Genomic DNA, 57671 nt, shown 5'->3' with positions numbered 1-57671 from the left:
ATAAGACATTGACAATAAATGGTTTGGTATTTTTTTTTCATAACGTAATATTCTTAATAATGATTAATTTTGTTATATAAAGAATTATTCCAATACATAAATTGAACATTTTATATCACTAAGAATTAATTATCTGCTGATATTAATAAAAACATTGTTTTTATTAATAATAGGCACATCATCTTTGTTTAATTAAACATTCTATTATAGAAATAATTCTATAATTATTTCAAATACTCTAAGGGGGGAATGAAATCGTATATTTTTCTAAGGGGGGGAAATAATATACATTATGGGGAGGTTTATTTTGTACATAATCTTACATACCAAATTAATGATATTTTGAAAACAATACTCAATAAAATTATATATCAAATATAAGGTATATGTTGATAAAAATCAACTAATAATAGATTAATTTTTAATTTTTGTCAGATTTTAAAAGTCGATTTTTTAGACTTCCAATTTTATTCATAAGCTATCACAATCATAGGTTACTGTTTCATGAAGAGGTAGAAGCATTATAACTTTAAATAAAAAGTATATCAAATTATCATGTAGTGTTATGAAGCTTGATTAACATTATATAGTCGTGCATCGTTTAAATATTTTTTTCAGATACTTAACTAAATTCTATTTCGATTAGTTGTGGTTTGGGGCGTTTTATTATCTTTACCACTCGTATAATCATACTTTAATTTATAATTAAATGTCATACAATTTATTAAAAGGTAAAAGAGGAATTATTTTTGGGGCACTTGACGAAAATTCAATCGCATGGAAAACCGCTGAGCGTGTTTATGAAGAAGGAGGAAGTTTTGTTCTAACCAATGCTCCTGTCGCAATGCGAATGGGTGCTATAAATACTCTTGCAGAAAAAACTAATACTCAAGTTATACCTGCAGATGCTACTTCATTAGAGGATTTAGAAAATCTTGTGGATAAGGCAACAGAAATTTTGGGAGGTAAACTTGATTTTGTTTTACATTCTATAGGGATGTCGATAAATGTGCGTAAAGGACGTCATTATACAGATCAGAACTATGACTGGACACAAAAGGGATTAGACGTATCTGCACTTTCTTTTCATAAAACAATGCAAACCCTATATAAGAAAAAGGCAATGAATGATTGGGGAAGCATAGTTGGTTTGACATATATGGCAGCACAGCGAGTGTTTCCTGACTATAATGACATGGCAGATAACAAAGCGTATTTAGAGTCTATCGCTCGTAGTTTTGGATATTTCTTTGGTAGAGATAGTAAAGTACGAGTAAATACAATTTCTCAGTCTCCAACCCCAACAACAGCAGGAAAAGGAGTGAAAGGATTTGATGGATTTATTGAATATGCAGATAAAATGTCACCTCTAGGTAATGCTACAGCAGCAGAGTGTGCCGATTATACAATTACACTATTCTCTGATCTGACCAAAAAAGTAACACTTCAGAATTTATATCACGACGGAGGCTTTTCTAATATGGGAGTAAGTCAGTTGGTGATGGATAAATTTGTAGGAGAAGAATAAAGATTTTTTTTAAAAAAACTACTATAAATTAGTGCAAAATCCCATTCTTAATTGGTAATGGGATTTTTTATTTATACCACTTACCTTTGTAATATGGAAATACATTTCTCTTTTATTGTGCCAGTATATAACAGGCCAAATGAGATTAAAGAGCTGCTGGATAGCATGGTGGCTATGGATTATACCAAGCCATATGAGATTGTAATTGTAGAAGATGGATCGTCTGACACCTCTAAGGAGGTTATAGAAGCTTTTACAGATAGATTATCTATAAGTTATTACCAGAAATCGAATACAGGTCCGGGAGATTCACGTAACTATGGTATGCGTAAGGCAAGAGGTAATTACTTCGTTATTCTTGATAGTGATGTGTTATTGCCCAAAGAGTATTTGTCTAAAGCTGAAAGTTTTTTATCTGATACTTTTGTACATTGCTACGGAGGCCCTGATGATGCTCATCAAAGCTTTTCTAATCTTCAGAAAGCGATAAGCTATAGTATGACATCATATTTAACTACTGGCGGTATCAGAGGGCGTAAAAATACATTAGGCAAATTTCAACCCCGTAGTTTTAATATGGGATTGTCAAAAGAAGCTTTTGAGGCTTCGGGTGGTTTCGGAAATATACATCCCGGAGAAGATCCGGATCTTACTATAAGATTATGGAAATTAGGATATGACACTACATTAATTCCTGACGCTAAGGTGTTTCATAAAAGAAGAATTTCCTGGGAAAAATTTTATATCCAGGTTAATAAATTTGGATTAGTACGTCCTATTTTAAATCGATGGCACCCAGATACTGCCAAACTTACGTATTGGTTTCCTACTTTATTCTTAATATATATTGTGTTCTCTGTTGTAACCGCACTTTTGGGATGGTGGTATTTTATTGCTATTTTAGGAATATATTTAGGGATTATTTTTCTAGGTGCTACTCTAGAATATAAGAATGTATCTATAGGTATACAGTCTATTTTGGCAGTTTTGATACAATTTTATGGATACGGAAAGGGATTCCTAAAATCTTATTATTATATTCATCTATTGAAAAAAGTACCCGAAAAGCAATTTAAGAAATTGTTTTTTTCAAAGTAATTTGTATGTCAGATAGAAAAAAGAATAGATTTTCTTTAAAAAGGAGTAATGTAAAAACCTTTTTGTTTTTTCTAATATTCACTTCAATCTTGTGGCTATTTATACAATTCTCTAAAAATTATACCCAAGAAGTAGAGGTAGCAATACAATATACCAATATACCACAAGACAAAATCTTTAACGATCAGAGTGATCAAACATTAAGAATGGTCCTTAACGGAAATGGTTTTAGATTGATGAATCATAATTGGAGCAGGCCAACATTACAATTTAATGTAGAAGATGCAGTTATTAATAGCGAAGATCAATATTATTTTCGTGTTGATAAAGAATCTTCGGTATTAAAAAATAAATTAGACTTTAAAGGAAGAGTTTTATCCGTGCAAAAAGATACATTACGATTAAAACTGGATCAAAATCTAGAAAAAAAAATCCCTGTTAAAATAGCAGAGAAGATTCAGTATGCTATTGGATATGGTAGTGATAAGGGATTAGTAGTCTCTCCCGATTCTATAACAATTAGTGGTCCTTCACAAGTTATAGATACTATACAATATATAACAACAGAAAATCTAAATTTAGAAGGGCTAAATGTTAACTACACTTCAAAATTAGATATAAGTACTGAAGAATTACCATCTACCATTAAAGTTGCTCCAGCACAAGTAGAAGCTAACGTTTTGGTGAGTAAATTCACAGAGGGAGATCAAAAAATACCTATAACATTAAATAATATACCTGAAGGTGCAGAAATTAAAATTTTTCCTAAAGAAATTTCTGTCGTATACAGAGTTGGATTAGATAAGTATAATGAAATAAGTCCAAGAGATTTTATGGTAGTAGCCGATTATGCTAAAGCATCCGAAGAAAGTTTGTTTTTAACTTTAGAACTAGTAAACAAACCAGATTATATCCATGATGTGCGTTTGCAGATGAAACAAGTTCAGTTTGTAGTTTTGAAATAAGTTGAAGTATGAAGGTAGTAGGTCTAACAGGTGGGATAGGTAGCGGAAAATCTACAGTAGCTAAAATGTTTGAACAACTAGGAGTTGCAGTTTATATTGCTGATGTCGAAGCTAAAAAACTTATGAATGAAGATGAATCAGTAAAAAAACAAATTATCGCGTTATTAGGAAATGATTCCTATGTAAACAGAGAATTAAACAGACCTTATATTGCAAATGTGGTTTTTAATGACTCCTCAAAACTACTTCAGTTAAATGCAATTGTTCACCCTGCTGTGGCAAGCCATTTTGATTGTTGGAAAAGTAATCAAAAAGGAAACTACGTAGTAAAAGAAGCAGCTATACTTTTTGAGAATGAAGGCTACAAACAGTGTGATTATACAATTCTTGTATCAGCACCAATAGAAACAAGAATTCAACGAGTCCTAAAAAGAGACAAAACGACCAAAGAAGATATACTTTCTAGGATGAATAACCAGTGGGAAGACACTCGAAAAATCCCATTAGCCGATTTTGTAATATATAATAAAAACATAAAAGATACTGAAAATCAAGTACATAAGGTTCATGAAGAAATATCTCTATAAAACGTTTGTAATCCGAATCTTTCATTTTGTTAACATTTGGTTAAACCCTAAAGTAGCTAAATGTTAAAGTCTTACTTTTGATTTATGAATAAAAGGTTATTCGTGTTGCTGATAATCCTGATGAGTTTATCGTTAATTGGGATTATTTTTGTTCAGGGATATTGGATTAACAACACTGTAGAGAATAATGAGGAACAGTTTTCCTTTAATGCGAAACAAATACTGATATCTGTATCTAATAGAATTCAATACAGAGAGTTTGAAGAAATGTTTTTTCCATTACAAGAGATTCTGGATAGCATAGAAGAACCTGATAACAAAACTATACGTCAGCTTTTGAATATTAGTATTGATAATACGACAAAGTCGTTTACCCATACAGATGGTATTTTAGAAGAAGATTATAAGTTGTTTTCGTCTTTTATAAATTTAAATATTGATACGGTTCGATTAAAGAATATTCTAAATCGTAATGCCGATTCTGCTATACAAGATGAAAAAAGTGATTTTGTAAAGCAAAATTCTAAATCCAAACTAGAGAGAATACGGGGGTTAACAGATCTCCAGAGAATGGATTATGAAATAGTAATAGGAGAAATTGCCAGTTTTATACCAATACATAGAAGAGTTCAAAAAAGAGAAATAGATTATCTGTTGAGGAAAGAACTGGAAGAGAGAGATATAAAAGTAGACTTTGAATATGCTATATACAGTAATGCTTTAGCTACCAAAGTACGTTCAGATGATTTTAGTTTGGATTATCCAACAACATATGCAATACCACTTTTTGTAAATGATGAAGGAGTAAGTGAGTATCAGTTATATGTTAATTTTACTGGAAAAAAACAATATGTACTTTCTTCCATCAAAGGAATGGCCATATTGTCTATAATATTTACGTTAATTATTGTAGTTGCATATTCCAGTGCTTTATCACAATTGATGCAGCAACGACAGATATCACAAATTAAAACAGATTTTATTAATAATATGACGCATGAGCTTAAGACTCCAATTGCCACTATTAATTTGGCATTAGATTCTATAAAGAACCCAAAAATAGGAGGGGATCCAGAGAAAGTGCAGCGTTATATGAGTATGATACGTGAAGAGAATAAAAGAATGCATGCCCAGGTAGAAAATGTATTAAGAATATCTCAGTTAGAGAAAAATGAACTTAATATTAAAAAAGAAAGGCAAGAATTGCATGATATTATTGAAGATGCGATTACCCATGTATCTCTGATTGTAGAAAATAGAGAAGGGTATGTGAAAATGCATTTAGGCGCACTTAAAACAACAGTATTAGCCAATGATAGTCATTTGACTAATGTAATTGTGAATATTTTGGATAATGCCATAAAATATTCAGAAGATGAACCTAAAATAGACGTATATACAGAAAATGTAAAAAATAGTATTGTTCTTAAAGTTCGTGATCAAGGAATTGGAATGAGTAAAGTAGCACAGAAAAAGATTTTTGAAAAGTTCTTTAGAGAACATACCGGAGATCTTCATAATGTAAAAGGACACGGATTGGGACTAACATACGTAAAGAGAATTATAGATGATCATCATGGTCAGATATGGGTGGAGAGTGAAAGGGGAAAAGGCTCCACGTTTATAATTAAATTACCGTTAATATCTTAAAATATGGAAACAGAAAACAAAAAGATTTTGCTTGTAGAAGATGATCCAAACTTCGGAACAGTATTAAAGGATTATCTAGTAATGAATGATTATGATGTTGTGCATGCTAAAAATGGTATGGAAGGCTTCGAAAAATTCAAAAAGGATGATTATGATATGTGTATTCTTGATGTCATGATGCCTTATAAAGATGGATTTACATTAGCAAAAGAGATTAGAGAAAAAAATGAAGAAATACCTATCATCTTTTTAACTGCAAAAGCAATGAAAGAAGATGTGTTAAAAGGGTACAAAGTAGGAGCAGATGATTATCTTAATAAGCCTTTTGATAGTGAGGTATTGTTGATGAAAATACAAGCTATTATGCAGCGTAAAAGTACAGAGTCTGTTGCAGATAGTAAACAGTTCGAGTTTAACGTTGGAGGCTTTCACCTTAATTCGAAACTTCGCTTTTTAACATATAAGGAAGAAGATCCAATTAAACTTTCTCCAAAAGAGAATGAATTACTTCGTTTGCTAGCATTACATCTTAATGATTTAATGCCTAGAGAATTAGCGTTAACAAAAATATGGAGAGATGATAATTATTTTACCTCTCGTAGTATGGATGTATACATAGCTAAACTTAGAAAATATTTAAAGAAAGACGAAAACGTCGAAATTCTTAATATTCATGGAGAAGGGTTTAGACTAGTTGTAAGAAACGAAGAATCGTAGGAATAGTAACGGTAACTAACTTTTAAGAGTTCACTATGTGTAATTTATTTATCATAGTGAACTTTTTTTTATATATGTTATAACAGAGTTGATATCTTCTTTATAGTCATACCAACTAATTTCTAAATCCTTCTTAAACCATGTAAGTTGCCTTTTTGCAAAACGCCTGGTGTTTTTTTTGATTTCAGAAAGTGCAAAATCTAAATCCCATTCTTTATCCAGGTATTTAAATATTTCTTTATATCCTACAGTGTTTAATGCATTTAATGACTTATAAGGGTATAAGCTTTTTACTTCATCTATTAGGCCTGCTTCAGCCATTAGTTCTACACGTTGATTTATTCTGTCATAAATAGTTTGCCTTTCTGCAGTAATTCCAATTTTAATCGTATTAAAAGGTCGTTTCTTTCGTGGTTTAGTAAGAAATGATGAATAAGGTGCCCCACTACCAATACATACTTCTAGAGCTCTCATAACTCTATGGGTATTGTTTAAATCTACCTTTTCATAATACAATGGATCTAAAATTTTTAATTGTTGCTGTAAATTTTCAATTCCTTTGTTGTTATATTCTTCTTGAAGTTCTTGTCTAATCTTGATGTCTATTTCAGGAAAAAGATCCAATCCCCTGGTTACTGCATCGATATATAGTCCAGAACCTCCAACAAGAATAGCGTAGTCGTTATTTTTAAATAATTCACGAAGTTTATCTAAGGCATCTTTTTCATAATCACCTACACTGTATTCATTTTTGATACTTATGTGTTGAATAAAATGATGCTTAGCTTGTTCTAATTCGTCAAGCGAAGGGGCTGCAGTACCAATGCTCATTTCTTTGTAAAACTGTCTGCTGTCTGCAGAAACAATTTCACAATTAAAATGTTTTGCAAGCTCAATGCTTAAACTGGTCTTACCTATAGCAGTTGGTCCGACAACCACAATTAGATTTTTATTCATTGTCTTTGTGTAAATCTTCTCCGCATTTATGGCAGAATTTAGCGTTATCGCGATGCTCATTCTCACTACAATGACTGCAGGATTGAGTGTTTAGATGAACCTTACTGGTTTGGTGATGTGTATATTCGGCACTTACAATACCTGTAGGAACAGCGATAATACCATAACCCATAATCATAATAATGGCTGCAATAAATTGCCCTAATGGAGTAACTGGAGCAATATCACCATAACCAACCGTTGTTAGAGTGACAATACACCAATATACGCTTATTGGGATACTTTTAAAACCACTTTCCTCTCCCTCTATAATGTACATTACCGTACCCATAATTATACATAACACTAATACAGCAAACAGAAATACCAGTATTTTGGCTCTGCTATCTTTTATAGCTTGTGCTAATCTGTTTGATTCACCAATATATCTAGAGATTTTTAAAATTCTAAAAACCCGAAGTAACCTTAATGCTCTAACAGCTAGTAGTGCGCTGGTGCCTGTGATAAAAAATGATAGGTATAATGGTAAAGTAGATAAAAGATCAATGATCCCATAAAAACTAAAAATATACGAAGCTGATTTTTTTATAGAAACAATGCGGGCGATATATTCAAAAGTAAAAAATATCGTGATGACCCATTCTGCATAATATAATAATGTATATGTTTCAACAGATAAGCCTTTTACGCTTTCAAGCATCACAAAGATGATACTCAATACGATTAGGATAAGTAGAATTACATCAAATAACTTTCCTATTGGAGTATCGGCTTCATAAATGATATCATGTAATTGACTTTTCCAGTTCTTATGAGATGAGTTATTGTTCAAACTTCTTGATTTTGAATAAAAATACTAAAAAAACTAATGTACTCTCCCGACAGCTATAAGAGAGTCGTTTTCTATACTTATTATATGATTGAAAAACTCTTTTAACGTCGCGTAATATTCTGTTGGGTAATAAGAGGAATTAAATGTAATTCTATGATTAATAATGAGCTTGTTACCATTCTTCTGAAAATTAATCGCTACTTGCGCTAATTCATTAGGGAGTGTATATGCCAAATTTTTAGGGATATCAATGAAATCATAATTTTTTGGAATTTCAATTGAGACGAGATAGCTATAAGAATCTTTATAACCAAAATCTACAGGATATGTTCTTTGATTAAGCTTAAATGGATTTTTTTCAAAAAATGCTTTAGTAAAAGGTTTAATATAAAAAATATCATCTATCTCTGAAACATTTCTTGTAAAATTAAATTCTACCTCAATAGCTTTTTCAAAGCTATTTTGATTATTGATGTGTGCATCAGAAATTGTGATTTCTTGATTTTGATTTTTAATATTGTTTAGAAACTTCTCATTACTAGAATAATTTAGTTCTTTTCTTTTAAAGTAAGCATGATACCCAGAATAAACATGCTTTGCTTTACCGCTTAATTCTAGCTCTTCATTTAGTATTAAATCTTCCTTAAAAAAGTGAATAGAATGTTTCTTTGGTTCTATATTAATCCAGGAGCTACCATTTTTAAAATCTAGTAATCTACCATATTGGTTTAAACAACGAAAAGGAACTTCACCAAATGTTAGTGCTTTTTCGGTAGCATCCAATAGATATGTTTTTCCGTCTAAGGATAATTGTACAATAAGATAATTAAAATCAGAAATTACTGGATGAATTTTTGTTGCATAGCCATTATCTCTAGTGGATAACAATACAGGGTGCACCATAAATTGTTGCTGCTTTAATACATTATGAAGAAGTATATTAATATCAGAAACATTACCTACCTTGTCTTTAATTACTTTATTAATATTACCGTCATTAAAAATTCTTTTTTTCTTGTTCCACTTATAATTATTCGAAATATAGCGGTAGATTATTTTTGCTGTAGCTATATCTTTAGGCAGCGACTGTATAGAATCGGGAAGAAGATTTTTGGTAGCGGATAATTTTTTGAGTTGCACTCCAATTGTAGCTTCTTTTTTTAATTTATTATCAACATTTTTCCAAGTTTCGGTATATTTTTTATTGACTCCATCAAATCCTTTAAACTCTTTCAATTCATACTCAATACGAGAAAAATAATTACTCTTTGCGGTCATATATTTTTCTTCTTTGAAAGCAGGAATGTCTTTCATGATATATATGTTATGAGAACAATCTGCAGATCCTAAACCTGGCGCTTGAAGACATCTTTTTTTGATAGTAGACTCTTTGGTACTTAATTTTAGAGTTCCCACGAGTTTTATGTTGTAAATATAGTTGCCTGGTAGATCAGCTATAAACTCACTATGCATTTTTGGTATATCGTCTTGAAATTCCCATCCATTAAACTTGTACATAAAAGGGGATTCTATTTGATATTTATAAGTAAGTACAGATCCTGGTTTTATGTTAGAAAATGTAAACTTTACAGAAGTGAAGTTTTGATCATGTTCTTCATAATAAATTTGATTTTTTTCTACTTTAGTCTTAATAACTTTACCTTGTTCCAGGTTATAAGTATAAGCAACAAGACTATTGAAAGATTCTTTGTGCTTTTTATTTCTGTATAAAAGAACTTTTACTGTAGCGTGATCATACCCTTGTTCGTTTAATATTTTAATCTTTGCTTCATGATCTGTTAACAAATTATAACCTCCTCCATTTTCAACTCTGCTAAAACCTTTTTCATAGATAAAAAAAGCATTAGCTGTACTATCTTTTTTATATGTTTTACTTTGTATATCAATCATGCTTACAACCATATTTTTAGTATTGTAAGCTTCTTGAGCACTTATTAGAAAAGAGAAGGTAGTTAAGAATATAAAGAATAGGAATCTATACATTTTTTTGTAGTTTAATAATCTTCAGTCTTTTATGTGTACGTACATAACTTTGGATAATGTGTTGGGCATCTCTATTATGAGTCATTGGAGTAATAATAGAGCGTAAAATCTCTATATTGTTGATCTGATGGTTTAGATTGAAATATCCTATACCTTTAAATTTTCCTTCTTCAACCAATATTACACTTTGTTCGTCAATATCTCTTCCTCGATCGACAATAATCATATCCTGACTTTGAAAAGAAGTATTAAAAATAAGTTTTTGTGCCCTAATATTATATTCTTCTGCAGATTCATTATAAATACAAGCGCCATTACACTGCTTTATAGTGTAGTTAAAACAGTTATTTTTTCCATTATCCAAACCCATTAATTTTTGGCATAAACTATACTCTTCTGTCCACCGATGCATATAGGTCTTGGCTTGTTGTCTGTTAGAAAAAGTAGTGATGCTTATTTTGCGATGATCTGCTTTTTGAACTTTGAAATTTATATACCCGTTATCATCTGTGAATTGGTATAAAGCCTGATCAAATTTCGTTTTACGCAGCGCTCTATTGTATTTGGGTTTGTTGCGTTTTATCTCTTCACTTTCTTTTAGCAATGCTAAAAGCTCACTTCCTGTATTCTCATGCGTAACACTAACAACTTCTTCCTGTATTTTTTTAGATTTCCTATTATCGTTTGTGAAATGTTGATTGAGGCGTTTTTTTATATTTTTACTTTTACCTATATATATAATAGTCCCATCTTCGCGATGCATGTAATATACTCCTGTTGCCGAAGGGGCAGCTTCAATCAATCTAAGAAGTTTGTCATCAACTTGTCGCTTAGTTTCTGTTCGAACGGTTTCTGTGATTATTTTTTTCTCTATATCTTTTGTGAGTAGGAGTTTAAATAGTTTTACTGTAGCAAGAGCATCGCCATTGGCTCGGTGTCTATCAGAAAGAGGGATTCCAAGTCCGCGAACAAGCTTACCTAAACTATATGATTGTTGATCCGGGATTAATTTTTTAGAAAGCTCTACAGTACATAAAGACTGTCGTTTGAATTCGAATCCTAATCTCGAGAATTCGGTTCTTAAAATTCGGTAATCAAAACTAGAGTTATGTGCAACGATAATACAGTCGGTAGTAATTTCAACAATTCTTTTAGCTACTTCATAAAACTTCGGAGCATTGCGAAGCATTTGATTATTTATCCCAGTAAGATTAGCTACAAATGGTTGTATAGGACGTTCAGGATTAACAAGGCTTATGAATTGATCCACAACATCATGTCCGTCAAATTTATAAATAGCAATTTCAGTAATTCCTTCTTCATTATATTTTCCTCCAGTTGTTTCAATATCTAAAATTGCATACATATAATTCGGTAATCTTTATTTTTTCGAGATTAGTTTAATAAGGGGCATTATTGTTTTTTTATTTTATTTATCAATTCGGTAAATCAAGTGTTAATGATAAAAGATCATTTACTATTGGTAATTTCTAGCTCCAAAAATAGAACTTCCTATCCTAACCATAGTACTCCCACAGTTAATAGCCATTTTGTAATCTCCACTCATACCAATCGATAGGGTTTTTAATTGTGGATATTTTGTTTTCATTTCTTCAGAAAAAGATGCAATCGTTTTAAATTCATCATGTATTTGTTGCTCATCATTTGTAAAAGTTGCCATGCCCATAAGTCCTTGAATATTAACATTGGTCAAGTTCTTAACTTCCTCGGTATTTAATAAGGTGATAGCATCCTGTTCTGATAAACCAAATTTACTTTCTTCTTTAGCAATTTTGATCTGCAATAGGCAGTTAATAGTTCTATTATGTTTTTTTCCTTGTTTGTCGATCTCTTTAAGTAACTTATAGCTATCTACTGCATGAATGAGATCTACAAAGGCAGCCATGTATTTAACTTTATTAGTTTGTACATGTCCAATCATATGCCAACTGATATCTTTTGGCATAGTTTCCCACTTTTCGGTCATTTCCTGGATCTTATTTTCACCAAAAATTCTTTGACCAGCTTCATAGGCATTCATTAGATCAGAAATGGGTTTGGTTTTGGATACTGCTACCAGAGTAACTCCTTCAGGAATTGATGTTTTTATCTCACGAAGGTTTTGTTCGATATCATTCATAGTTTGCAAAGATATCTAAAATCATTTTTTATTGTTATCGATTATTGGTTATTTATTTACAAATCAAAAGCTAACCTCTATCTTTTTTATGCTAAATAATTAGTCACTGGTTTCTTGGATAAAAGGTAAATATTTAGATGTGTATTTCTAATTTTTACAGGTGTCAAAAGTATCCGTAGTTTAAATCGTACAAGTCCCATATATATGTTAATTAATATTATGATTTTTGACAATGACCGTATCTTAATGTGCTTTTAATAACGAAATTAATAGCAATAATTAATTATTTTTTATTAACCAATTTAAATTTAAATTTTTATGAAAAAATTGATTTTTTTAACGGTATTAACACTGTTCAGTTTTATGATCTCATGTCAGAAAGATGAGATAAAAGAAGGTGTAGAAAATACCCAAGAAGTACCTAGTTATGATGATACCAACTCACAATTGGTAGAATGGAATAGTTTTCCTGAAGAACTTAAAAATGCTATTCCTATCGAAAATGCTACAGAAAATAGTAGTAAGGCTTACTCGTATCCTGTCGGTCCTTTCGGAGGAGGAGGAGGAGGAGCTTTTAGCGTAAACCCTCCTAGTGGTACAAGAATTCATGCAATTGCCATGAGAACAGGTTCTAGGGTAGATAAGTTAGTTGTGTATTACATTTCTCCATCAGGTACTATTTACACGGGTATGAGCAGAGGAGGAAATGGAGGTTCTTTTTATTTGCACTTTTTTGATAATACTGAATATATTAGAAGAATTGCAGGAAGAAGTGGAAGTCGTTTGGATAGGTTAACCATCTATACAAATAAGAAAACATTTACCCATGGTGGTAATGGAGGTAGTTACTTTAATGCTGCAATTCCACCTAGTGGATTTCAAATATTAGGTTTCTTTGGTCGTTCGGGATCAGAAATTGATAGAATTGGGTTTTATGTACATACCCTATAAAGTATAGATGTTCAATTCTCTTAAAACCAAAGTGTATTGAAAAAAAGACAAAGGATGCTTGAATTTCAAGCATCCTTTATTGTTTATAAATAAAAATGATAGTTAATGTTAAAACTCATAAATAGTGATCCCACTTCTTAATTTTGGCTCTATATATGTGCTTTTTGGAGGCATTTTTAACCCTTGGTCTGCAATTTTTTTGACTTGCTCTACAGATGCAGGAAAAAGCCCAAATCCTACTTTATATTCTCCATTATCAACCTCGCTTTTTACCAGTACAATTCCATTTTTGCCATGGGAGTATTCGATACGTGTATCTGTGCGCAAATCTTCAATACCTAAAATAGGCTTTAATACCGTTTTATATAAAATCTGTGCGTCTAATTCTTCTAGAGCATCTGTAAATTCATAAGTTGTTTTTCTAAGATATAACGAATAGAACTCATCATCAATATACATGCTAAAATGATGAGGTTTTGAAGGTCTGTATACCTCATGCCCTCTATTTTCAATACGAAACCACTCGTCAAGTTTGATCAGAAATTCTTCTTTAGATAAGCCGTTGAGATCTTTTACTAATCGATTAAATTCATAAATTTTTAAATCAGATTCAGGAATCAAATAGCTCATAAAGAAATTATAAGCTTCATCACCACTATGCTCAGGGTTATTTTCTTTTAAATCCTGCGATAGTAGATAGGATGATGCAGAACGATGATGCCCATCTGCTATGTATATGGTTTCAATAGAAGAAAAGGCTTCTTGCATCTCATGAATAGATTTTTGATCCTCTATTTTCCAAAGATAATGAGTGTCACGATTTGTAGTCGTAAATTCATATTCTGCTCTTGCTCCAACAGTTTCTGAAATAATTTTTGAAATAGAATCATTATCAGGATAGGTGAGCAATACAGGTTCTGCATTAAAACCTACTGTTTTTAGATACTCCTTAAAAGTACTTTCACGATGTTGAAGTGTATCTTCGTGTTTTTTGATAATATCATTATGGTAATCCTCTGCACTTGCGGCAGCTATTATACCGCAAAAGGATTCTTGTTCACGATTTACAATTTTGTAAATGTAATAACAAGAGCTATCCTCTTGCATGAAAATTTCATCTTCTTTAAACTCCAGGTATCGATTTCGAACTAATTTATAGCGCTCTTCTCCTGATATTTCTTTATGGTATTTATATCCTGGATTTACAATATGTAGAAAGGAGTAGGGGTTATAATCCATTCGAGAATCTCGCTCAAAAGAAGTGTAACTTTGATATGATCTGGAAGCAACCAGATTTACTTTATCCCTTGTTGGTCGTACAGCCTTAAACGGATGAATTTTTGCCATTAATTTTTATTTATAAATTCTGTAGGATCCAGGTATCCAGATTTGTCATTTGCATATCCACCACCAATATCCATAAAAATATCATCTCTGATTTCTAAATGCAAGTGAGCCAAATATATACCATTTGCATTACCTATAGTTGCTATTAAAGCACCTTTTTTTACAAAATCTCCTTCTTTTACACGTATTGAATCGCAATGTGCATATACAGATTCATAATATTTTCCTTTGTATTTATGTATTACTCTTATAACATTGCCCCAACCTCCTTTAATATCCTTAGCAAAAGAAACATACCCATTTGCAATAGCATATATAGGATCTCCCAAGTCTGTATTGCCCCCTCCAACACCATTCCAATCATCACCTAAGTGATTGTTTTCTCTAAATTTTTGGGCATTATAATAACCTTCAGCATTTGGTTTGCCTATTGGATAATCAAAATCAGAAGCGATAAATTTTGGATTTTCCTTAAACAGAGAAATATAGATCTGATAAGGGTCTTGATTTTTGTCTATAGCAAAGCTAAATGTCTCATTTCTGTTTTTACAGGAAATCAAAGTCAAAACTATAATCAATATCAGGGTTTTGTTCATCGTAAAATCAGGAAGTAAACACTAAACTACTAACTATATGAACTGTTTGGATACGTTTTCTGCTTTTCTGTTTTCAGAATAATCATAGAATCCTTCTCCACTTTTTACTCCGAGTTTACCAGCCATAACCATATTAACTAATAATGGGCAAGGAGCGTATTTTGGATTTTTGAAGCCTTCATACATTACATTAAGAATAGAAAGGCAAACATCAAGACCAATAAAATCTGCCAATTGTAATGGTCCCATAGGATGTGCCATTCCTAGTTTCATAACGGTATCAATCTCTGATACTCCCGCCACACCATTGTATAAAGTTTCTATTGATTCGTTAATCATCGGCATCAGGATACGATTTGCTACAAATCCAGGATAATCATTAACTTCTACAGGAACTTTACCTAGTGTTTTAGACATTTCCATAATAGTAGAAGTCACTTCATCAGAGGTGTTGTATCCTCTAATAATTTCCACTAATTTCATAATAGGTACCGGATTCATGAAATGCATACCAATAACCATTTCTGGACGATTAGTTACAGCAGCAATTTGTGTAATCGATATTGATGAAGTATTAGAAGCTAAAATTGTATCTTCTGGACATGCTTCACTAAGTTCTCTGAAAATTTTTAATTTTAAATCTACATTTTCGGTAGCTGCCTCAACTACAAGACCAGCATATTCTACTCCTTCTTTGATATCTGTATAAGTGGAGATATTGGCAAGTGTAGCTCCCTTATCGGTTTCAGATATTTTTTCCTTAGCAATCATTCTGTCTAAATTCTTTGTGATTGTAGCTAAGCCTTTATCCAAAGATTGTTGAGAAATATCAATAAGCTGTACTTTAAAGCCTTTTTGAGCAAAAGTATGTGCAATACCATTCCCCATAGTTCCTGCACCGATTACTGCAATGTTTTTCATATGTATTTTTTTATTTAGTGTAAATCTGTAAATTTTGTTTTTAATGTGCGAAACAATCAATGATTTTTAATGCAACTTCTAATGCTTTTTTACCTTGCTCTAATGATACAATAGGTGTAGTGTCATTTTTTATAGCTTCTGCAAAAGTATCTAACTCATCTAATATTGCATTATTAGAGGGGACATTAGGGTTATCAAAATAGATTTGTTTTTTTATGCCCTCAGCATTTTGCAATATCATAGCAAAATCATCTGGATTTTGAGGAGCATCTTTCATTTTTACAACCTCACATTTTTTCTCAAAGAAATCGACCGAGATGTATGCATCACGTTGAAAAAACCTGGATTTCCGCATATTCTTAAGAGAAATTCTACTGGCAGTAAGATTGGCTACACAACCATTTTCAAATTCTATTCGGGCATTTGCGATATCGGGAGTTTCACTAATTACAGATACTCCGCTGGCACTGATGTGTTTAACTTCTGAGTGTACTACACTTAGGATTGCATCTATATCATGAATCATAAGATCAAGAACTACAGGAACATCTGTGCCCCTGGGATTAAATTCTGCTAATCTATGTGATTCTATAAACATTGGGCTGTCAATCTTGCTAGCTACAGCAGTATATGCAGGATTAAAACGTTCTACATGTCCTACTTGTCCTTTTACATTGTGTGCATTAGCCAAATCAATAAGTTGTTGGGCTTCTGCTACAGTATTGGTAATAGGTTTTTCTATAAAGACGTGTTTGCCTGCTTTTATTGCTTGTTTAGCTACATCAAAATGAGCGAAAGTTGGGGTGACAATATCTACTACATCTACAGCATCAATTAATTCTTCAACAGAATTAAAAAGTTGATACCCAAATTCTTCTACAATAGATTTAGCTTGAGTTTCGCTAGCATCGTAGAAACCTATAAGGTCATAATTTTCTGATTGTTGTAGAAGACGTAAATGGATTTTACCAAGGTGTCCCGCACCGAGTACTCCGGCTTTGAGCATAATATATTGATTTTACACAAAAATAGTATTATTTATAAATTTTAAATCCTAATTATATCTAAAATGCAAAAATTTAGTTCGAAGAAAGAAATAGTTTGCAAATCTTTAAAATCTTTATGTAATTTTAGCCTGCTAAATAACCCTTAGAATAGTGAAAGATACTCTTAGACATGCCGGAAAAAGAAAACAATTAGTAGATGTATTGATTAAAAAAGGAATCAAAAATAAAGCTGTGTTGTCTGCCATTGCAAAGATACCCAGACATTTGTTTATGGATTCTGGTTTTGAAGATCATGCATATCAGGATAAAGCTTTTCCCATTGCAGCAGATCAAACCATTTCTCAGCCCTATACTGTGGCTTTTCAAACTGAATTGTTAGAAATAAAAAAAGGAGATAAGGTGTTAGAGATTGGCACTGGTTCTGGATACCAAACTGCAGTTTTATGTGAACTCGGAGTAAAAGTATATAGTATCGAGCGCCAAAAAGAACTATTTAAAAAAACAAAATTGTTTTTATCTAAACTAGGGTATAGACCAAAACATTTGTCGTTTGGAGATGGATATAAAGGTTTGACAGAGCATGCACCATACAATGGAATTATAGTAACAGCAGGTGCTCCTTTTGTTCCTAAGCCATTATTAGGGCAATTACAAATTAATGGTCGTTTAGTGATTCCTGTGGGAGAGGATGTGCAAATAATGACACTTTTTATTCGTAAAAGCGAAACAGAGTTTGAAAAACGAGAATTTGGAGAATTTAGATTTGTTCCTTTATTAGAGGATAAGAATTGAAAGTTAAATCACGAGGTTAGGAGGGGTAATTACTTTATCTATAATCCTTTTTAATACGATCAAGATTCCTTTTATTATCCCTGTCTTTAATTGTTTCTCGTTTATCATACATCTTTTTACCACGTGCAAGAACAATATTAAGCTTTGCTAACCCACGATCATTTATGAATAATTTGGTAGGTATAATGGTTAATCCAGAGTTTTTTACTTCTTTTTCAAGCTTTTTTAATTCTTTTTTATTGAGTAACAATTTCCGTTCACTTTTGGGACTGTGATTAAAATAAGTGGCATGAGAATATTCTTCGATATGCATATTAATAACAAATAATTCATTGTTATTAAACTCACAGAAACTCTCAGCAATATTTGCTTTTCCTTCTCTGATAGCCTTTATTTCTGTGCCAACGAGTTTAATTCCTGCGGTATATTTGTCTAGGAACTCATATTCAAATTTGGCCTTACGGTTTAATATGTTGATTTTGTTTGGATTCATATCTGGGTATTCGAAATACTTTGTAAATGCCTACAAAAGTACAAAGCTTTCCTGAAAGAAAGCTTTATACAAAAAACGAATATTTTAAATACTTTTTATAGTTCTTGAAATTGTATAGTTGAAATCTTACCATTTGCACTTAGTTGCAGGTCCATAGCCAAAATTGTTTTATCAAATTTTACTTTATAGCTATAAACTCCTTCAGCTGTTTCAACAAAAGTTATATTTTTTATGCTACCAAATTGTCCATAACAACCATTGATAAAACTAGAAACACCTTCTTTTGTCATGCTTTCTTGCATTTCTGAAGTGTACATGTTAAAAATAGCATCTATGTTCTGTGCATTAAAATCTTCTTGAAAAATCTTTATTACGTTCTCATATGTACTGGCATCTTGGGCTAAGCCACACTGAACGGTAAAACAAATTAAAAGTAGGGCTATATATTTCATAGTATTCTTATTTTGGAGTTAGGGACTGCAAAATAATTATCTTTTTTTTAATTAAAAAGAAAACAATCTTCAATTCATATCAGAACAAATATTAAAATTGTTATGTATCGGTAAGTATAAAACTGGATTTTCGTCTAAAAAAATAATTGGTTGTACTTGTTATTTAGTTTAACAAAAATGTTACAATTATTGAAAAGAGAAAGATTAATTTAGTTTTTAAAGCAATTTTTATGCGACATTATTTTATAATATTAGTATTTGTTTTTTCTTTTGCCACACCCATTTCCGCTCAGTTTTCTGCTCAGGAAATAGTAGATAAAGTGATAGAAAATGCGGGAGGAGAAAAATATGATAAGGCAATTATACATTTCGTTTTTAGAGATAAACAATATCGAAGTAAAAGAGGAGAAGGAGTGTATGCATTAGAGAGGTTTGTAAAAAGCCCTAAAGGATTAACTCATGATGTGATAAGCAATTCTGGTTTGAAAAGAACTATAGAGAATTGCCCTGTAAAAATTGCAGATTCTTTAGTTACAAAAATAAGTGATGGAGTGAATTCTGTACATTACTTTGCCAGCCTTCCGTATGGACTCAATGCACCGGCTGTGCAGAAAGAACTGGTTGGTGAATCGGTTATTAATGGAGTTTTATATTATAAAGTTAAAGTAACTTTTGAGCAAGAAGGCGGCGGAACTGATTTTGAAGATGAGTTTATGTATTGGATACATAAGGAGAACTTTACTGTAGATTACCTAGCATATAAGTATGCCGTAAATGGAGGAGGAATACGGTTTAGAGAAGCATATAATCCTAGAAATGTAAATGGAATACGTTTTGTGGATTATAAAAATTATAAAACAGATGATCTTACTACGCCACTACATAATCTTGACAAATTATTTGAAAAGAAACAATTGAAATTACTTTCAAAAATAGAACTAGAGGATATCTATGTTTATATTGAAAGAGATTGTTGTTAATTTATAGTAAGTACAGTATCGGTAATAATATCACCAGTAACTTTTATAATGAATAGTTTACCATAGATCTTTTCGTCTATTGAGCTATACTTTTCTTTACCAATAATTTTATTGACAAAGGTGGGTGTTGTATTACTATGACCAACAACCACAACAGTTTTTCCCTTGGTTTTTTCTTGAAATTCGGTGTCGTTTAAATTCCTGGGATTATATAAAACCAGTTCTAAATTTTTACTTTTGGCAATTGGCTCTGCTGTTTTTCTAGTTCTGATATAGTCTGTTGTGTATACCATATCTACTGGAGTATCAGCAAGCATTTTTGCCCAGTTTTCTGATCGTATTTTTCCTGCTTCTGTAAGCTCTGGATTTCGATTATCTGGATCACTAAGATCTTTTTCGGCGTGTCTAACTAAGAAATATGTAGTGGTTACTTCTTGCGGTGATACATTACTTTGGCAAGAACTTACCCAAGAAGAAAGAAAAATAAGTAAAACGAGTATAGGTTTCATCTGTGTGTGTTTATTGTTTTAGAGGTCAGGTAGGATTGTATAATAATTATTTTAGAGGTGTTGAAATTCTTAATTATGCACAATTCATAACATAAAACTAAATAATATCAGGTATAAAAATAGCTATTATAAAAATAATATTAGCTTTTTTATACCTGATTATATTATTCTAACATTCCCATTTGCCAAATAACGATACCCATTGATAGAATAGCAATGATAAAAAATCCTATATAAATATACGAGCTTCTTCTTTTATTAGAAGAGCCTAAATCGCCAGAAGATTTCATGTGGCCAGTTTTAAATGGTTACGTTCTATATTAAGACGAATAAAAAATGGAAATGTTACACTTTTTGTGGTTTTAATTGTGAAATTCTTTCCTCAAAACTGTTAGTAGGTATAGGTTCAATTATGTTTTGAAATAACTCTAAGAGTTGTTGATCGTGATTCCAACGTTTTTGTTGTAGTAAATTAAAATGCACAAAGGAACTCCATAGTACAGCTTTAAGCTCGGTTTTATCATGGTTCCACATTCTGATTTCTACATGTAATTGATTTTCTGTATATCGTATAAGTTGAGAATCAATAACCACATTCTCCATAAGTAAGGCAGGTTTTAAATACGCAATCTGGTTTGTGCCTACCACCCAGCTTATGCCTTTGGTTTTTGCAAGTTTAAAAATGTCAAGATTGTAGTATTGGTCAATCTGATCTTCTCTTGCATTGATCATATAGTTAATGTATGCAGCATTATTAAGGTGATTAAAAGGATCGCAATCCTGAAACCTTATTTTTGCTTTGCTTTCTGGTATTTTGGTTAATGTCATGATTTAATTTGTTTTTATACCAATTGGTATATTTATAGTTAAAAAAAATGATAATTATCGTTTAAGTTTTTTATGAATCATAGTGTCTATCTGATCCATAGTTTCTAATAAATAGCTATTGTCTTCCATAGTATGGGTCATAAAAATAGCTCCGGTTATCATGCTATATAATCGTTTTGCGTATAGCATTGAGTCTACCTCTTCTTTTATTTCTTTGCATTCTTTCCCGGCATCAATAAGTTTAGCAACATTGTTCTGAATTTTGGTGATTGCAGATTTTACATGTTTAAAAAGAACAGGAACCTGATATTTTGCATCTACTCCCATATTGAGTACAGGGCAACCACCTAGCTCTTGAGTGAAATTGTAATAGTTCCGATAAAAATCGGTAACTAAAAATAATTTTTCAATAGGTGATTTACTTAAAGATTGATGATCCGCTATTCGGCCAATCATATTTCCTTCGGTCATTTTAAAAGCGGCGATAGCAAGTTCTTCTTTATTTTTAAAATTACCATAAATAGCACCTTTGGTAAGTCCGGTAGCCTTAGTGATATCACTCAAACTTGTAGCGGCATATCCATTTTTGTTAAAAATAGGAGCTACGGTTTGTATTATAAACTCTGTTGTTTGTTCGGCTTTGGTGAGCATATTTTATTGAAATATAGATCGAATATACTAAAAAAATACCAAGTGGTATATTTTTTAATGCAACAAATGTTTTATTTTAACATACTTTGAAGAGAGCTTAATAAAAATACGGGTTTTTAATTTTGACCGATATTGCCGTAAATATGATCTAGAGGTTCTGTATTGGTAATACTTTTAGGAAGGTTGCAGGCATCTTCGATTTTCATTTTTTGGAAATCGAGTAAAAGATCAAACTTTTCAAGAGCAACCTGTGCCTGATCACAGCCCACATTTATGTTTCTAATGTTGTTAGTTTTGATTTTTTTTGAACGACTACTCCTGTTTTCAAAATCTTTGAATTGACATTTTATAACATTTCTATCTTTAAAGTAAAAACGTTCTTCGAGTGTTAATACAACATTTGCTAGTCGACGTTTACCAGAACGACTTCTTTCATAGTCTTTATACCAAACTTTATGGATTGCATATTGAAAAAACAGTTGATTATCCCAAACATAAAATTCATCTCTATACTTTACATGTCCCTGAGTGTAGGTGTGGATAATATGCTTTAATTCTGTGCCATTATAGTAAAAGGTAAGTGATCCTTTTTCTGTTGATTCATCGCAAGAATAATCGGTATGATGCTGTCTAAGTGTATTGGTATCTACTAATTCTCGGATTAACTGGTATTTATTTCTAATATCAGATAAGGCCCCCTTTTTGTTTTGGCCCAGGGAGATGTGTGAAATTAGAAGAAGTGCAAGTAATATGGTTGGTCTCATTGAGAGAGCAATGTACTCAAAAACCTTGTTTTTTTCCTTATTTAGTTATTAACTATTGTAGGAATAATTTTGTTAATATCTACGGTAAAACCGTAATATATGCTACTCGACAAAATATAGCATTGTTGATTTTTTGTTTAAAACTATTAGAGCTATTGGTTTATTTCTAGACCAATAGCTCTGTTTTTACATGTAATTACTGTTGTAGATTGATTAAGAAACCAAATTTTCCTGATTTCTGAATACTAGATTACTATCAAATTCATCGAGTAAAATTACACTCTCTGTAGAGATTTTTCCTGCTAGAATTTCTTTAGATAGTGTATTTAAAACTTCTTTTTGGATAGTGCGTTTCACTGGTCTAGCTCCAAATTCTGGTTGAAAACCTCTTTCAGAAAGATAGGTTATAGCTTGCTCTGTAGCATCCAAAGTTATGTGTTGCTCAGCCAGCATTTTAGAAACGTGCTTTAACTGAAGCCTTACAATTTCATTTATATTGGCTTTGGTAAGCGGAGAAAACATAATGATATCATCTATTCTATTTAAAAACTCTGGACGAACAGATTGTTTTAATATCCCTAATACATCTACCTTAGCTGCCTCCATAGCAGTATCCATATCTTTGATAGTCTCAAGTTTTTCTTGTATGATGTGGCTCCCCATATTACTGGTCATGATAATGATAGTATTTCTAAAATCTGCAACTCTACCCTTATTATCTGTTAACCTACCTTCGTCTAACACCTGTAATAATACATTAAACGTATCTGGATGTGCTTTTTCTATTTCATCGAGTAATACTACAGAATATGGTTTTCTTCGAACAGCTTCGGTTAATTGTCCTCCCTCGTCATATCCTACATATCCAGGAGGTGCACCCATCAATCTGCTTACCGCATGGCGTTCCTGATATTCACTCATATCTATTCGGGTCATAGCCGTTTCATCATTAAACAGGTATTCTGCCAGTGCTTTTGCTAATTCTGTTTTACCAACCCCTGTAGTTCCCAGAAATAAGAATGAACCTATTGGTTTTTTTTGATCTTGTAAACCTGCTCGACTTCTTCGTACAGCATCACTAACAGCTTGTATAGCTTCAATTTGTCCAACTACACGTTTCTGTAATTCTTCTTCAAGCACCAATAATTTTTCGCGTTCACTTTGTAGCATTTTGGTTACTGGTATTCCTGTCCATTTTGCTATTACTTCTGCAATATCATCATTAGTAACTTCTTCCTTAATAAGCGAAGATTTACTTTGCTGTTCATTTAACTGTTTTTGCAATTCATCCAATCTTTCTTGAGCTTCCTTTATTTTTCCGTAGCGCAATTCGGCGACTTTTCCATAATCTCCATTTCTCTCTGCGCGTTCTGCTTCAAGCTTATATTCTTCAATATCTGTTTTTGCATTTTGAATAGCATCTACAACTTCTTTTTCGCTTTGCCATTTTGAGAAAATCTCATTACGTTCTTCTTTAAGGTTTGCAAGATCTGCATTAAGTACTTTTAGCTTGGTTTCGTCATCTTCACGCTTTATAGCTTCGATCTCGATTTCAAGTTGCATAATCTTTCTGTCGAGAACATCGAGTTCTTCAGGCTTAGAATTAATTTCCATTCGCAGTTTAGAGGCAGCTTCATCCATTAAATCAATAGCCTTATCGGGCAAAAATCTATTTGTGATATAACGTTGAGATAATTCTACCGCAGCGATTATAGCCTCATCTTTTATACGTACTTTATGATGTGTTTCGTATTTTTCTTTAATTCCTCTAAGAATTGATATTGCACTCTCTGTGTCTGGTTCATCTACTGTAACTTTTTGGAAACGTCTTTCTAGGGCTTTATCTTTTTCAAAATACTTTTGATATTCATCCAAAGTTGTGGCTCCAATTGCGCGAAGTTCTCCTCTTGCCAAAGCTGGTTTTAGGATATTTGCAGCATCCATAGCGCCTTGGCCACCGCCTGCACCTACAAGAGTGTGGATTTCATCGATAAATAATACAATATCTCCATCACTAGAAGTTACTTCTTTTACCACAGATTTAAGGCGTTCTTCAAATTCGCCTTTAAATTTGGCACCAGCAATTAAAGCTCCCATATCCAAAGAAAAAATTTGTTTGTTCTTAAGGTTTTCGGGGATGTCTCCGGCGATAATTCGATGAGCTAACCCTTCGGCAATAGCAGTTTTACCCACGCCAGGCTCACCGACTAGCATTGGATTGTTTTTGGTACGACGAGAAAGGATTTGTAATATCCTTCGGATTTCTTCATCCCGACCTATAACGGGATCTAATTTTCCGTTCTCTGCCATTTCATTAAGATTTTTGGCATATTTATTTAAGGCCTGATAGGTTTCTTCTGCACTTTGTGATGTTACTCGTTCGCCTTTTCTGATCTCATTAATAGCTTCAGTTAGATGTTTTTCTGTTACTCCCTGATCTTTTAGGATTTGTGCAATCTTGCTTTTAGATTTAAAGATAGCAATCACCAGATGTTCAATAGAAACATATTCGTCATTCATCTTTTTAGCAATAATGCTTGCTTCATTTAGTGATTTTCCTGCTTCTCTTGATAATTGTAACTCTCCGCCAGAAACTTTAGGAAAACTTTCTAGTGTACTATCAAGAACTTGTTGTAAAAGATTAATGTTTACATTTAACTTTTTTAGCAAAAACGGAAGCACATTTTCATCTACATTAAAAATAGCTTTAAAAATGTGTTCGTTTTCTATTTGTTGATGTCCAAAGCCTTGTGCAAGCTGTTGAGCTTGTTGTATGGCTTCCTGTGATTTTATAGTGAAATTATTAAAATTCATAGTCTCTTATTTTGAGTTTCTAGTAGAGGATCAAATAATATTCCTACTTCGATAATGTGTCAAAATGTCTTGTTGTTGCTTGATTTTACTGACTTTTTGGCTTAATGTAAAGTTACGAATTTTGTAACGACCAATATATGATTATAGTCAATTTTAAAAATCATTTGACTATGTTTGTGATAATTTGAATTAAGGAAAAAAATGGGAATATTTGGTAAATTATTTGGATCAGAAGAGAAAGAACCTAAACAGGAAAAACAAGCTTTACCTTGGCAAGTGCTCAATTCTATTTCGCAATTAGAGGAAATAGCAGAAGCATCAAAGACTAAAACGCAGGCTATTTTTAAGCATTCGACTCGTTGTGGTATTAGTGGAATGGTGATCCGTAATTTTGAAAGCAGTTTTGATATTACAGAAGATCAAATTGATTTGTATTATCTTGATTTATTGAATCATCGTGATGTGTCTGCAGAAGTAGCTGCAAAATTTCAGGTATTTCATGAATCACCACAATTTATTGTTATTAGAAATGGTGTTATGGTACATCATTCTTCGCATAGTGCAATTACACCTCAGGTATTACATCAATTTGTGTAAATTATTTGTTAGGGATTATTTTTTGAGAAGGTCTGTCTTGAAACATTTTCACGAATAATGTTGTGCTCATTTTTCTGGCGCGGTTTTTAGCCAAAGTAGCGAGTTCACCTTCAAAAAGGCTATCTATTGTAGTAATCCATAGTTGCAACCATATTCCAAAATGTACATTTGTAATATTGTGGTTAAACGTTTGATCTACTCGTTTATGGACTTCAATAGGGTTTCCTTTAAATTTTGAAACAAATAAGAGGTTAGTTTCCCAAAAATTGGTTAATCTATCTAAATGTTTATCCCAATCTTTTATCATATGATTAAAAATAGGGCCTAAACTCTCTTCTTTTCTTATTTTTTTATAAAATATAGAAACCAGCATTGTCACATCATTTCTATTTCTGATATCATTTTTTTGAATCACTTTTGCTTGCTTTTTTGTGGTAAGATATCTTATATTCCTATTAATAAAATGTGATGTTAAGTAATACCAAAAAACTGTTGATTATTATACTTGCAATTAATAGGTTGAATACGAATTTAGCTTTCATTTGAGCTAGAATAGATGCATTAAATGCCATGCAAACGATTACACAAAGGGATAATTGAACGACTTGTGAAATAGACCTATCTTGCATAAGAATGTACATTGCTGCAACAGATCCTAAACAACTAGAAAGAATGATCATTAATGGTATATATGCCATATACATTTCCTTAAAATCTTTTAATAACTTTGAATACATAACAATTATTTATAGTGTTATTCAAAGGTATTTCAAGGAAGGGCTATAGTTTTATGATTCTGATCATAAAGTAGGTTGGGAGTAAAAATTACCGATATACTTTTCTATCTTTAATAAAAAGTTCTCCTTTTTGCTCTAGTTTTTTGATGCTACGTATAACGGTTTCTACACGTAGTCCAGTTAGATCGGCAAGTTGTTGTCTGGTTAATTCTACTTTGTATATCTTTGATTCTGTTATGCCAGGTTCACTATTTTTTTTGAAGTAATCAAGAATCCTAAGAATGCGATGTTCTGGCTCTTGAGTAGATATTTCAGAAACCATAATTGCTTTATAATATAGCCGTAAAGCCAGTGTGCTGGTAAATTTGTGATGAATATGAGGATTTTCTTCTAAAAACTTTAAGAATTTTTCTTTTGGTAATTGCCAGACTTCAGAATCTACAATAGCTTCTGCATTAGCTGGATATTTAAAATCTGCAAATAAGGGAGGTTCTCCAAAACTTTTTTCTTTTGTAAAAATACCTTGGATATATTCTTTCCCTTCCTGATTATAATTGTTCATTTTAATCTCTCCCTGGTGTACCTGATAATAATAGCGAGCGATAGAGCCTTCTTGAAAAAGAAATTCTCCTCGTTTATATTTTTTTAATATTGCCCCCGAATTAAGTAAACTTGTGTGATCGATCATGCTAATAATTCTCTATTATATAGTACAGATCTATTAAGATCAAATACTATTATAAGTATAGCGTAATGTATTATTTAAAACGATAATTAGTAATGATATTCTTTAATTTGTTTTTTAAATCTTCTCCAGAATCATAGACCATCTGCTCATTAGAAGGAAATGGCACAGATTTTACACCCAAATATCCTAATAAACCACTTTCCAAAGCTCGTTTATCACCATTGTAGTTTGCATAAATATGCTGAAAAATATACTCACTTGCAATAGGAAAAGCATCTAAGAGTTGTCTTGTTCTTAAGTTTCTATATTGAACATTACCAACAACGTTAGTAGCTTTAAACTGGGTAAATTCATAATACTCACAATGTACTTTTACCATTCTGTCTACTTTCACTTTTTCACCTTTATCATCAACCACGATTTCATCATTTTCATCCAGTAGATATTCCCAACCATCTTTAATTAACTTTTCTTTTTGTAGTTGACGTTCCTTGATCTGTTCTGGAGATATATTAATTTCTCTTAATTCTACTTCCATGGCATAATCATAAGGAATAGATTTTTGAGGTTGACTGTGATATACTGTCCATAGATCATTAAGGCCATATGTGCCAAAATTGAGTAAGTCACTTTCTAATCTCTTAGGGATAATAACTTCGGTTCTATTTTTCATGGTTACTTTTACAAAATCAGTCCCTTTTTGATGAGCTTCATCAATCATCTCCCTGGTATTTTTGTAATTAGGAGTGATCTTGTTTAGATAGTTCAAATCTTCATATACAGCTCTATAATCTGTTTTTCTTTTAGCAGATGTCAATAAAACTTTGGCATTATTAAATAAGTATTGAGAAAGTTCATCTTTCGTATTGATAATCTTTTGGTCATAGTTATGCAGTGTAAAGTTAGCATTACGACCTTCTTCAACAAGGTAAAGCGGCAACAATGGTTTTATACGTTCTTGTCTATTTTTTAGGGATAAGTATGTGTTGTAAATTCGTTCAAGATTAGCAGGGTTTCCTTCTTTTTCTAGATATGCAATAGCATTATTGTCTCGATCAAGAACTTTTGCATATGCCTGTTCGAGCATTAGGATATACGGCTGCTTTCCTTTTTTTCCTTTATTTGTCCTAAGCTTGTTTAGAGCGATATTTATCGCTTGATCATAATTTCCTGTGTTAAGTGCCTTTTCGGTTTTCTTAACACTGCTACATGAAGAAATAATTGTAGCTATAAGTAGTAGGAGTAGTAGTTTTTTCATATCAATAATATTTTGATTTGGGTATTGAAAACAACTTTGATGCCAAAAGATAATAAAAAAACCTCGAAAGTTATTTTTTCGAGGTTATATAATGGTTTGTAACTTCTTTATTTTTTAAACACAGGAAGCAGTTTAGTAGAGACTTCACCAAATCCAATTCGAACTCCATCTTTTTCGCAATATCCTCTCATAATCACCGTATCATTATCGTCAATAAATTTACGACTTCCCCCTTCATTAAGTTGTAAAGGTTTTTCTCCACGCCAGCTTAGTTCTAACATTGATCCGTACGAATCTGGTGTTGGTCCGGATAATGTTCCACTACCCATAAGATCACCAGAATTAACTGGGCATCCATTTACAGTATGGTGGGTAAGTTGTTGCGCCATTGTCCAGTACATATGTTTAAAATTACTTCTGGAAACAACAGTTTCTGTTGCTTTTTCTGGTTGAATAGCAACTTCTAAGTTGATGTCAAAACTTTTCTTTCCTTTATATTGAAGATAAGGTAGTTGTTTTTTTATTGGTTTAGGTCCATCTGTTCTATAGGGCTCTAAAGCATCAAGAGTTACAATCCACGGAGATATGGATGAAGCAAAGTTTTTACCTAAAAATGGACCTAATGGAACATATTCCCATTTTTGAATATCTCTGGCACTCCAATCATTAAACAATACCATCCCGAATATATAATCTTCTGCCTCTTCGATAGGTATTGGTTCTCCCAATTGATTAGCATCGGTAGTGATAAAAGCCATTTCAAGCTCAAAATCAACTAATCTCGAAGGGCCAAAAATAGGATCCTTAGCACCATTGGTTAGTTTTTGACCTTGCGGGCGATGTACAGGAATACCAGAAGGAATAACCGAACTACTACGACCGTGATATCCAACAGGCATGTGTAACCAATTAGGAAGCAAAGCGTTTTCGGGATCTCTAAACATTTTCCCTACGTTAGTTGCATGCTCAATACTGCTATAGAAATCAGTATAATCCCCAATGCTAACGGGTAATTGCATTTCGATTTCATCTAAAGAGAATAAAACCTCTTGTCTATGTTTTTCATTATTTTTTAAGGAATTATTTTTGGCATCAAAAATTTCAGCAATTCTATTACGAACCAATCTCCATGTCTTTTTTCCATCAGAAATAAAATCATTTAAAGAATCCTGTAAAAAAATATCATCTGTTAATGGGATTCCTTCAAAATAACCAAGTTGATGAAGTGCTCCAAGGTCAATAGCAGTATCACCAATTCTGGTTCCTATAGTAATAATATCATCTCGGGTGAGAAATACACCAAAAGGAATATTTTGTATAGGAAAATCGGTATTAGGAAATGTTTCAATCCATGTCTTTCTATCTGGATAATTTGCAGTTATGGGCATTATAGTTCTTTTATATGTTGTTGGTAATTTTTATGATCAAATATATAATTTTCGGATGGTTAAAAGTTTTTAATTATGTGAAAAATAATTAAAATAATGATAAGATATGTTATTAATAGTACAATACCAAGGAGGGAATACCTATTTGTTAAATTTTTTGAAGCTAAGAAACGTTTTACTTCGTAATATTTGATAGGTATTAATGCAAAATTATCAGTGATGTATAGGTGTAAACATTAATTCATAAAAAGAACAAGACGTTCTTATTTATTAGGGACTATTTAGGTCGATTTAAAGAATGGATTTCCTATTTTTACGCCTTTACTAATAAATAATGAATTCATGCAACGCGACGAACAAATTTTTGATTTAATTCAGGACGAAAAAGAACGTCAAATCAACGGATTAGAACTTATTGCTTCAGAAAACTTTGTGAGTGAACAAGTAATGGAAGCTGCCGGGTCTGTCCTAACCAATAAATATGCCGAAGGATATCCCGGTAAACGTTATTATGGGGGATGTGCTGTAGTAGACGTTATAGAGCAGATTGCTATTGATAGAGCTAAAGAATTGTTTGGTGCAGCATATGCTAATGTGCAACCTCATTCTGGTTCACAAGCCAATACAGCTGTATATCATGCATGTCTTAAACCAGGCGATAAAATATTAGGTTTTGATCTTTCTCATGGAGGACATTTAACTCATGGTTCACCAGTTAATTTTTCTGGTAAATTATATAATCCTGTTTTTTATGGAGTAGAAAAGGAGACAGGAAGATTAAACTATGATAAAATTCAGGAAATTGCTACCGCAGAAAAACCACAGTTGATTATTGCTGGAGCATCTGCTTATTCAAGAGAAATTGATTATAAAAGATTTAGAGAGATTGCAGATAGTGTAGGAGCAATTCTTTTTGCAGATATTGCTCATCCTGCAGGATTGATTGCAAAGGGAATAATCTCGGACCCTGTACCACATTGTCATGTAGTAACTACAACAACTCATAAGACACTGCGAGGACCAAGAGGAGGTCTTATTTTAATGGGAGAAGATTTTGAAAATCCTTTCGGAATTACCTTAAAAAGCGGAAAAAAACGAATGATGTCCTCATTATTTGACAGTGCAGTATTTCCTGGTAATCAGGGAGGACCATTAGAGCATATTATTGCAGCAAAAGCAATCGCATTTGGAGAAGCACTAACAGATGAGTTTTTGCATTATATCGTACAGGTCAAGAAAAATGCAGCAGTTATGGCCGAAGCATTTGTGAAGAAAGGATATGAAGTTATTTCTGGAGGTACCGATAATCATATGATGCTTATCGATTTACGAAATAAAGGAGTAACAGGTAAACAAGCAGAAGAAGCGTTGGGTGTTGCAGAAATTACTGTAAATAAAAATATGGTACCGTTTGATGATAAATCTCCATTTGTAACATCGGGAATTCGTATTGGAGTAGCAGCAGTTACTACTCGTGGATTGAGAGAAAATGATATGGTAGCCATTGTTGAATTGATCGATCAGGTAATCCAAAATGTTGAAAGCGAAGAAAAACTTCATGCTATCGCAGATGATGTAAATGCGATGATGGCAGATAAGCCTTTATTTATAGGATAAAACTTTATTAAATTGGTTTTTAGATTTTTTTAATTCACTTAAAACTGAAATACTCTGCAAAATCATAAAAATTTAAACCAGTTTGTTTTAAATATAATAGTAAAAGAAAGTGCACTGCCATACTATATGACAGTGCACTTTTTGCTTATATTGTTATTATAAAACTTTTACTTACCGAATTATCATGTATATACGCCATATCCAAATTTTACTCTATTTAGTACTTACATTATCTGGTTGTAGTAATTTAACATCCAAACGACCTGAAGAAAATGTAAAAAAAGAAAACTTACAACAGGAGGTTGAGCGTACTGAAAAAAAGGAAGACACCATAAATAATATTGAAACCCCAAGTATAGAAGGACGTTATGATCTTATAGATGGGTATGCGTTTTTTCGGGATACAATACATAATCATCCTGTGTATAAGGCTATATTGCTAATAAAAAGAATTTCGGATAAAGATTTTGGTTTTATTGTAGTAAGAAAAGTACATGGACTTACTCCTGTTGGAGAACATGGGATTTTATCATACAATAAGAATCGGTTTTATATGAAAAATATAGACTATTCAAACAAAAGGATATATCATACAGAGGGTATAAGTATAAGAATTGAGGATAGTTTATTGAGTACTACTAGATATGTTTCAAATGCGACAGAATATGATATCTGGAGAAAGTCAGATTCAGAGTCAAATGTTTATATCTCTCTTCGTAAAACATTACAAAAAGAAAAAGAAGAGTATGCTAATTTTTATGAAAAGATATCCAACGATCCCGAACTAACAGGAAGAGATGAGTTTGTTTATTATGAATCAGGAAAACCATACACTAAAAATGATTCTGTATTTCAAAAGAAATGGAAACACTATACTACTACCAATTCTTATGATCATAAAACTGTTAATGATATTCAGGAATGACTCCAGTTCTTGGCGTCATCACTATCATTTGGCGAAAGCCCTATAATATCTCCATCTGTATTAACTCCTAAACCAACTACAGTTCTGTTTACATAATTAAAATAGCTTACTACCTGATTGATTTCCAGAATCTCACCATCAGATAATTTTTGTTCTCTAAGGTTGTGAATATCGGATTCTGTAATAGTATGATGTGATAGCGTTAATTTCTTGGCGTATTGAAGGCCTGCTAAATATTGATATTTAAAATGATTTTGCAATTCATCTTTGGATAAACAGGATAAAATTTCCTGAAACTTGATGTCATCATTCAACAATCGTTTTAATCCTATAGAGTGATGATCTACACAATAACTACATTGATTCAGGCTACTTACATAAACGCCTAATGTCTCTAGGTACCATTTTGGTAATGTGTTGTTAGAGTTGTGTAATACATTTTTGTATAAGCCCATATGACCAACCAGAGTATGTGGTCGTAAGCTATGTATAGACAATACATTGTCTACATTGTTGTCTGGGCCTTTAATACGGTCATAGATTTTCTTTAATTGACCAGTTGCATCGGTATACGATATTTCTTTAATCCAACTCATTTTAATGAATTTTTTCTTTAAAAATAGTTCCTTTTTTATTAAAAAAAGTAGTGATTAATACTAAAATTGAACCTAAAAAAATAGAAACATCAGCAAGGTTAAATATTTCAGTTTTTATGATTCCTAAATCCAAAATCAAAAAATCAGTTACCGACCCATATACAATGCGATCAAAAAGATTTCCAATTCCGCCACCAATGATAAAAGCAAAACCTATGATTGTTTCTCTAGAATAATCTGTTTTAATCAATATCTGTCTTAATAATAGCAATAAAACCAAAATTGGAAGAATTTGCAATAAAAGTATTTTTAGGATCGGAGCTAAATCTGATCCCAAACTATAAGCGGCTCCTGTATTTTCGACTTTAGTCAATACAAAACTATCTTTAAAAACTTCTATACGCTCATAAGGATCAATCACTTGACGAACAACATTCTTTGAAATCTGATCACAACTAATATTTAGTAAAACCAGAGAGAGAATGAGTATGATTCTTATTTTTCTTGTAATCTTCATGTGTACAATTGCAATACGTGTTTTTCAAATGTAATAGAAACTTCAGACTATCTTAGTGTTTCCAGTATTTTTTATATTCAGAAATAGAAAAAGCTGTATCGTAACTATCTTTATTGATACTTTTGTTTTCGTTAGAATCATAATCGATCCATATTTTCCAATCTCCATCTTCCATTTTTAATACAACATGAAACTGACCATAGGAGTATTTTGTTTGATTATTGTCGTTAGTATAGGTAACTCTATAAATTCCTCTGTCAGAAACCAGCGAATCAGAATAGATTCTTTCAAATAATCTAAAATCAATTGGAGCAGGTTTTTTTGAAGGAACACTCCATCGTTTTTGATACCCTTTTAAATAAACACTTGCTTTTTCAATTTTACCACCATTTCCCGAAATTCGAATCATTTCTTTGCTATGTATAGAAGCAAATAAGTCATAATCTAAAGTTTCGAATGCTTTAGAGAAGTTACCATACATATCTGCATTGATTTTTTCATGTACAGCATCTTCTTGTGCAACGGCTACATGAATAAAAAACAGAAAGGTAATTAATGCTACGGTTATGATTTTAAATTTTGACATGATAATTGTTTTTTAATTATTCTAGTATCCCTTTTCTTTCATATAGCACACAGTTTTTCAGTCGCTTATCATCTAATAATTTAGGATGCTCAAAAGTTTCGATTTGCCTCATCCCGATCTTTTTCATGATTAATTGTGATTTTATATTTATTTCTGGCGCTGTAGAGTAAATTTTATCTAGACTAATAGTATTAAAACCAAAATCTAAACAAGCTTTAGCACCCTCAGTAGCATATCCTTTATTCCAGATACTTTTCTTGAGTCGCCAACCAATATCTACAAAAGGCCCTAATTTTTCTAAATAATTTTGTTCACATAAACCTATAAACCCTATAAGTTCTGCATTATCCAGGAGATCAACAGCAAAATAACAAAACCCTTTTTCTTCATACATTTCCTGCATTCTAATAATAAATGCTCTGGTATCTTCTTTTGATGGTTTAAATGGAAAAAATTCCATTACATCATTATCATTATTGATTTCGAATAATGTTTCTAAGTCATCAAGGGTCCAATTACGGAAACCTAATCGTTGAGAAGTAAAGAGATATGAATTCATTGTAGTAAACTGAAAAATAGATTATAAGTTTTCGTTTTTATAAATGTATTCAAATGTAATGATTTGTTGCCTTTATTGTTTAAATTTTGAAAATTCTTGGGATGAGTCGATTTTGATATGTAGTGAAATAGAAAACTGCTCGTATTTGCCTATGATAAAATACGAGCAGTTTGAATTGAATTGAATATGAGAATTACTCTTTTTTTATAAACTGTTCGTTAAATTCTTTGATTTTTAATGCATTGATTTCATCATGTGTTTTTCCTGTGCCATGTTGTAGATATGCATTAAATATATGACTTAAGTATAATGGTGATTTGGCTTTATCTTCGTCAAAATTTTCTGAGTTATGACAGACAAAGCAATTGACCAGATTATTTACATTAATATCATGTACATCACTCTGGAAAGTCTGTGTATAGGTTTCCATAGTAAGATTAGAAAGATTTAAAGACCCTCTTGCAATAGATCCTTTTGTAGCATGAGATATATTCCCAGCTAATTTTTGGATGGTATCAGCTTGTTTCTGTGGGGATAGCCCATCGGTGTCGATCCAAATCCCTCCATTATAAAAATAATTTTTCCAAACATCCTGTAGTTTTGAAGAAACACAGGAATTGATCGTTGTAATGTTGTCATAATTTTTTGGTTCTTTTTGACTGGTTTCCATAAAACCGTTACCCTGTGTTCTAGGAACACCAAATTCAAAAAGTGTAAATGCTTTATTAGGTTCTTTAGGTTCTTTTGTAATAGTGTCCCAAGTAATTGCATCTAAAGATGAAGTACTTCCTTTCCCAAATAATAATTTTTCATCGGTAGAAGATACTATATTGGTACTCCAGTCATAGTAGGGTGCCATATCATTATGTTCAAAAGTCGCCCATATAAATTCTGGATGGTTTATGACCACACCAACTACATGCATTCCTAGTAAAGCAACATCACTTTTAACATATGCACCATTTTCATAAATAGCCGCTTTGGTCTGGTAATATGTCGAGAGCTTATCTGTTGGGATTGCACTGGTTTTTACCCATGAAACTTTTAACTCTAATGACCCTATAGGAAATGTTTCGGTATTATTTGGTGGAATGGATCCATCCAGGATGGCTGTTTTAAAATGATCGGCAGCAACTTTTAAGGTATCGTCAATATGAATAGAATAGTAAATAGTATCAGATTTACTAATACTCGAGTTAAATTGAGAATTGGTTTTTAAAATTCCATCAGAACCAGCTTGCTCTATATCTTTAAGAACTAAAGATAATTCTGATTGAGGTTCTACAGGGATCATTAAATCACTAACCTGGATTAACTTGTTTTCGAAAACAGTTTTTCCGTTTTCTGGTTTGGTTAACCACAAGAATTTTTGCCAGGACCATTGCTGAAAAATACAATTTGTTGTACTGGTCGTATCAAATGGACTTCCTTTACCTTCTTCTGGAGGAGGTGTTTGAGTGTGAGGAAACCAGTTAGGTTCGCAATTACAATCTTTACTTTTTTCCTGAACATCATCATAGGCAACTGGTTGTTGGTCCGTTTTTTCCTTTGTGTCTGTTTTACAAGAAATAACAATAACGAAGATTACAAGACAAGCCACTAATAAAGAACTTGCAAGGTTGGCAAATTTAGTTTTCATTTGTGTAAAGGATTAGTTAGTAATATGGTTATTATATCAAATCTAATCTTTACTGTAATTGTTTCCTATAAGTAGAAATACGGTTTTTGGTCTCTTTCTATTTAGGATGTTGATATGCAATAATTAAGAATATTGTACATTAATTTTCTTCTTCAAAGACAGTACTCTCATATGCACCTATATCGGGAGCAGCAGTACTACGAAGGGTTCCTGTAATGTCTGTTCCTGATGTAGGAGTAGAGGCTTTACCATTAGCGGCAGAATTTTCACCAATACTAAGTATATTTTCAAGTGGAGTTTTGAAATCAGGCTCTTCATTTAAGATACTATTTTCAAACAAAGCTGTATTGGTGAAATCGTATAAAGGGTTGTCTGTAAATTTGTTACTGAGATCATTAAATCTAATCAAGCAGTTCTTAAAATTATAATTGAATGCAGTACCATCAATTTTGCTAAATATTAATTCTAAATCCTGATTACCATAAATAATACAGTTTGTGAAATTCGCCTCAAGTAGATCTGCGACAACCACATCGGTTTCATTTACTCGTAGATTATTATCAATCAATACCGTTGGAAGTTCTCTAAACCCAGTTCCGATATTAGAATAATTTGCAAATGTACAGTGATTAAAGTTATATGTTCCACCTAGTGAGCAATTAAGAGATACTTGTCCAGCATTGTTAATCACCAGATTTTCTCCTAATACATTGCCTGTACGTGCCAAAAGCCCCACATTAGAGCTATTATAGATCTGTGTATTCTTAATAGTAAGCGTTGGGTCTGTGCCTCCATCATTAGAGTCCATAAGTACTCCTACTGTTGCATTTTTTATGGTTGCATGATTTATAGTGTGACCAGTACTTCCTGCAGTAAGCCAGATAGTTCCCCATTGCCCAGGTATATCACTAAAACCAGGTTCTAAACGATCACCTTCAAAGATTACTTCATTTTCAAGAAGCTCTGGATCTGTACTTAATTCACCATTTACAGTTAGGGTGGCACCGTTTGCAGCTATAATACCAGAGTTGGTATGAAAATGTATTCTCGCACCTGCATCTATAGTAAGTGTTTTTCCGCTAGGTATAGCAGCATATCCATAGATTACATATGGTTTTTCGTTAGTGAAATTAAGCTGGTCATCTTCGAGAAAGAAACCTTCAATTCTAATTTCGTTATTTTCACCATCAAGGCCGAGTAATAAAGTTTCTGTTTCGCCTGTCATAGCATCGCGGGAAGGAAATAAAAGTATTGCATCTTTTATTAGAGTTACAAGATCTACATCTTGTTGATTTCCTCCTGTATCAAATAACACTCGATCTGTATACAAAAACTCTACATCTGCTGTTTGGTCAGTAATGTCGGTTGTAGTTTCTACAAAAACAAAAATACTATCCTTGGCTAAAACCTGAATATTCTCAAAGGATTTACCGGGAACACCATCAACATTAAGCCTGTAGTTAGAATTTTCGCCGCGTTCTAGCGCAATTGCAGGAATGGTAAAATCATCATTGGTATGATTATATACTTTAAAGCTATATGTACTAGAGCCTATATTGGTAAAAATGGTATCTAGAAATAGGGTGTCTGTTGAGAATTTTAAATTTCCTGTACTGGGGCCTGACTCAAAATCATTACGGCAGGAGCTCCATAAAACTAGAACAGCAAGCAAAAAAAGAGTGGATAGATAACGCATAATTATGTAAAAAGGTCTTTAAGAGTAAATAAAGTATCGAAGCTGCAAATTAGCAAAGATTTTTGTTTTTTGAAGGCTTCATTATCTCATTCTTTCATTAATTTATTCTTTCCATTATTTAAAGTATAACTTTTTGATTGCCCTAATATTGCTTTATAATAAAAATTTGACAAGATCAGTGCTTCTGTAAGAAGCAAAACATTTGTACATTTGTTGTTCATAATTAATACGCACAACATAATAATCTATTATGAGTACATATGATGTAGCCGTAATTGGCTCTGGACCTGGTGGATATGTGGCCGCTATTCGATGCGCACAACTAGGAATGAAAACCGCAATAATCGAAAAATATTCAACACTTGGAGGAACTTGTCTTAATGTAGGGTGTATCCCTAGTAAGGCATTGTTAGATTCTTCTCATCACTATGAGCATGCTGTAAAGCATTTTGCAGATCACGGGATTGAGATTCCGGGTGATGTAAAGATCAATCTAGAAAAGATGATTGCCCGTAAGCAAAGTGTGGTAGATCAAACTTGTGATGGGGTTAGTTTTTTGATGAAAAAAAATAAGATTGATGTTTTTGAAGGCGTAGGATCATTTAAAGATGCTACACATGTAAATATTACAAAAGCAGATGGCACTGTAGAAACGATCGAAGCAAAAAACACGATTATTGCTACAGGTTCTAAACCATCAACATTACCATTTATCAAAATTGATAAAAAGAGGGTAATTACATCTACAGAAGCGCTTAAATTAAAAGAAGTACCAAAACACCTGGTTATTATTGGTGGTGGAGTAATTGGACTAGAATTAGGACAAGTATATCGCCGTTTAGGTGCAGAGGTTTCTGTAGTAGAATATATGGATCGAATTATTCCTGGAATGGATAAAGCGCTATCCAAGGAATTGCAAAAAGTAATGAAAAAGCAGAAATCCAAAATTTATACTTCTCATAAGGTAACAGGAGTATCGGTTTCTGGAGATGAGGTAACAGTAACTGCAGACGATAAAAAAGGAAACCCGGTAGAACTAAAAGGAGATTATTGTTTGGTATCTGTTGGTCGTAAACCTTATACCGATGGATTAAATGCAGAAGCTGCAGGAGTAAAACTTAATGATAGAGGGCAAGTTGAGGTTAATGATCATTTACAAACGAGTGCTTCTAATATTTATGCAATAGGTGATGTTATAAAAGGAGCCATGTTAGCACATAAAGCAGAAGAAGAAGGTGTTTTTGTAGCCGAGACTTTGGCTGGACAGAAACCACATATTGATTATAATCTGATCCCAGGAGTGGTATATACCTGGCCAGAAGTAGCTGCAGTAGGTAAAACAGAAGAAGAATTAACAGAAGCAGGTATCAAATATAAATCAGGACAATTCCCATTTAGAGCATTAGGTAGATCACGTGCTAGTGGGGATTTAGATGGTTTTGTGAAAATACTTGCTGATGAGACTACAGATGAGGTATTAGGCGTACATATGATAGGAGCACGTTGTGCCGATCTTATTGCCGAAGCTGTTACTGCAATGGAGTTTAGAGCATCTGCCGAGGATATTTCTCGTATGTCTCATGCACACCCAACGTTTACAGAAGCAGTAAAGGAAGCTGCACTTGCTGCTACAGATAATAGAGCATTGCATGCGTAAAAAATAAGAAAATGTAATTCCTACAAAAAATGGAAGTTTAAAATAATTTTCTAAATATAAAAAACCACCTTACGTAAGGTGGTTTTTTTATATTCTCTCTAATCTCCCTAGTACTTCAGCTTTGTAATTTCTACTGATAGGAATAGATTTCTTACCAACTATGATTTCTTCATTAGAAAATGAATCTATCCTCGAAATAGAAATAATATATGATCGATGGGTTCGCATAAAATATTGCTGCGGTAATTTGGATTCGATTGTACTTATTGTCTCTCTAGTGATAATAGTATTTGATGGGCAATGAATTTTTACATAATCACTATAACTTTCGATGTAAATAATTTCAGAAAAATCAACTTTTTTCATCCTTCGATCTGATCGAACAAAAATAAAATCATTCGAACTGGTTTCGATAGTTTTTGATGATTCTGCCTTATGATATACTTCAAAATAATTATGTATGGCATTTAGTAATCGTTCATAAGCGATAGGTTTTAATAAATAATCTACTGCATGAAGATCAAAACCATCAATAGCGTATTCGCGATAAGCGGTAGTAAATATAATTTTGATATCCTTATTAATAGATTTAGCAAAAGAAATCCCCGAAATCTCCGGCATATTGATGTCTAGAAAAATAAGATCTACTTTCTGGGTATTAATACAATTAAATGCCTCTAGAGCATTACTACAAGTTGCTACAACCTCAATACGATCAATTTTTGATAAGTGAGAGGAGATAATCTCCCTTGCGGTAGGCTCATCATCTACTATGATACAGGATATGTTGTTGTTCATAGTTTTTTTGTTTTAGAAGTGTTTAGTTTTAATTCTACACTATGCCAATGTTCATCTTTAGAAATTAATAACTCATGGTTATTATTATACAATGAGGAAAGCCTTTTTTTTATGTTAGACAAACCAATGCCATCATCATCATTTTCAGAAGAACTATAAACTGAATTTTTAATACTAAAATGTACCACGTTATTTATATACGTTAGTTTCATATAAATAGATAATTTTTTATTCCTTATTTGACCATGCTTAAAACTATTTTCTACAAATGGAATTAATAGCATAGGAGCAATATGAATAGAATCGTTTACATTTTCAAAATTCATAGCTACATCTAGCGTATCATTAAATCGCATTTTTTCTAAAGTAACATAATCTTTGATATGATCTAATTCTTGTTTTAATGATACTAGAGGCTTATCTACTTGATATAAGAGATAGTCTAATAGATTAGAAAGTCTCAAGATCATTTCTGGAGTTTCTTCAGATTTTTTTAGTGCAAATCCATACATGGTATTTAATGTATTGAAAAGGAAATGAGGGTGGATTTGCATTTTGAGATAATGTAATTCTTGCTCTTTAAGTTTAAGCTGAGCCTCTAAGACTTTATGTTGTAGTTCTCGGTTTGCTGAGTTTGATTTATAATTATGTCTTACTAAACTAAAAGCACTGGCAACAAAGACAACAAAGTATACCGCAATGAAGAGAAAAAAAGGACTTCTGGTCATAGGAGCCATCCCTTCTAATTTTAAAGATGATAAAAAAATCAACCCGTAAAAAAATGAAATAGTGATAAAAAAAGCAGAAATAATAATGGTATATACGCAGTATAGTAGGAAAAGTAAATACTTTTCTTTTAATAAATATTTTGGAATTAGATGATTAATTATGGTGTAGGTAGTTCCAATGGTAACAGGCATTAAGAATAGGGAAAAAGAAAAAACATAGCTTATGTTGTCTGTATTATGTCCAAAGAAATAGGTATAGCAAACTAATACTACAATCCAAAAGATGATATGAAGTAATAATTCTACAATTATTTTTAATACAAACTTTTTAGAAATCATTAGCTAAACAAAATAGAGTGTAATATCTATATATTTTTTTAAACAACATTATTAACGAGATGAAAAGCCAAATTGATTTGGCTTTTTACAGGTTTATCGCATTTTTGGTACTGTTTAAGGTATATGTAAAGCTAATTTGGTAGTTTGTCGCAAATAAGCAATGAGGTAAGTTCAATGTGGTTAGTTTTGATTCAAAATAAATCATAGAATAACCAATGCGAATATTAGAATCTTTTTTACTTCTTTCATTAATAGGGTTTTTAATCTGTTTTTTCACACAATATTTAAAGATCAAAAAATGGCTTCTTTACACTAGTGTCATTTTTTTTGTACTTCATTGGGTAGTAGAAGGAGTTAGATGGCAAATGTATTTTGGGTATACCACACTTTTGATAAGTTTATTGTTGTACTATACCCCAAACATTAGAAAAGTAGTAAGGGTTTTATTAGGTGGTTTAGGATTGATTATTACCATAATTAGTATTGTACTCTGTATCCTAATGCCGGTAATTGAGTTTCCAGAACCATCTGGTACTTTTTCAGTGGGATTAGAATCATTGTATCTTGAAGACAAAACACGAGAAGAAACACTTTCAAAAGAAAAAGGGGATTATAGAAAGTTAAAAATAAATGCATACTATCCTTCTGATCTGGGAATTACAAACCCTATACGTTATATGGGTCATGGATATGCAGAAGCTTTTGTAGAAAGTAAAGGTATGCCTTCTATCATTGCTACACATTTTGACCTTACAAAGACTCATACTCAAAAATCACTTCCGATTATAAAAAATAAGCAGTTACCTGTTGTGGTTTTATCTCATGGATTATTATGGAATAGTGAAATGTATACTTCTATTATTGAAGAAATTGTAAGTCAGGGATATGTGGTTTTTGCAATACATCATACATATGAATCCTTTCTTACAGAATATCAAGGAAAGCAAATCAAATGGAGCCAAAAAAATATTGACAAGATGAATACAGAGGTGGATTTTGGTTTTGTGAAAAAGAAGATGGATTTAGCACTCAATACAAAAGATGAACAAGGTAATAAAGCAGCCTATGAGTTGATACATTATTTGCCTTATTTTGAAAGCCTTGATAGGTGGTCAGATGATATTTCGTTTGTCATAGATCAATTGATCTTGTTAAACGAGGATTCGAATAGCTTTTTATATCAAAAGTTGAATATGGATCAAGTTGGATTATTGGGTCATTCATGGGGAGGAGCAGCGGTAGTGCAAAATGCTTCGGTAAATAAAATGATTAAGGGAGTAATCAATATGGATGGAGCACAATTTGGAAGAGTAATCGATACAACCTTGAAAACACCACTCTTGGTAATGCATGCCGACAGAAATTATGATAAATTTTTTACTCCAAATTTTTATGTATACGATCAAGTGGCAAAAAATGATTACTATTTGGCTACGATAAAGTCGACAGGTCATGCTAATTTTGGAGATCTTGGGTATTGGTCAAAAATCCATTCACTTACAGAAACAGGAGAAATCGATCCAGAAAGAATGTCTTATATTACTAATCAATTGATTCTTACTTTTTTTAATAAATATGTTAAACAACAACCATTAGAAATAAAAAGAACTTTTACAGGGAAAGAGTACCCAGAAATAGAAATTATCAAAAATTAACTTTTTAAAATAGATTTTATAGAATGATCAGTTTAATACTCAATATTACAAAGCTATTTATTTTACAAAACGAAACTTCATCGATCTTTACACTCATCGGTAATAGAATAGAAGAAGGAGGGATGTTCTTTATGATGCCAATAGTTATTATGTTGTTATTAGTATTGTTTATCATTGTCAAAAACACATTGGTAATAATACAAAGAGGTGTTTCTTCAGAAAAATATATAAACCTGATCAATTCTATAGGGCTTTTAACATTGGTATGGGGGCTATTAGGGCAGTTAATAGGTATTGTAGGAATGTTTGATAAAGTACAAATAATAGATGAAATCTCTACTCATGTTTTTGCAAGTGGTTTAAAAGTATCTGCACTTCCTGCAGTCTTTGGCTTTTCTGTTTTCATAATTTCAAGAATTGCTACAATTATTTTTACATGGATAGATAAAGAAATAGAATAAAAGCTATGATCAAGAAATCAATTTTTAAAATTCTTTTGGGAATCCTTTCTTTCGCAATACTATTATTTGCGTTGTTTTTTATATTCCTCAAAGTACTCCCTATTTATAATCCTGCATTACTAAAATGGGTGCCTATTTTGATATGCATATTGGGATTTTATATAAGCGGAACGATAAATAAAAATACTTCTATACAGTATCTTCCTTTTCTGTTTTTGCCACTTTTGATTTTTAAGCCATTTAGATTTTTGTATTTCCCTTTTATAATAGTGCTTATTATCATTGGAGTTTTGACCTTGATAGTTTCAAGAAAAGAGGTGAAAAAAGTGTATAAAGTATCTTCTGCCGTTATTTTGGTTTTTGTGTTTACTTATTTTTTACTTTCTCAACCTCTGATTTTATTGCAAAAAGGATTTAAAGTAACACAGGGTGGAGACTTAGTACATGCCCAGAAGCTATGGGATTTTAATACAAGCTCAGATAATTATTTACCAGATATAGAATATATTGATTCAGAAGGAAATTTAATTTCTTTAAATAGTTATATAGGAAAAACATTATATATCACTTTTTGGGCCACCTGGTGTCCTCCTTGTATAGCAGAAAAACCGATACTCGAACAAATGAAAAATGAATTTAAAGAGGATGAGAGTATTATATTTATTGATGTTTCAATAGATCGAGATACAAAACGGTGGGTAAAATATATAACCAATAAGAATCCAAAAGGAATCCAATTGAACACTAATGGTAATGATCCCGAAACAATGCAGAAATTTTATTTTTCTGAGATTCCTTTTCATTGCATTGTTAGCCCTGAAGGAGTTTTTAAACAAAGCAATGACATAGAGTACACCAAAGTAGTACTAAAGGATAAAAATAAATTACAATCATTCATTCAAAAACAAAAAACGATACAGTAATATATATCGATTTTAATGATCGAGGTAGCAAATCACTTTTTATAATGCTACCTCATCAAAATCAATAAATAAAAATATAAAACCTGTTGATCGTAATGTGTTTAGGATTAGATGTTTGTTGGTTTTAAATTTCTATATAAGTTTTTGTTTAATTGTTGTGTGATCCATCACAATATGGAGGATTGTTGGTCTGCTTACACGTACATAAATAAGCCTCTTTTGTTTCTTCTACACAAAAAATGATAGGAGGAGAGCCTCCTGTTTTTTTATGATTACCATTGCAAAACGGTTGATCTTTACTATGACCACAAGAACACCAAGCATAGTTTTTGTCAATCTCTAATTGGCATGCGATTGGTGCATCACCACCTCTAATGTTATTTTTCATAAGCTTGATTTTTGTATTCTAAAAATACTAAATTCTAGCTTGATATGTGTATAGATCAAAATACCTGCCTTCTGCAGCGATAAGTTCATCATGATTACCGTGTTCTGCTATGTTACCAGACTCGATAACCAAAATTTGATCTGCTTTTTTGATCGTGCTTAACCTATGTGCAATAACAAAAGTAGTTCTGCCTTTCATTAATTCTCCAAGACTTTTTTGAATCAAAGCTTCACTTTCTGTATCCAGATTTGATGTTGCTTCATCAAGAATAATAATTTTGGGATCAGCGAGAATAGCTCTGGCAATTGCAATTCGTTGTCGTTGTCCTCCAGAAAGTTTTACACCTCGTTCTCCTATCAAAGTGTCTAATCCATCATCAAAACGATCTGTAAATTCATTCACGTATGAGGCTTTTACGGCCTGTTGCAATTGTACCTCTGTGGCGCCTGGATTAGGAAATAAAATATTTTCTCTAATAGAGCCTTCAAATAAGAATTCATCTTGTAATACCACTCCAAGATTACGTCGGTAACTATGTAGCTTTACTTTAGAAATATCATTATCATCAATAGTAATGGTTCCTGATTTTGGATTTAAGAATGTAGCAGCTAATCCGGCAATGGTAGATTTACCAGAACCAGAACTACCGACCAAAGCAGTTACAGATCCCGAAGGAGCTTTAAAACTAATGTTATGCAGTACTTGTTTTCCTTCTTCGTATGAGAATGAAACATTGTCAAAGATGATATCTCCTGTTATATTATCTAATACGATATTTCGATCCTCTATTTCTTCTTCCGGAGTCATATTCATTAACTCTTCGGTACGATCTAGGCCTGCCAGTGCTTCGGTTAACTGGCTTCCAATATTACTCATTTGTACAATAGGGGCAATCATAAACCCGAGTAATAGTGTGAAGGAGAGGAAATCACCAATGGTCAATTCATCAATCATAATTTTATACCCACCAATTCCCATAATCCCGGTAGAAGCAATACCCAATAAAAATGTTGAAGAACTGGTCATTATCGCTGTAGCCGTTAAACTCTTTTTTACATTTTGAAATAATCGATCGACTCCTTCTTCAAACGTTTTGTTTTCCTGCGCCTCGGCATTAAATCCTTTTATTACTCGTACTCCGGCAAGAGTTTCGGTTAATCGTCCTTTAACTTCTGCATTGATAACTCCTCGTTTCCTGAAGATTGGACGAATATATTTAAATGCTTTTAAAGCTACGATTCCGAATACAGATACAGGAACCAGTACAAATAATGTCATCGATGGGCTAATTCGGATTAGTAATACCAATGAAATAATAGCCGTAATTGTACCCCCAACCAATTGTACTAATCCAGTACCAATAAGATTTCGAACTCCTTCTACATCACTCATAATACGAGATACCAATGCTCCAGATTTTGTGTTGTCAAAGAAACTAATGGGTAGAGAGAGCACTTTTTTTTGTACTTGTGCTCTTAATTCTGAAATTAGAAATTGTGCTTGTACACTTAGTATTCTGGTTAAAAGAAATGATGTTACTGCTTGTACCAGAATTGCCAGACCTACACCAATCAAAAGTATTTTAAGCATTTCGTAATCTTTTTTGGCGATAACGTCATCCATTAGATATTTACTAGCCATAGGTAATACCAAACTAGCTAATCTACTTAGGACAATTAGTAATAACCCAATAAAAACAAGATTTTTTCGTGGCCATATTATGGTTTTAAAAGCTTGTCCTATAGTAACTTTTGATTTTCTTTTGTCTTTTGGTGAAGTGTTATTTTGAAATTCTCTCATATTTTATCATTCAGTTTTAAATAGAGAAATAGTATACTCTAGTAACTCCTGCCCGCCATGAGCTCCATGCCCTGGGATCACAATTTCTACTTTGGGATACTTTTCTTTGATTTTAGAAACAGTAGTTGACCATTCTTCAGTATTTGCGTCTCCGAGGTATCCTTTTTTTGCCCCTTTTGATTTAATCAAACAACCGCCAAAGAGTACTTTTTCATCAGGGAAATAACTTATGACATTATCAGAAGTATGACCTTCTCCATGAAATGTATTGAATACTTCTCTATTTCCAACTTTTAATTCGAGGCGTGTATCAAATCCATTTTGAGGAATTGTATAGTTTTTGTTTTTGGCTAAACGTATAGTTTTATTACTGGCATATGAGGAAATTTTTCTTTTATGAAACTCCTTTAAACCACCTAAACAATCATCATGAAAATGTGTGGCAACGACTCCTTTGACTTCTGATTTTAAGTTTTTTTGAATCCAATTTATTAAGGCTCCAGATACAGAATCATTAGTTGGTGTATCAAATATCAATGCTTCATTGTTATCGATAATAATCATACCATTACATGGTACTTTTCCAAAACTTTCGGTGTTCAGATATGATGTATGTATATAGCTATGTTCATTAAGTTTTTTGATTTGAAGCTCTTCTGATACTGTAATGACTTCATGCGTTTGATCTTTTTTACATGAGTACATGCATAATAGTACCACTAAAATAAATAGAGGCTTAATAGTGTTTTTCATTGTTTATTTCGAAGTTAGTTTTTGCGTTTTCTGATATAACGAATCACTAAGATATAAATACTTGTTGGTATCACGATCCAGATCAATTCACTTAACAATACTTTAATGCCCCAGGTGCTAAAAAATTCACTAACACCAATCGGGGATACTTGAATCGGTCGCCACGGAAAAAAATATCTGGTAGTATCAAAAGGAGAGAAGAATGCAATCCCAAGCCCTCCTGTGGTCATTGCATCAAGAACTCCATGAAAAGCCGTGCAAATGGTAAAATATAAGATTAGTGCAGCTCCTGTTTTGGTAAATGTTTTTTTTGAATAGAAAATAAAAGTAACTATAATCCCAAGAAGCAAAGCAAAGAGTAATGAATGTGAAAATCCTCTATGTCCCCAAAAACTTTCATAGGTAATACCAAATTTAAAACCTATGACATCTGCATCAGGAAGGATTGAACAGATAATTCCTAATATCCATAATTTTTTGGTATATATTTCTTTAGAAAAACTTTTACCAAATGCATATGCTGTAAATCCATGAGCAAAGATAGAGGCCATTTATAAAATTTTGTATGTACTAATTACCGTATTTTTCAATTAATAACGGGAGTTTTCTATTTAAGAATTTGATTTGTTGTTCAATGCCGTTTGGGGTATCATGATTGTGTGTTGTAACAATAACCAAGTTTTTATCGGCAATCATGATTATAAATTGTCCACCATAACCCATTCCATAATCAATGCGATCTCCATTAAGGTTTGCTTTATACCAACAGAAACCATGTTTAGAATTTCTTAATCCCCAATCGGTAGCTAATTTTTCGTTTACATCAAATAGTTTTTGAATCCATGATTTAGAAACTATTTCAACTCCATTAAGGATACCTTCATTCTCTAATAATTGACCTATTTTTAAGAGATCACGAGGCTTTACTTCTAATCCAAGTCCGCCACCATCATAATTACCATCATTCCTTTTTCCCCAATTCACAGTATTAATGTCTAATGCTTCGAATAAATACTCATTTGCAAATTCAAGGGTTGTTTTTCCTGTAGATTTACTTAGGATAGCAGATAATAAGTGGGTAGCACCAGTATTGTAATTATATTTTTCTCCAGGAATATGATCCAATTTTTTTTGTAAGACAAATGCTACAGGGTTTTCACTATTTACCCAGTTTTGATGCTCTAAGAAACCTTTCCAGGAAAGCCCAGAGGTTTGATTAAGTAAATGTTTAATAGTTATCGTCTTTTTTCTCTTGTCTTCGATAGTTTTGAACTCATCGTTGAGGTATGTATCAATGGTTTCATTTTCACTGGGGATAAATTTTTTATCAATTGCAATTCCGATAAGGATACTCATAATTCCTTTGGTAAGGGATTGAACGTTTGATACATTCTCTGATGTTTTACCGTTATAATACGCTTCGAATACAATTTGATTATTTTTAGAAACCAATACAGAATAGATATCATTTTCATCGAGTACTATTTCCTTAGATAATGGTTTCTCAATTTTAGGCGTATTCTTTTTTGATTCTTTACATGCAACAAGTAGGACAAAAAGGATAAGTACTAGGGATAATTTACTTTTCATTTATATGACGTGTTTATTAAGAAGGGTTAAATTTATGAGTAAAGAATAAGTTAATGAAAATTAGAGTTTTTAATAGAACTCTATAATTTAAGAATTTGATCAAGCTGTGTTTTTGATACAGTTAATAGCCCGGATTTTGGGAGTCTTTTGGTTAGTTCTCTCCAGTTTTCATCTTTATCAAAAATTTGCTTAAATATAGGCAAAGCTTCATCGAGCCTTTTGTTATTAGCCAATGCTACTGCTTTCCAATACTTCATTTCTAAATTTTCTGGAAATAATTGTTCTGCAGATTCATAGGCTTGGAGAGCCATTTCCATATCTCCGACTTCTACTGCCAGGTCTCCTTTATTCATATATTCATAGGCTTTGTGTACTTGTAATAGGCGTTGTAATTCTACTAATGGTGTTGCGTGATCATCTACTCTTAGGTTTACTTTTTTATCTTCCCAGGAGTTTTTGGCTGGTTTTGCATTCACGACCACCAGTGCAGCGGATTGCTTACCTCTAATGTCTCCTCCTGCTTCCTGAGCAGCTATTAGAACTTTGACTACCCGATCTGCCAGTGGTAGGTCTTTATGCTCTTCAAAAGCTTTGGACATTGCAGGAACTACTTTGTCATTAAGCATCATATTGGCTTGTACAGCATAGTTATCTCCAACGATATGATGTGCAGAGACAATACATTTTTCACCTGTAAAAGCAGCTGCATTACCTTTTACATCCAGAAATGCTACTTGTCTAAAGTCTTTTCCATCATCTTTTGCTACCAGAAGATCGAGTGCTTCTTTGGCACTTTTACCTTCAGACATAAGTTTAAGGCCGTTAGGACCGTATGCTGGATTAACAAAAGATTGTGTTGCTACTACACCAACACCAGATTGACCCCAGGATACAATCGACCCTACAGAAAACCAATGACTTTGAACTCCTACTGCCATTTCTCCAGTTGCCTTATCTCTTGCTACAATAGAAAAAGTATGCGCAAACTTTTCTTTATAGACCTGTTGAGCCTCCATCTGAAAGGATGTTAGAATAATGAAAAATATTCCTCCTTTTACTATTAATGATTTCATATCTATATTTTTTGTGGCAATTAGCTTATTTTTTTCTTTGTCTTTTATTCCGCACATAAATTAATTTAGACCGTCCTTTAGCAGCTTCACGTTGTTCAATTTCAAAATTTTTAATAGATTTGATTAGAGGAGTTAATTTTTGAAAACCGTAGTTTCTGGAGTCAAAATTTGGTTGTTTTTTTTGTAGCAGGCTACCAACATCTCCAAGAAAAGCCCAGCCATCATCATCGGCTACGTCGGATATAGTATGTGAGATTAATTTAATCTCTTTTGAAGTGATTTTATCAACACTACTTTTAGAAACAGATTTAGTATCAATAGATTCTGATTCATTTTCTTCTGCTTCGTATTTAAGAATTTCGAGATAAATAAATTTATCACAAGCTACAATAAATGGATTTGGTGTCTTTTTTTCTCCTATTCCAAAAACTTTCATCCCTGCCTCTCTAAGTCTAGTTGCTAAACGAGTAAAATCACTATCACTAGATACTAAACAGAAGCCAGTTACTTTTTCAGAATATAAAATATCCATTGCATCTATAATCATTGCAGAATCTGTAGCATTTTTACCTTTTGTATATCCATATTGCTGGATAGGTGTTATTGCATTCTCTAGAAGAATTTTTTTCCACTTTGTAAGATCTGGTTTAGTCCAGTCGCCATAAATTCTTTTGATAGTTGGATTGCCATATTTTGCAATTTCTTCCATCATTTCTTTTATATACGAAGATGGTATATTATCACCGTCTATTAATACTGCAAGGTTTAAATCCATAAAAAGGTATTAGAAGAGTTCAATCTAAAAAAACAAAATCAATTACATTATCGTTTCTTGTTTTTGTTTTTTAAGTTATATGTTTTATCCCCTTTGGTTTTAGGTTTTTTATATTTTTTCTTAATTTCTCGTTGGTATGAACCTCCCAGGTTTACTTTTTTATTTTTTTCTTTCTTTTCATGAAAAGAAGCCCCAACTTCATCATTAGGTCGTTTATGAGGGTTGTTGATTTCTTTAACCTTGGGTTGTTCTTCTGGAGTAAGCTGATCAGAAATTTCTACACCAGAGGGAATGTCTAATTGCTCGATTTTCATCTCCATCAAACTTTCGATAGCATCCAGATGCTCTTGTTCTTTTTCTGTAGTAAGTACAAACGAGACTCCTTCTTTTTCTGCACGACCGGTTCTACCGATACGGTGCATATAATTTTCTGGATATTCTGGGGTGTCCAAATTAATTACCTGACTTACATTTTCTATATCCAATCCCCTGGCCATTACATCTGTAGCAATCAATATTCGATTTTCTCCTTTTCTAAATTGCTCGATACTTCGCAATCTATAATTTTGAGTTTTGTTAGAGTGGATAATACAAATCTCATCTGCATATTTTTTTTCTAACTGTTCAAACAAACGATCGGCAATCTTTTTAAAACCAACAAAAATTAAAGTTTTGTGATAGGTTTCTTTATCAGAAAGCAATTGTTCCAGTAGGTTGACTTTTGTATAAAAATTAGGAACCTTGTAACCATACTGTTTGATGTTTTCAAGAGGTGTTCCACTTTTGGCAATTGATATTTTTTGTGGTTTGACAAATATTTCTGAAATCATTTGATCTACTTCATCCGTCATTGTAGCCGAAAACATAATATTTTGTCGCTGCCGCGGAAGGATATCAAAAATATTCATTAATTGATGTCTAAAACCTAAATCCAACATTACATCGACTTCATCGATCACGAGTTTCTGAATCGATTTGAGTTGTAATGCTCTACTTACTGCCAGATCATATAAACGTCCCGGAGTGGCAACTACAATATCTAAACCTTGCGAAACAGCTTGTTTTTGTGTATTGATATTTGTACCTCCATATACTCCTGTTATTCGCACATTGGTGTATGTAGAAAGTTTTTCGATTTCATCAACTACCTGTACAACAAGTTCTCGTGTAGGAACTAATACTAATATTCTTGGGTTTTGTTGTACAGAATATTTTAGCATCCTTAAAATCGGAAGCATATAGGCATATGTTTTACCAGTACCTGTTTGTGCAATACCTACAACATCTTTCCCAGACATTACGGGTGCAAAAGCTTTTTCCTGAATAGGAGTAGGAGTCTCAAACCCTAAATCATCAAGGGAATTAAGAAGTTGCGTGTTTAGATTTAAATCTCGAAAAGTCAATTGATTTGTTTTTTTTGATGCTACAAAGGTAGCCTTATTTTGGGACTGTGAACATTTTGGTTACTTTTGACTTCCTAATACAATACTAATGAAGAAAATCATTGCCTTCGCAGGTTCTAATAGCAGTACTTCGATTAATCATAAGCTCGTAGAGTTTGTAGTTTCAGAAATAAAGGGACATGATATAAGAATAATTAACCTGGTAAATTATGCTATGCCGATGTATAGCGAGGATGAAGAAAAAAATAATGGTTTCCCAGGGATGGTTATGGGACTAAAACAAGAAATCTCTGAGGCTGATGCATTGATTATTTCTGTAAATGAACATAATGGTAGCTGGGGTGCTTTTTTTAAAAATGTAATAGATTGGTTATCTCGGTTGGACCGTAATTTTCTGGAAGGAAAGAAAATTTTGTTGATGAGTACTTCTCCAGGAAAAAGAGGAGGATTAAGTTCATTAGAATTTGCTAAGAATGTGTTTCCCAGATTTGGAGCCGAAATTGTGGAGAGTTTTAGTTTTCCTTCTTTTTATGATAATTTTTCTATAGAATCAAACACCGTAACAGATGAGACACTTTTATTGGGATTAAACGAAGTTCTCAGTACTTTTGCACATCAAATTTAATGAGCAAGTGCGAAGTGTTCAACAATATACTTTAGAAGATTTTTCAGAATTTAAAACTAAGCTACTACACTGGGGACAGCAATTCGAAGAGGCTATTTGGCTTGATTCTAATAGCTATTCACAGCAATATTCTAGTTATGATGCTGTATTGGCGGTAGATGCTTTTACTACTATAAAAACCGATTATTATAATGGTTTTGATACATTAAAAGAATATCAGGGATTAACTTCGGATTGGATTTTTGGATATCTTTCTTATGATCTTAAAAATGATACAGAGGACTTAATTTCTGCAAATCAGGATGAACTATGTTTTCCGGATTTGTATTTTTTTCAGCCTAAAAAACTTTTTTTACTTAAAGGAAATATTCTCGAAATGCATTATTTAAGAATGGTAGATGATGAAATAGAAGAAGATTTTAAGACAATTTCTGAGAGTTTAATACTCAAAAAAGGTACTATAGAGAAACCTTGTGGTAAGGTAAAAATAAGCCTACGTATTACAAAAGATGAATATAAAGAGAAGGTAAATGAAATGCTTGCTCATATTCATCGGGGAGATATTTATGAAGCTAATTTTTGCCAGGAGTTTTTTGCAAAAAACAGTTGTATTGATCCTTTACAGACATATTATCACTTAAACGATATTTCAAAACCTCCTTTTGCCACATTTTTTAGAATGAATGACCACTATTTGCTATCAGCTTCACCAGAACGCTATTTGCGAAAAGAAGGTGAAAAAATAATTTCTCAACCCATAAAAGGAACGGCAAAAAGGTCTCAGGACATTGATGAGGATACAAGATTAGTATCAGATTTATATAATGACCCCAAAGAGCGATCAGAAAATGTAATGATTGTGGATCTGGTACGAAATGATTTATCAAGAACTGCAACCAAAGGGTCGGTTACTGTTGAGGAATTGTGTAAGGTATATTCGTTTAAACAAGTACATCAAATGATATCTACGGTAACTTCTACAATTGATGATACCACTTCTCCTGTTGATGTTATCAAAACTACTTTCCCAATGGGAAGTATGACCGGGGCACCCAAGATTTCTGCAATGCAAATCATAGAAAACCTAGAGAAATCTAAAAGAGGTTTATACAGTGGAGCGGTAGGATATTTTACTCCAGATGGAGATTTTGACTTCAATGTAGTGATTAGAAGTATTCTTTATAATGAGGAACGGCAATATATATCATATACCGTTGGGGGAGCTATAACTGCCAAGTCAGATCCCGATAAAGAATACGAAGAATGTTTACTTAAAGCAAAAGCAATGCGAGAAGTATTAGAAGGATTGCAATAAAAAGTACATAGGTAATATTATAAAACTACGACTCAATACTACTAACTAAATAAGATTTCTTCTAAAACTCTTTCGTACATCAATGATAATTTCCTTGACCTCTTGTGCGGTTATATCTTTAATTTTAGCAATTTCTTCAAAGTTTAATCTTCCGAAAACAAAAAGGTCAATAATTTTAGAAGTCTCGATTGGGAGCCAACTATAGAACTTACCTAATAATTTCTGTTTTCTATGTTCTGAGGAGGGTTCAGAATCTATAACTTTAAGAATATCAGAATCCATATCATTATATATAAAACTCTGCTTTTCTTCAGAATTTTGATGATAACAAATATCATCTAATTCTTCTTTCATAATAAGTTCATTATCTCCTTCAACGGTATAATTCTCTTCAAGTTTTTCGAGTTCTTCCTTTAGAAAATAACTGGTGCTAATATTTCTTTGATGCCAACCTTCACGAATATATAATTCGTCAATAAGCTCATCGGCAATTTTAAAGAGTTTAAGTTCCAGAGATAAGGTATCTATTTCGACATCCAGATCATCATGATAAAGTTTCAATATCGCATCATCTATAATACCATTAGAACAATACATGTTCTGTGGTAAAATACCCACGCTTTCTGCAATATATAATCTGTGTTTTACATAGGGATGTAAGTGTGGTACAATGGATAATAATTTTTTACTAAATTCCCTTTGGTCATCCGCCTCATAAAATTCTTGTAATTCATGTGTCCTATTCATTTATCAGTAATTTAAGAGTTGCTTTCTAAAAATAATAAAAACAAACCAAATAAAGTGTTAAAAACCTGATAATCAATATGTAAATGTAATTTTCAAAGAAGATTGTTATCGCAATTCAAAATCGTATATTTGAAAAACCGAAAATTCTAATCCAAAATCTGTTGTTACAGGAGTTCAAAGATCATATTACCACAAACCTTCCATTTCTTTCGGGAAGCAAATTATTAATCGCATGTAGTGGTGGATTAGATAGTGTTGTACTTGTAAGACTTTGTCATGCACTAGATCTCCAATATAGTATAGCACATTGTAATTTTAAATTAAGAGGAGAAGAAAGTAATGATGATGCAAATTTTGTCACTCAATTGTCTGATGAGCTTCAATGCTCAGTTTTTACTACACAATTTGATACAGAAAACTATGCTGTAAATCATAGTTTATCAATTCAGATGGCCGCCAGAGAGCTACGATACGATTGGTTTAAGAAACTAGCCCTAGAGCATCAGTTTGGTTATATTCTTACCGCGCATCATGCAGATGATAATCTAGAGACTTTTTTAATAAATCTATCCAGAGGTACTGGGATAGAAGGATTAACAGGTATACCAGAAATTAATGAAACTTTTGTACGACCGCTATTGCCATTTTCGAGAGAGCAGATTTTAGCATATGCAGAAAAAAATGACTGGCAATGGAGAGAAGATAGTAGTAATAGTAGCACGAAATACCTGCGAAATAAACTGCGTCTTGATGTAATCCCAGAATTAAAAGTTGTTAACCCCCAGTTTTTACAGAATTTTAATACCACTTTAGAATACTTAAAACAAAGTAGTGAATTTATTAAAAGCCAGGTAACTCAACTTAAAAAGGAATTGTTCGAGGTTTCAGAAAATGATACTATTAAAATACCTATTAATAGATTAGTTGATTATGGAAATCCAAGGGCCTGCCTATATTTTTTATTAAAAGAATATGGTTTTAAAGCCTGGAGTGATATTGAATATATGATCACTGGTCAATCCGGAAAACAAATTTTTTCGGGAACCCATCGTTTGGTAAAAGATAGAGAATGTTTATTATTGAGTCCAATATCAGAAAAAATAATAGATCGCAATTATAATATACCTGAAGCCGAAAGTATGTTGATGATCCCCCCGGGAACACTTAAATTTAAAGTAACATCCGAAATCTCAGATATAGATCTTAAGACCATTTATGTTGATAAAGAAAAGTTAAAGTATCCATTAACTGTAAGAAAATGGAAAGAAGGCGACTATTTTTACCCTCTGGGGATGAAAGGGAAAAAGAAATTGAGTAAATATTTTAAAGACGAAAAACTATCTTTACTCGCTAAAGAAAGAGTATGGTTATTATGTTCTGGAAAAGAAATAATTTGGATTATAAACTATAGAGCAGATAATAGATTTAAAATAATACCCCAAACAAAACAAATACTTAAAATTACAATAGCCTGATGCGATATCTCTTATTATTACTGACCACTATATTATTTTCTACAACGCTTTTTTCGCAAACATTGGATCCTGTTAAGTGGAAAGCTACTATAGAGAAGGAAACTGATGATACTTATATCTTATACTTTGAAGCTACTCTCGACAAAGGATGGCATTTGTATTCTCAAAATGAATCAGATAGTGATGAGATAGCTCCAACACCAACAGAATTTACTTACAATAATACTCCCGAGAGTTATACACTTATAGGAGAAACGATAGAGCCTAAAGGTATTGAAAAGTATGACAATATCTTCGAGATGGATGTGAAGTATTTTGAAGATAAAGTGACTTTTTCTCAAAAAATCAAGCGAGTAGACAAAACTTTGGAACAGGTTAAAGCAGAAGTGTTCTTTTCGGTTTGTGATGATGAGAAATGTTTAGCACCAGAGACTGTAGAATTTGATATCAATCTTTCTGGAGAAGCAATTGAAAATAAAGGAGATCTGTCTAGTATTACAGAAGGAGATCAAAAGAAATCCAAAGCATTATATATTGATATAAAAGGTAAAGATGTTTTTCCTTCAGAACAAGTAGAGGAGAAAAGCTATTTTAATATTTTCCTTTTAGGGTTTTTGGGAGGGTTAATAGCTTTATTGACTCCTTGCGTATTTCCTATGATACCGCTTACAGTTTCTTTTTTTACCAAAGGAGCCAAGGATCGTAAAAAAGGATTATTTAATGCTATTTTATATGGATTTTTTATATTCATTATTTATATTTTATTAAGCCTTCCTTTTC

General features: G+C 32.2%; 59 protein-coding genes (1 of these 59 running past the window's edge). 20 read left to right on the top strand and 39 right to left on the bottom strand.

Translation table 11 applies throughout. The features are described 5' to 3' along the window. Window positions 1-709 precede the first annotated feature (709 nt). The 6 genes from DG435_RS12895 to DG435_RS12870 all read left to right on the top strand — a co-directional run bounded on the left by DG435_RS12895 (window position 710) and on the right by DG435_RS12870 (window position 6545). Window positions 710-1528, top strand: coding sequence for an enoyl-ACP reductase (locus DG435_RS12895; RefSeq protein WP_106795082.1), 819 nt, complete (start codon window positions 710-712; stop codon window positions 1526-1528). A gap of 93 nt (window positions 1529-1621) precedes the next feature. After that, entirely contained in the window at window positions 1622-2626 is a 1005-nt protein-coding gene (locus DG435_RS12890; RefSeq protein WP_106795083.1) for a glycosyltransferase family 2 protein, read from the top strand. A 5-nt stretch (window positions 2627-2631) separates the two neighbouring features. Further along, window positions 2632-3591 carry a YbbR-like domain-containing protein gene (locus DG435_RS12885; protein ID WP_106795084.1) on the top strand — a complete coding sequence of 320 codons (960 nt, stop codon included), beginning with the start codon at window positions 2632-2634 and terminating at the stop codon, window positions 3589-3591. Window positions 3592-3599: 8 nt separating this feature from the next. After that, complete coding sequence (coaE, locus tag DG435_RS12880; RefSeq protein WP_106795085.1) at window positions 3600-4178, top strand: dephospho-CoA kinase; 579 nt, start codon at window positions 3600-3602, stop codon at window positions 4176-4178. An 84-nt stretch (window positions 4179-4262) separates the two neighbouring features. After that, a complete protein-coding gene (locus DG435_RS12875; RefSeq protein ID WP_106795086.1) occupies window positions 4263-5828 on the top strand; it encodes a sensor histidine kinase KdpD in 1566 nt (521 codons plus the stop codon). 3 nt (window positions 5829-5831) lie between these two features. Continuing rightward, complete coding sequence (locus DG435_RS12870) at window positions 5832-6545, top strand: response regulator transcription factor (protein ID WP_024770485.1); 714 nt, start codon at window positions 5832-5834, stop codon at window positions 6543-6545. Between the two features lie 51 nt (window positions 6546-6596). On the opposite strand, the gene miaA is transcribed toward DG435_RS12870, so the two are convergent. From miaA to DG435_RS12845, 5 genes are all read right to left on the bottom strand, one after another. After that, window positions 6597-7502 carry a tRNA (adenosine(37)-N6)-dimethylallyltransferase MiaA gene (gene miaA, locus DG435_RS12865; RefSeq protein WP_106795087.1) on the bottom strand — a complete coding sequence of 302 codons (906 nt, stop codon included), beginning with the start codon at window positions 7500-7502 and terminating at the stop codon, window positions 6597-6599. Next, a complete protein-coding gene (locus tag DG435_RS12860; protein WP_106795088.1) occupies window positions 7495-8334 on the bottom strand; it encodes an ion transporter in 840 nt (279 codons plus the stop codon). Before DG435_RS12860 ends, miaA begins: the two co-directional genes overlap by 8 nt. A 33-nt stretch (window positions 8335-8367) precedes the next feature. Further along, a complete protein-coding gene (locus DG435_RS12855; protein WP_106795089.1) occupies window positions 8368-10338 on the bottom strand; it encodes a DUF3857 domain-containing protein in 1971 nt (656 codons plus the stop codon). Continuing rightward, the gene (locus tag DG435_RS12850; protein ID WP_108840617.1) at window positions 10331-11704 is read right to left on the bottom strand and encodes an exonuclease domain-containing protein; all 1374 of its coding nucleotides are present in this window, start codon (window positions 11702-11704) and stop codon (window positions 10331-10333) included. The genes DG435_RS12855 and DG435_RS12850 overlap by 8 nt, the downstream gene beginning before the upstream one ends. 111 nt (window positions 11705-11815) lie before the next feature. Continuing rightward, a complete protein-coding gene (locus DG435_RS12845; RefSeq protein WP_106791258.1) occupies window positions 11816-12478 on the bottom strand; it encodes a YggS family pyridoxal phosphate-dependent enzyme in 663 nt (220 codons plus the stop codon). Window positions 12479-12796: 318 nt separating this feature from the next. Between DG435_RS12845 and DG435_RS25850 the strand changes: the two genes are divergently transcribed. Next, entirely contained in the window at window positions 12797-13429 is a 633-nt protein-coding gene (locus DG435_RS25850; RefSeq protein ID WP_199852634.1) for a jacalin-like lectin, read from the top strand. A 108-nt stretch (window positions 13430-13537) separates the two neighbouring features. On the opposite strand, the gene DG435_RS12835 is transcribed toward DG435_RS25850, so the two are convergent. The 4 genes from DG435_RS12835 to DG435_RS12820 are packed head-to-tail and all read right to left on the bottom strand — an operon-like array spanning window position 13538 to window position 17299. Then, window positions 13538-14776: a DUF1015 domain-containing protein gene (locus tag DG435_RS12835; protein WP_106791257.1), complete on the bottom strand. Its 1239-nt coding sequence runs from the start codon at window positions 14774-14776 to the stop codon at window positions 13538-13540. Beyond that, window positions 14776-15354, bottom strand: coding sequence for a M23 family metallopeptidase (locus DG435_RS12830; RefSeq protein ID WP_234387039.1), 579 nt, complete (start codon window positions 15352-15354; stop codon window positions 14776-14778). Before DG435_RS12830 ends, DG435_RS12835 begins: the two co-directional genes overlap by 1 nt. A gap of 51 nt (window positions 15355-15405) precedes the next feature. Continuing rightward, entirely contained in the window at window positions 15406-16293 is an 888-nt protein-coding gene (locus DG435_RS12825) for a 3-hydroxybutyryl-CoA dehydrogenase (protein WP_106791270.1), read from the bottom strand. 40 nt (window positions 16294-16333) lie between these two features. Continuing rightward, window positions 16334-17299, bottom strand: a complete 966-nt coding sequence (locus DG435_RS12820) for a Gfo/Idh/MocA family protein (RefSeq protein WP_024770476.1) — start codon at window positions 17297-17299, stop codon at window positions 16334-16336. Between the two features lie 151 nt (window positions 17300-17450). Here DG435_RS12820 and DG435_RS12815 point away from each other — a divergent pair, with 151 nt between their 5' ends. Continuing rightward, window positions 17451-18092, top strand: coding sequence for a protein-L-isoaspartate(D-aspartate) O-methyltransferase (locus DG435_RS12815; protein ID WP_024770475.1), 642 nt, complete (start codon window positions 17451-17453; stop codon window positions 18090-18092). Between the two features lie 34 nt (window positions 18093-18126). Here DG435_RS12815 and smpB read toward each other — a convergent pair whose 3' ends face one another. Together smpB and DG435_RS12805 are read right to left on the bottom strand one after the other, a co-directional pair. Continuing rightward, a complete protein-coding gene (gene smpB, locus DG435_RS12810) occupies window positions 18127-18585 on the bottom strand; it encodes an SsrA-binding protein SmpB (protein ID WP_106791255.1) in 459 nt (152 codons plus the stop codon). 95 nt (window positions 18586-18680) lie between these two features. Next, window positions 18681-19037: a DUF3887 domain-containing protein gene (locus DG435_RS12805; RefSeq protein ID WP_106791254.1), complete on the bottom strand. Its 357-nt coding sequence runs from the start codon at window positions 19035-19037 to the stop codon at window positions 18681-18683. Window positions 19038-19267: 230 nt separating this feature from the next. Here DG435_RS12805 and DG435_RS12800 point away from each other — a divergent pair, with 230 nt between their 5' ends. Then, complete coding sequence (locus DG435_RS12800) at window positions 19268-20017, top strand: DUF6503 family protein (protein WP_106791253.1); 750 nt, start codon at window positions 19268-19270, stop codon at window positions 20015-20017. Here the strand turns inward: DG435_RS12800 and DG435_RS12795 are convergent. From DG435_RS12795 to clpB, 6 genes are all read right to left on the bottom strand, one after another. Then, window positions 20014-20526, bottom strand: coding sequence for a histidine phosphatase family protein (locus DG435_RS12795; protein WP_106791252.1), 513 nt, complete (start codon window positions 20524-20526; stop codon window positions 20014-20016). The two genes, DG435_RS12800 and DG435_RS12795, sit on opposite strands and share 4 nt — an antisense overlap. Window positions 20527-20690: 164 nt before the next feature. Beyond that, window positions 20691-20816 carry a hypothetical protein gene (locus tag DG435_RS26025; protein ID WP_255409709.1) on the bottom strand — a complete coding sequence of 42 codons (126 nt, stop codon included), beginning with the start codon at window positions 20814-20816 and terminating at the stop codon, window positions 20691-20693. Window positions 20817-20871: 55 nt separating this feature from the next. Continuing rightward, a complete protein-coding gene (locus DG435_RS12790) occupies window positions 20872-21354 on the bottom strand; it encodes a thioesterase family protein (protein WP_106791251.1) in 483 nt (160 codons plus the stop codon). A gap of 54 nt (window positions 21355-21408) precedes the next feature. Then, window positions 21409-22005, bottom strand: coding sequence for a TetR/AcrR family transcriptional regulator (locus DG435_RS12785; protein ID WP_024770469.1), 597 nt, complete (start codon window positions 22003-22005; stop codon window positions 21409-21411). 116 nt (window positions 22006-22121) lie between these two features. Further along, window positions 22122-22769, bottom strand: a complete 648-nt coding sequence (locus DG435_RS12780; RefSeq protein WP_106791250.1) for a hypothetical protein — start codon at window positions 22767-22769, stop codon at window positions 22122-22124. A gap of 213 nt (window positions 22770-22982) precedes the next feature. After that, window positions 22983-25583 (bottom strand): ATP-dependent chaperone ClpB, encoded by a 2601-nt coding sequence (gene clpB, locus DG435_RS12775; protein WP_106791249.1) that lies wholly within the window; start codon window positions 25581-25583, stop codon window positions 22983-22985. Window positions 25584-25784: 201 nt separating this feature from the next. Between clpB and ytxJ the strand changes: the two genes are divergently transcribed. Further along, entirely contained in the window at window positions 25785-26180 is a 396-nt protein-coding gene (ytxJ, locus tag DG435_RS12770; protein ID WP_106791248.1) for a bacillithiol system redox-active protein YtxJ, read from the top strand. Window position 26181: 1 nt separating this feature from the next. Here ytxJ and DG435_RS12765 read toward each other — a convergent pair whose 3' ends face one another. The 5 genes from DG435_RS12765 to fahA all read right to left on the bottom strand — a co-directional run bounded on the left by DG435_RS12765 (window position 26182) and on the right by fahA (window position 30251). Continuing rightward, window positions 26182-26595, bottom strand: coding sequence for a group III truncated hemoglobin (locus DG435_RS12765; protein ID WP_369872002.1), 414 nt, complete (start codon window positions 26593-26595; stop codon window positions 26182-26184). A 40-nt stretch (window positions 26596-26635) separates the two neighbouring features. Continuing rightward, window positions 26636-26917, bottom strand: coding sequence for a hypothetical protein (locus DG435_RS12760; protein ID WP_234387038.1), 282 nt, complete (start codon window positions 26915-26917; stop codon window positions 26636-26638). Window positions 26918-27005: 88 nt separating this feature from the next. Beyond that, window positions 27006-27605, bottom strand: a complete 600-nt coding sequence (locus DG435_RS12755; RefSeq protein ID WP_106791246.1) for a Crp/Fnr family transcriptional regulator — start codon at window positions 27603-27605, stop codon at window positions 27006-27008. Between the two features lie 70 nt (window positions 27606-27675). Further along, window positions 27676-28863: a hypothetical protein gene (locus DG435_RS12750; protein ID WP_106791245.1), complete on the bottom strand. Its 1188-nt coding sequence runs from the start codon at window positions 28861-28863 to the stop codon at window positions 27676-27678. 107 nt (window positions 28864-28970) lie between these two features. After that, window positions 28971-30251 (bottom strand): fumarylacetoacetase, encoded by a 1281-nt coding sequence (fahA, locus tag DG435_RS12745; protein ID WP_106791244.1) that lies wholly within the window; start codon window positions 30249-30251, stop codon window positions 28971-28973. 342 nt (window positions 30252-30593) lie between these two features. On the opposite strand from fahA, the gene glyA reads away from it, so the two are divergent. Both glyA and DG435_RS12735 read left to right on the top strand, forming a co-directional pair. After that, window positions 30594-31868: a serine hydroxymethyltransferase gene (glyA, locus tag DG435_RS12740; RefSeq protein ID WP_106791243.1), complete on the top strand. Its 1275-nt coding sequence runs from the start codon at window positions 30594-30596 to the stop codon at window positions 31866-31868. 184 nt (window positions 31869-32052) lie between these two features. After that, the gene (locus DG435_RS12735) at window positions 32053-32793 is read left to right on the top strand and encodes a hypothetical protein (protein WP_106791242.1); all 741 of its coding nucleotides are present in this window, start codon (window positions 32053-32055) and stop codon (window positions 32791-32793) included. On the opposite strand, the gene DG435_RS12730 is transcribed toward DG435_RS12735, so the two are convergent. From DG435_RS12730 to DG435_RS12705, 6 genes are all read right to left on the bottom strand, one after another. Next, window positions 32784-33389, bottom strand: coding sequence for a carboxymuconolactone decarboxylase family protein (locus DG435_RS12730; RefSeq protein ID WP_106791241.1), 606 nt, complete (start codon window positions 33387-33389; stop codon window positions 32784-32786). The two genes, DG435_RS12735 and DG435_RS12730, sit on opposite strands and share 10 nt — an antisense overlap. A 1-nt stretch (window position 33390) precedes the next feature. After that, on the bottom strand, window positions 33391-33906 hold the full coding sequence (lspA, locus tag DG435_RS12725) for a signal peptidase II (RefSeq protein ID WP_106791240.1): 516 nt from the start codon (window positions 33904-33906) through the stop codon (window positions 33391-33393). A gap of 52 nt (window positions 33907-33958) precedes the next feature. Further along, complete coding sequence (locus DG435_RS12720) at window positions 33959-34492, bottom strand: nuclear transport factor 2 family protein (RefSeq protein WP_106791239.1); 534 nt, start codon at window positions 34490-34492, stop codon at window positions 33959-33961. A gap of 16 nt (window positions 34493-34508) precedes the next feature. Then, the gene (locus DG435_RS12715) at window positions 34509-35051 is read right to left on the bottom strand and encodes a GNAT family N-acetyltransferase (RefSeq protein ID WP_106791238.1); all 543 of its coding nucleotides are present in this window, start codon (window positions 35049-35051) and stop codon (window positions 34509-34511) included. 193 nt (window positions 35052-35244) lie between these two features. Further along, window positions 35245-36690, bottom strand: a complete 1446-nt coding sequence (locus DG435_RS12710) for a hypothetical protein (protein ID WP_106791237.1) — start codon at window positions 36688-36690, stop codon at window positions 35245-35247. Between the two features lie 139 nt (window positions 36691-36829). Next, on the bottom strand, window positions 36830-38362 hold the full coding sequence (locus tag DG435_RS12705; protein ID WP_369871997.1) for a hypothetical protein: 1533 nt from the start codon (window positions 38360-38362) through the stop codon (window positions 36830-36832). A 274-nt stretch (window positions 38363-38636) separates the two neighbouring features. Here DG435_RS12705 and lpdA point away from each other — a divergent pair, with 274 nt between their 5' ends. Further along, entirely contained in the window at window positions 38637-40043 is a 1407-nt protein-coding gene (gene lpdA, locus DG435_RS12700; protein WP_106791235.1) for a dihydrolipoyl dehydrogenase, read from the top strand. A gap of 87 nt (window positions 40044-40130) precedes the next feature. On the opposite strand, the gene DG435_RS12695 is transcribed toward lpdA, so the two are convergent. Together DG435_RS12695 and DG435_RS12690 are read right to left on the bottom strand one after the other, a co-directional pair. Then, entirely contained in the window at window positions 40131-40841 is a 711-nt protein-coding gene (locus DG435_RS12695) for a LytTR family DNA-binding domain-containing protein (RefSeq protein WP_106791234.1), read from the bottom strand. Then, window positions 40838-41908, bottom strand: coding sequence for a sensor histidine kinase (locus DG435_RS12690; protein WP_106791233.1), 1071 nt, complete (start codon window positions 41906-41908; stop codon window positions 40838-40840). The genes DG435_RS12695 and DG435_RS12690 overlap by 4 nt, the downstream gene beginning before the upstream one ends. Window positions 41909-42123: 215 nt before the next feature. Here DG435_RS12690 and DG435_RS12685 point away from each other — a divergent pair, with 215 nt between their 5' ends. The 3 genes from DG435_RS12685 to DG435_RS12675 are packed head-to-tail and all read left to right on the top strand — an operon-like array spanning window position 42124 to window position 44947. After that, entirely contained in the window at window positions 42124-43563 is a 1440-nt protein-coding gene (locus DG435_RS12685; RefSeq protein ID WP_106791232.1) for a hypothetical protein, read from the top strand. Window positions 43564-43586: 23 nt separating this feature from the next. After that, window positions 43587-44024, top strand: a complete 438-nt coding sequence (locus DG435_RS12680; protein WP_106791231.1) for a MotA/TolQ/ExbB proton channel family protein — start codon at window positions 43587-43589, stop codon at window positions 44022-44024. Between the two features lie 5 nt (window positions 44025-44029). Next, window positions 44030-44947, top strand: coding sequence for a TlpA disulfide reductase family protein (locus DG435_RS12675; protein ID WP_106791230.1), 918 nt, complete (start codon window positions 44030-44032; stop codon window positions 44945-44947). A gap of 148 nt (window positions 44948-45095) precedes the next feature. Here the strand turns inward: DG435_RS12675 and DG435_RS12670 are convergent, their stop codons facing one another. The 8 genes from DG435_RS12670 to DG435_RS12635 form a co-directional block, all read right to left on the bottom strand. Then, window positions 45096-45335: a CDGSH iron-sulfur domain-containing protein gene (locus DG435_RS12670; protein WP_106791229.1), complete on the bottom strand. Its 240-nt coding sequence runs from the start codon at window positions 45333-45335 to the stop codon at window positions 45096-45098. Between the two features lie 27 nt (window positions 45336-45362). Continuing rightward, window positions 45363-47135, bottom strand: coding sequence for an ABC transporter ATP-binding protein (locus tag DG435_RS12665; protein ID WP_106791228.1), 1773 nt, complete (start codon window positions 47133-47135; stop codon window positions 45363-45365). 6 nt (window positions 47136-47141) lie between these two features. After that, window positions 47142-47888 (bottom strand): subclass B1 metallo-beta-lactamase, encoded by a 747-nt coding sequence (gene bla, locus DG435_RS12660; protein ID WP_106791227.1) that lies wholly within the window; start codon window positions 47886-47888, stop codon window positions 47142-47144. 14 nt (window positions 47889-47902) lie between these two features. Then, window positions 47903-48439: a metal-dependent hydrolase gene (locus DG435_RS12655; RefSeq protein ID WP_106791226.1), complete on the bottom strand. Its 537-nt coding sequence runs from the start codon at window positions 48437-48439 to the stop codon at window positions 47903-47905. A gap of 19 nt (window positions 48440-48458) precedes the next feature. Continuing rightward, the gene (locus DG435_RS12650) at window positions 48459-49478 is read right to left on the bottom strand and encodes a serine hydrolase (protein ID WP_106791225.1); all 1020 of its coding nucleotides are present in this window, start codon (window positions 49476-49478) and stop codon (window positions 48459-48461) included. Between the two features lie 80 nt (window positions 49479-49558). Then, window positions 49559-50551, bottom strand: coding sequence for a DUF1028 domain-containing protein (locus DG435_RS12645; protein ID WP_106791268.1), 993 nt, complete (start codon window positions 50549-50551; stop codon window positions 49559-49561). 25 nt (window positions 50552-50576) lie between these two features. Continuing rightward, window positions 50577-51326 carry an NYN domain-containing protein gene (locus DG435_RS12640; RefSeq protein ID WP_106791224.1) on the bottom strand — a complete coding sequence of 250 codons (750 nt, stop codon included), beginning with the start codon at window positions 51324-51326 and terminating at the stop codon, window positions 50577-50579. A 47-nt stretch (window positions 51327-51373) separates the two neighbouring features. After that, a complete protein-coding gene (locus DG435_RS12635) occupies window positions 51374-52729 on the bottom strand; it encodes a DEAD/DEAH box helicase (RefSeq protein WP_106791223.1) in 1356 nt (451 codons plus the stop codon). An 88-nt stretch (window positions 52730-52817) separates the two neighbouring features. On the opposite strand from DG435_RS12635, the gene DG435_RS12630 reads away from it, so the two are divergent. Both DG435_RS12630 and pabB read left to right on the top strand, forming a co-directional pair. Next, on the top strand, window positions 52818-53354 hold the full coding sequence (locus tag DG435_RS12630; RefSeq protein ID WP_106791222.1) for an NADPH-dependent FMN reductase: 537 nt from the start codon (window positions 52818-52820) through the stop codon (window positions 53352-53354). Between the two features lie 7 nt (window positions 53355-53361). Beyond that, window positions 53362-54669, top strand: coding sequence for an aminodeoxychorismate synthase component I (gene pabB, locus DG435_RS12625; RefSeq protein WP_106791267.1), 1308 nt, complete (start codon window positions 53362-53364; stop codon window positions 54667-54669). A gap of 45 nt (window positions 54670-54714) precedes the next feature. Here pabB and DG435_RS12620 read toward each other — a convergent pair whose 3' ends face one another. Next, entirely contained in the window at window positions 54715-55416 is a 702-nt protein-coding gene (locus tag DG435_RS12620) for a hypothetical protein (RefSeq protein ID WP_106791221.1), read from the bottom strand. 161 nt (window positions 55417-55577) lie between these two features. Between DG435_RS12620 and tilS the strand changes: the two genes are divergently transcribed. Both tilS and DG435_RS12610 read left to right on the top strand, forming a co-directional pair. After that, the gene (tilS, locus tag DG435_RS12615; RefSeq protein WP_106791220.1) at window positions 55578-56891 is read left to right on the top strand and encodes a tRNA lysidine(34) synthetase TilS; all 1314 of its coding nucleotides are present in this window, start codon (window positions 55578-55580) and stop codon (window positions 56889-56891) included. Continuing rightward, window positions 56891-57671, top strand: partial view of a thioredoxin family protein gene (locus DG435_RS12610; RefSeq protein WP_106791219.1) — the 5' end (the start) only. It continues 1199 nt past the right edge of the window; 781 of the gene's 1980 nt are visible here — the first part of the coding sequence; it begins with the start codon at window positions 56891-56893; its stop codon lies off the right edge, out of view. The genes tilS and DG435_RS12610 overlap by 1 nt, the downstream gene beginning before the upstream one ends.

It is taken from the genome of Aquimarina sp. Aq78, assembly GCF_900299525.1.
GTDB lineage: Bacteria > Bacteroidota > Bacteroidia > Flavobacteriales > Flavobacteriaceae > Aquimarina.
This window is presented reverse-complemented; position numbering and strand designations above follow the sequence as displayed.

Coding starts and splice junctions, on each gene's coding strand:
- DG435_RS12895 (WP_106795082.1), top strand. CDS start 710: ATGTCATACAATTTATTAAAAGGTAAAAGAGGAATTATTTTTGGGGCA.
- DG435_RS12890 (WP_106795083.1), top strand. CDS start 1,622: ATGGAAATACATTTCTCTTTTATTGTGCCAGTATATAACAGGCCAAAT.
- DG435_RS12885 (WP_106795084.1), top strand. CDS start 2,632: ATGTCAGATAGAAAAAAGAATAGATTTTCTTTAAAAAGGAGTAATGTA.
- coaE (WP_106795085.1), top strand. CDS start 3,600: ATGAAGGTAGTAGGTCTAACAGGTGGGATAGGTAGCGGAAAATCTACA.
- DG435_RS12875 (WP_106795086.1), top strand. CDS start 4,263: ATGAATAAAAGGTTATTCGTGTTGCTGATAATCCTGATGAGTTTATCG.
- DG435_RS12870 (WP_024770485.1), top strand. CDS start 5,832: ATGGAAACAGAAAACAAAAAGATTTTGCTTGTAGAAGATGATCCAAAC.
- miaA (WP_106795087.1), bottom strand. CDS start 7,502: ATGAATAAAAATCTAATTGTGGTTGTCGGACCAACTGCTATAGGTAAG.
- DG435_RS12855 (WP_106795089.1), bottom strand. CDS start 10,338: ATGTATAGATTCCTATTCTTTATATTCTTAACTACCTTCTCTTTTCTA.
- DG435_RS12850 (WP_108840617.1), bottom strand. CDS start 11,704: ATGTATGCAATTTTAGATATTGAAACAACTGGAGGAAAATATAATGAA.
- DG435_RS12845 (WP_106791258.1), bottom strand. CDS start 12,478: ATGAATGATATCGAACAAAACCTTCGTGAGATAAAAACATCAATTCCT.
- DG435_RS25850 (WP_199852634.1), top strand. CDS start 12,797: ATGAAAAAATTGATTTTTTTAACGGTATTAACACTGTTCAGTTTTATG.
- DG435_RS12835 (WP_106791257.1), bottom strand. CDS start 14,776: ATGGCAAAAATTCATCCGTTTAAGGCTGTACGACCAACAAGGGATAAA.
- DG435_RS12825 (WP_106791270.1), bottom strand. CDS start 16,293: ATGAAAAACATTGCAGTAATCGGTGCAGGAACTATGGGGAATGGTATT.
- DG435_RS12820 (WP_024770476.1), bottom strand. CDS start 17,299: ATGCTCAAAGCCGGAGTACTCGGTGCGGGACACCTTGGTAAAATCCAT.
- smpB (WP_106791255.1), bottom strand. CDS start 18,585: ATGAATCCAAACAAAATCAACATATTAAACCGTAAGGCCAAATTTGAA.
- DG435_RS12805 (WP_106791254.1), bottom strand. CDS start 19,037: ATGAAATATATAGCCCTACTTTTAATTTGTTTTACCGTTCAGTGTGGC.
- DG435_RS12800 (WP_106791253.1), top strand. CDS start 19,268: ATGCGACATTATTTTATAATATTAGTATTTGTTTTTTCTTTTGCCACA.
- DG435_RS12795 (WP_106791252.1), bottom strand. CDS start 20,526: ATGAAACCTATACTCGTTTTACTTATTTTTCTTTCTTCTTGGGTAAGT.
- DG435_RS26025 (WP_255409709.1), bottom strand. CDS start 20,816: ATGAAATCTTCTGGCGATTTAGGCTCTTCTAATAAAAGAAGAAGCTCG.
- DG435_RS12790 (WP_106791251.1), bottom strand. CDS start 21,354: ATGACATTAACCAAAATACCAGAAAGCAAAGCAAAAATAAGGTTTCAG.
- DG435_RS12785 (WP_024770469.1), bottom strand. CDS start 22,005: ATGCTCACCAAAGCCGAACAAACAACAGAGTTTATAATACAAACCGTA.
- DG435_RS12780 (WP_106791250.1), bottom strand. CDS start 22,769: ATGAGACCAACCATATTACTTGCACTTCTTCTAATTTCACACATCTCC.
- clpB (WP_106791249.1), bottom strand. CDS start 25,583: ATGAATTTTAATAATTTCACTATAAAATCACAGGAAGCCATACAACAA.
- ytxJ (WP_106791248.1), top strand. CDS start 25,785: ATGGGAATATTTGGTAAATTATTTGGATCAGAAGAGAAAGAACCTAAA.
- DG435_RS12760 (WP_234387038.1), bottom strand. CDS start 26,917: ATGTATTCAAAGTTATTAAAAGATTTTAAGGAAATGTATATGGCATAT.
- DG435_RS12755 (WP_106791246.1), bottom strand. CDS start 27,605: ATGATCGATCACACAAGTTTACTTAATTCGGGGGCAATATTAAAAAAA.
- DG435_RS12750 (WP_106791245.1), bottom strand. CDS start 28,863: ATGAAAAAACTACTACTCCTACTACTTATAGCTACAATTATTTCTTCA.
- fahA (WP_106791244.1), bottom strand. CDS start 30,251: ATGCCCATAACTGCAAATTATCCAGATAGAAAGACATGGATTGAAACA.
- glyA (WP_106791243.1), top strand. CDS start 30,594: ATGCAACGCGACGAACAAATTTTTGATTTAATTCAGGACGAAAAAGAA.
- DG435_RS12735 (WP_106791242.1), top strand. CDS start 32,053: ATGTATATACGCCATATCCAAATTTTACTCTATTTAGTACTTACATTA.
- DG435_RS12730 (WP_106791241.1), bottom strand. CDS start 33,389: ATGAGTTGGATTAAAGAAATATCGTATACCGATGCAACTGGTCAATTA.
- lspA (WP_106791240.1), bottom strand. CDS start 33,906: ATGAAGATTACAAGAAAAATAAGAATCATACTCATTCTCTCTCTGGTT.
- DG435_RS12720 (WP_106791239.1), bottom strand. CDS start 34,492: ATGTCAAAATTTAAAATCATAACCGTAGCATTAATTACCTTTCTGTTT.
- DG435_RS12715 (WP_106791238.1), bottom strand. CDS start 35,051: ATGAATTCATATCTCTTTACTTCTCAACGATTAGGTTTCCGTAATTGG.
- DG435_RS12710 (WP_106791237.1), bottom strand. CDS start 36,690: ATGAAAACTAAATTTGCCAACCTTGCAAGTTCTTTATTAGTGGCTTGT.
- lpdA (WP_106791235.1), top strand. CDS start 38,637: ATGAGTACATATGATGTAGCCGTAATTGGCTCTGGACCTGGTGGATAT.
- DG435_RS12695 (WP_106791234.1), bottom strand. CDS start 40,841: ATGAACAACAACATATCCTGTATCATAGTAGATGATGAGCCTACCGCA.
- DG435_RS12690 (WP_106791233.1), bottom strand. CDS start 41,908: ATGATTTCTAAAAAGTTTGTATTAAAAATAATTGTAGAATTATTACTT.
- DG435_RS12685 (WP_106791232.1), top strand. CDS start 42,124: ATGCGAATATTAGAATCTTTTTTACTTCTTTCATTAATAGGGTTTTTA.
- DG435_RS12680 (WP_106791231.1), top strand. CDS start 43,587: ATGATCAGTTTAATACTCAATATTACAAAGCTATTTATTTTACAAAAC.
- DG435_RS12675 (WP_106791230.1), top strand. CDS start 44,030: ATGATCAAGAAATCAATTTTTAAAATTCTTTTGGGAATCCTTTCTTTC.
- DG435_RS12670 (WP_106791229.1), bottom strand. CDS start 45,335: ATGAAAAATAACATTAGAGGTGGTGATGCACCAATCGCATGCCAATTA.
- DG435_RS12665 (WP_106791228.1), bottom strand. CDS start 47,135: ATGAGAGAATTTCAAAATAACACTTCACCAAAAGACAAAAGAAAATCA.
- bla (WP_106791227.1), bottom strand. CDS start 47,888: ATGAAAAACACTATTAAGCCTCTATTTATTTTAGTGGTACTATTATGC.
- DG435_RS12655 (WP_106791226.1), bottom strand. CDS start 48,439: ATGGCCTCTATCTTTGCTCATGGATTTACAGCATATGCATTTGGTAAA.
- DG435_RS12650 (WP_106791225.1), bottom strand. CDS start 49,478: ATGAAAAGTAAATTATCCCTAGTACTTATCCTTTTTGTCCTACTTGTT.
- DG435_RS12645 (WP_106791268.1), bottom strand. CDS start 50,551: ATGAAATCATTAATAGTAAAAGGAGGAATATTTTTCATTATTCTAACA.
- DG435_RS12640 (WP_106791224.1), bottom strand. CDS start 51,326: ATGGATTTAAACCTTGCAGTATTAATAGACGGTGATAATATACCATCT.
- DG435_RS12630 (WP_106791222.1), top strand. CDS start 52,818: ATGAAGAAAATCATTGCCTTCGCAGGTTCTAATAGCAGTACTTCGATT.
- DG435_RS12620 (WP_106791221.1), bottom strand. CDS start 55,416: ATGAATAGGACACATGAATTACAAGAATTTTATGAGGCGGATGACCAA.